The sequence below is a fragment of the Nonomuraea sp. NPDC023979 genome (assembly GCF_040639085.1).
GTDB classification, from domain to species: Bacteria; Actinomycetota; Actinomycetes; order Streptosporangiales; family Streptosporangiaceae; genus Nonomuraea; species Nonomuraea ceibae.
The window spans coordinates 1-56,543 of sequence record NZ_JBEZZG010000008.1; the positions used below are offsets into that span (position 1 = coordinate 1).

Consider the following 56,543-nt stretch of genomic DNA (forward strand, 5'->3'; position numbering starts at 1 on the left):
GCCAGGTGCACGGCTGGTTGGCTACGTTCGGAAGGGATAACCGCTGAAAGCATCTAAGCGGGAAGCTCGCCTTGAGATGAGGTCTCCCACCCCGTTTGGGGGTAAGGCTCCCGGTAGACGACCGGGTTGATAGGCCGGAGGTGGAAGCGCGGTAACGTGTGGAGCTGACCGGTACTAATAGGCCGAGGACTTGACCACAAAGCTAAAGTTCTGTGGTGTGTGCAGCGCTCCGTAACTCTTCGCCGGGTCCGGAGAAGCGCCGCATCGCAGAATACTTGCTCGCGTCCACTATGCAATTCTGAAACAACAAGCGGTTCGCTTGACAGTTTCATAGGGTTACGGCGGTTATGGCGGGAAGGAAACACCCGGTTACATTCCGAACCCGGAAGTTAAGCTTCCCTGCGCCGATGGTACTGCACTCGGGAGGGTGTGGGAGAGTAGGTCACCGCCGGACAATCTTTCAGAAGAAGGCCCCGACAAGCTGATTGTCGGGGCCTTCTTCGCGTTCCAAACTTTTTGCGTTCCAAAAGGGCCTCCGGCACTGCCGGGGGCCCTTTTGGCGTTGTGGAGGACTGCTCTGTCAGGCGTTCTTCTGGCGGAGCACGAACACGCCCCAGCCCAGATACTGCCGGCCGTACTCGAGATGGGACCGCCTGGCACGGTTCAGGAAGTCGCGCACGGCGGCGTGATCGGGATCGGCGGGGTTGTCGCGCAGCCAATCGCTCAGCGTCCACCACTGGCTGGCCATGTATCGGTCCCAGTCGTCCTGATTGGAGAGAACCATGTCCAGCAGCTCGAACCCGGCGGCGTCGAACACCTCCTCCGTTTCCGCGAGTGAAGCGAAGCTGCCCATCGGCACCTGCAGGGACTCGTACGCCTTCTCCGGCGGCGGGGAGATCCAGTAGCACTCGCCCACCAGGGCGAGGCCGTCGCGGCGCAGCGGGCGGCGCATGAGGTCCAGCGTGCCGGCCAGGCCGCCGCCGATCCAGGTGGCCCCAACGCAGGACACGATGTCGTACGTTTCTGGAGTGTCCTCATAGGTCTCGGCGTCGGCTTCGACGAAGCGGACGCGGTCGGCCACGTCCAGTTCGTTCACACGGGCTCTGGCGGCGTCCAGGAAGACCTTGCTGATGTCGACGCCCACGCCGTGCAGGCCGTACGTGGCGGACCAGGTGGCGAGCAGCTCGCCCTTGCCGCACGCCAGGTCGAGCTGGCGCGTACCGGGAGTGATGCGGCACATCTCGCCGAGCTGTTGAAGTTTGAGCTCGTTGAGTGGGTTAAGGATGTTGTGGCGGGATTCGGCGATCTCGTGGAAGCGCAAGGACATGCGGAGAGTCTGCCCGGGGGGGCCGCCTGCGTGCGATCGAATATGTGTCGGCCAAGGGACACGGTGTGGCTTGCTACGCTTGAGGGTACCGGGCCACCCCCCACGGGTGGCCTTCGTCGCGTAAGGCCTTCGACAGGCGGCGACCAGCCACGGCGGACCGCCGTACAGGTAGCAAGGGTCCGCTGAGTGAGCCAACGAAATGGACCAGAAGTGAACAGAGATAGCGGATCGGACGGCGGACAGCGCGAGCGCGGCGACTACGGGGAGAGGCGCTCAGACGGAGGCGACAGGAGCGGCGGGCAGGGTTCCCGCGAACGTGACTCCCGGGGCGACCGTCCGTTCCGCGCCGATGCCGATAGATCGCGGTCGTATAGCCGGGACAACCGGGATGACCGTGGCGGCCGTCGTGACGACGGCAGCAGGGGACCGCGCAGTGAGGACCGGCGGCCCTACCAGGACCGCAACTCGGGCGACCGCAGGTCGTGGGACGACCGCGGCCCCCGCCGCCCGTTCAGGGAGGGCGACGACCGGGGTCCGCGGCGTGAGGGCGGGTTCCGCGATGATCGTGGGCCGCGTAGCGACAGTGGTGGTTACCGAGGTTCGCGTGACGCCGGCGAGCGTCGGCCCTACCGCGACCGTGACGATCGCGGTCCGCGGAGCGACAGTGGTGAGCGTCGCCCCTTCCGTGACCGGGATGACCGTGGGCCGCGCAGTGACAGTGGTGAGCGTCGTCCGTTCCGGGATCGGGATGACCGGGGTCCGCGTCGAGAGGGCGGGTTCCGCGACGATCGTGGGCCGCGTAGCGACAGTGGTGGTTACCGGGGTCCGCGTGACGCCGGCGAGCGCCGTCCGTACCGTGACCGCGATGACCGTGGCCCGCGCAGTGACAGCGGTGAGCGTCGCCCGTTCCGCGATCGGGATGACCGGGGTCCGCGTAGCGACAGTGGCGAGCGTCGTCCCTTCCGGGATCGCGATGACCGTGGTCCCCGTCGCGAGGGTGGATACCAGCGGGATGACCGGGGTCCGCGTCGTGAGGGCGGGTTCCGCGATGACCGTGGGCCGCGTTCCGACAGCGGTGGTTACCGGGGTTCGCGCGATGGCGGCGAGCGCCGTCCGTTCCGCGACCGCGATGACCGTGGCCCGCGCAGTGACAGTGGCGAGCGTCGCCCGTTCCGTGACCGGGATGACCGGGGTCCGCGTAGCGACAGTGGCGAGCGTCGCCCGTTCCGGGATCGCGATGACCGGGGTCCGCGCCGCGAGGGCGGATACCGTGACGATCGTGGGCCGCGTAGCGACAGCGGTGGTTACCGGGGTCCGCGTGACGCCGGCGAGCGCCGTCCGTTCCGCGACCGTGACGACCGTGGCCCGCGTAGCGACAGCGGCGAGCGTCGCCCCTTCCGTGACCGCGATGACCGCGGCCCGCGCAGTGATGCCGGCGAGCGTCGTCCGTTCCGGGACAGGGATGACCGGGGTCCGCGTCGCGAGGGCGGGTTCCGCGACGATCGTGGGCCGCGCAGCGACGGTGGCGGTTACCGGGGCTCGCGCGATGGCGGCGAGCGCCGTCCGTTCCGCGACCGTGACGACCGAGGCCCCCGAAGCGGTGGATACCGGGACGACCGTTCGCGGCCGTTCTCGCGTGACGAGCGGCCGGGCGGCACCCGGGCGCGGTTCGGCAGGCCGGAGGACGAGGCCGGCGCTCCGCAGCGCGAGAGGCTGCCCGAGGTCGAGCCCGACATCACCGCCGACGAGCTCGAGAAGGAAGTACGCGAGGAACTGCGTTCCCTGCCTGGCGACCTGGCCGAGCTGGTGGGCAGGCACCTCGTCGCCGCCGAGCGGGCGCTCGAGGCGGACGACCCGGACAAGGCTCACGAACACACCAAGGTGGCCCGCCGTTTCGCGGCCCGCATCGGTGTCGTACGGGAGGCCGCCGGCATCGTCGCCTACCGTGCCGGGCACTTCTCGGAGGCGCTGAGCGATCTGCGCGCCGCGAGAAGGATGACCGGTTCGGAGGCGTACCTGCCGGTCATGGCCGACTGCGAACGCGGGATGGGTCGGCCCGAGCGGGCGCTCGACCTCGTACGTTCGCCCGAGGCCGAACGCCTCGACAGGGCCGGGAAGATCGAGCTGAGCATCGTGGAGTCCGGCGCCCGCCGGGACCTCGGCCAGCACGACGCCGCGGTCATCACGCTCCAGCGCCTGCCCGAGCTGCGCGACCCGCAGCCCCGGCCGTGGTCGGCGCGGCTCGCGTTCGCGTACGCCGACGCGCTGGCCGAGGCCGGGCACCAGGAGGCGGCCACCGACTGGTTCGGCCGGGCGATGGCCTTCGACGAGGACGGTGAGACGGACGCCGCCGAGCGGTACGCCGAGCTGACCGGAGCCGTCATCGAGGACGTCGAGGAGGAGTTCGACTACGAGGACGACTTCGACGACGCCGGCGCGGCCTCGGACCAGCCCGAGGAGGACGACTCGCCTGACGACGCCGAGGCGCTCGCCGAGGCCGGCGACCTGCTCGCCACCCCGGAGGCGGAGACGGTCGATGCCGAGCTTGAGCACCTGAGCGAGGCGCCGGACGAGGACGCCGATGCCGGGCACTCATCGGCCGAGACGGCCGCCGTCGGCTCTGTCCTGGACGATGCCGATTCCAGGGACGCCGATGAGGCGGCTGACGGGTCGGCCGGTGCCGACCGCGAGACGTCCGAGGAGGCGGCTGCGGCTGCGAGCGCCGAGTCTGCCGACGTGGTCCCAGACGCCGAGCCGTCGCCGGAGCCCCGGGCAGCCGAGGATGACGCGGACTCCCAGGAGCCCGAGTCGAAGCCCGAGGCCCCGGCCCCGAAGCAGGCGGCCCCGAAGGAGGCCCCGAAGGCGGAAACTCGTCAGGCGGAAACCCGCTCGGCGGAGGCTCCGAAGGCGAAGGCGGACGCCGGCTCCGAGCCGGTGAAGTCCGGTGATTCGGCCGCCGTGGCCGGTATCAACCCTGCCTTCATCGAGCCGGACTTCGGTGACGACCTCGACGAGGGCGACGAGGCCGACGAAGCGGCCAAGCGCGACGAGTAACACCTTGTGCGGGTACGGGTCCCGTACCCGCACAAACAATTACGGCGAGACGCGGTCGAGCCAGTGGAGGATGCCCGCGACGTTCGACGGGGCGCCGCTGAGGAGCTCGAAGTGCTCGGCCGTCTCGTCGTCGGCGGCGAGCGCCGTGTAACGCTCCTTGGTGCGGTCGCGGACCATGGCGACGGCGTGGTCGAGGTCCATGCCCTCCGCGTGCGCCTGCCGGGTGAGATCAACCCAGATGCGCAGTTCCTCCGCCGACCTTTCGAGCGTTTCCTGTACCGCGTCGACGGGCCCGTAGTGGCTGAACAGCAGCCGCTGCGGCCCGAGTGCCTCGAACAGCGCGATCGAGTCGAGCGCGGTCTGCAGGTCGAAGTCCGGCGGCGGGGTCGCCGGGCGCAGGTCGCCGGTCTGGGGCAGGTAGACGCCGGCCGCGTCGCCGACATACAGGTCCCCGGTGTACGAGTCGATCAGGCCGACGTGGTGCTTGGCGTGGCCGGGGGAGTAGTGGCTGCTCAGCGTCCTGCCGTTGCCGAGATCGATGGCGCCGGTGTCGCCCAGCGCGACGATGCGCTCGGCCTCGGTGGGGGACAATTCACCGAACAGCGTGTCGAGACGGTCTCCCCACACCATCCGGGCGCTGGCCATCAACCGTGACGGTTCGGCCAGGTGCCGTGCCCCCTTCTCGTGGACGACCACCTGGGCGGACGGGAAGAACTTCGCGATGTCCCCCACTCCGCCCGCGTGATCCAGGTGGATGTGCGTGACCACGACCGTCGCGAGGTCGCCCGGCCCGACGCCGAGCGAGGCCAGCGCGTCGCGCACCACGGGCGCGGACGTGGACGTACCGGTCTCCACCAGGCATGGGCGATCGCCCAGGATCAGATAACCGGCGGTGATGCCCGAGTAGCCGGCCATTTTCGTGTCGATCTCATAGACGTCGCCGCCGAGGGCGGTGATGTTGTCCACAGGCAACTCCTGAACCGCGTCCGCTATCCCCAGAACGGCGTTCCAGCCGAACCGGCCTCGTCCTCATCGTAGAGAGTGATCCTCACCCGAACACCAATGGGAGGACGACTGTGGACCGTAACGAGGTCTTGCTGGTGGGCCGGCTGTCGGCGGGTGTCGAGGACCGCGAGCTGCCCAGTGGCGACACGATGACGAAGTGGCGCCTGCTGGTGCGCCGTCGCAGGCACCGGCGCCACGGCACGATGACCGACAGCATCCCGTGCGTCACGTTCGACACCGAGGTGGCCGACCTGGTCCGGAGCCTCAAGCCGCGAGACCCGCTGGAGCTCACCGGCGCCTTCCGCTGCCGCATCTTCGGACCGGCGCAGGCCAAGGTCTGGAGCTACGAGGTGGAGGTGTCGTCGGCCAGGGTCATCGAAGCCGACCCCCTGCCCCAGGAGCCTCCCGAGCCGCCGCCACCGACCACTCCGCGCCCCGTGGCGGTCCTCGCCGAGACCGGCTGACCCCGCCACCCGGGTAGGCGGTCGCGGAGCCCATGCGAGCTGGGGGCGCGCATGGGCCACTCGCTCCGTCGTGGACGGCGTGCGAGCACCTCGGGAATGGCGCGACTGCCGGAGGTCAATCGATGGCGAAAGTCCTCAGGACGAGGCCCGTACGGGGCTTGGGGCCGAAGGAGGTGGATTTCCGGGGCACTCGTTCTCCACCGGCCGCGACCGCCAGCACATCATCCACGGCCAGCGGCTTGAGGAGCACGGCGGTGCCACCGGTCTCGACAGCCAGGCGCAGTGCCGCGTACGAGTCATGGTGCACGATCCGCACGGTCTTCTCGTCGTCCTGCAGCCCCCACACCTTGGGCAGCACGAACTGGGTGAGGATGGAGGTGTTCAGAGAGTTCCAGCGGTCCGAGCGGTCGGCGGGCATGGCCAGCGCGAGCTGCACCGGATCGGGATGGGTCAGCAGGTGGACGCCCTCCGCTCCGGCCAGCAGGAAGGCCGGGTTCTCGGCGGCGTCGAGGGCGGCCATGCCCTCTGCCAGATTCCCCTGGTCCTGAACCCGCCACGCGCCCTTGGCACGCGCGGCTGCCTCAGGCAAGGGGAGCCCGGGGATGACGCGGTGGATGGCCTTCAGGTCGGGCGGATACGCACGTGAGTCGACGAGCAGAGCCAGCCCGAAGTCCCACGGCCCGCCGCCGGCCCGACGGCTCAGCGGGGACGCACCGGAGGGAACCTGACTTCCTGCGGGCTGGGGGCGAGTTGCGTGTTCCTGGCGCTGGAGCATGCGGTAGGTGGCGTATCTGTGGTGGCCGTCGGCGATCAGGGCCTGGCGCGCGTGGAGGTCGGCGTTGACGGCATCGATCTCGGCCTCGTCCGTGATGGCCCAGAGGCGGTGCGTCAGGCCGTCTTCCGTATGGGCGGTCACCAGGGGCGGGCGGGTCGCGGCGACCTCGTCCACCAGGGTCGTCGCCGTGCCGGTGGCGCCGTCGTAGAGGAGGAAGATGGGCTCAAGGTTGGCCTGGGTGGTGCTCATCAGGGCGAGGCGGTCCGCGATGGGGCCGGGCATGACGTCCTCGTGGGGCAGGACGATGCCCTGCGCGGGGTCCGCCAGGCACACGTCCCCGATGAGGCCGCGCTGCACGACGTGTTCGCCGCGCTGCTCGTACACGTAGAGAGCGGGACGGTCGTCGACCATCAGGACACCCGAGGCCAGCCACGCCTGCAACGTGTCGCGCGCCTGGCCATAGCGGGCCGGCGGCGCTTCGCTGCTGCGGGCCTCCGGGGTGACAGCGGCACGTCCGGGCTGTTCCGCGGTTGCGGGACGTCCAGATGGTGGCGCTGCTGCGAGGCGTCCAGGCTGCGGCGCGGCTGCAGGGCGTCCAGATGGTGGCGCTTCTGCGGGGCCTCCGGGCGTGGAGGCGGGCTTTGCGGGCGCATGGCCGTGCGGCTGGGAATGCGCGGGTGGTGTGCGTGGGTTTGCCGGGGTACCGGGGGCGGGAGTGCTCTCGCCGGAGTGGTCAGCGGGAGCCGGCTGGTTGGCGTCTCCCGGGGGCGAGATGGGAAGGATGAGACGGACGACGTTGTAGGGATGGGAGTCCAGCAGCGCGTGGACATCACCGTCCGAGATCAGGTCGTACGGCGGGGAGGTCACCTTGGCGGGATCGTCGACGGCGAATCGTACGCCCCGGAAGGGGCGCAGTTCGAGACCATCCGGTATCGGCAGTTCGGAATTCCCCATACCGGGCATGCTGTCATAGACGTCCGTGTCTTTCCGTGGTCGCCCCGACGCTCCGCCGGTGCCCGATTCCCCAGCGAACCCGTCGATTGCCGATGAAGGAGAGCTCACGCAATGGTCCAAGGTGAAAACCCTCACGAAGATTCCCCGACGGGCGCTCCGAGGGGTGACGTTTACGACTGGTACCAGCGTGGAGTGAAGTTGCTCAAGGAAGGCAGCCCGGCGGCCGCGGCCGCGCTGCTGGAACGGGCGGCCGGCGCCGAGCCGGACTCCCGCAGCATCAGGGAGGCGCTGGCCAGGGCCCAGTTCAACTCGCGGCAGTACGCGGAGGCGGCCGACAGCTTCCGGCGGATCGTCGACGCCAACCCCGCGGAGGACTACGCGTACTTCGGGCTCGGCCTGTCGTTGTGGCGCACCGGTGACATCGAGGGAGCGCAGGAGCCGCTCGCGATCGCCGTGGCGATGCGGCCCGATGAGGGGCACTACGTGTCGGCGTTGAAGAGCGTACGGGCGACCCTCCGCGCCCGACGGGAGATGTGACCCCGCCCGCCGTCATGGTGGCATATGCGTTTGTGTCCCACCTCATCCTGCCTACCGCCACCGACGCCAACGAGCAGATGGCCGGGATGTACGTGGACAGGGCGGGGCGACCAGTGAGCGGCGAGGGGCGACGTCGCTGAGAGAACGGCGCATGTTGCAAGGACGCCCAGCCCGGCGGTGCTGAGCGGCGGCGAATGGCCCTGAGAGGGCGCGGTGACGAGGCGGCACGCGTGACCCACGATGGGTCGGCGCGCGCGAGCGAGCCTGCGTGAAGGTCGCGCGCGCAGTCGGGGGAGGGACGCGTAGCCGGGAGGGACGCGTAGCCGGGAGGAGGGCGTGGCCGGGGAAGGGGGCGGCCGCTGCTGTGGGCCGTGTGGCGACCTGCTGATCCTCCGGGGCAGGGGCGGCCGGTCGGGCGGGGGCAGGCCGATGGCCGGGGGCTACGCGAGCGCACGCGGTCACGCCCCCGGTGGCCGGTCGTGCGAGTGGGCAGGCTCGGGCCTGGTAAGCCCGTCGAGGGCGGATCGGGCGGATCGGGCGGATCGGGCGGATCGGGCGGATCGGGCGGATCGGGCGGATCGGGCGGATCGGGCGGATCGGGCGGATCGGGCGGACCGGGCGGACCGGGCGATGGGGCGAGTCGAGCGGATCGGGTGGACCCGGGTGGACCGGGCGATGGGGGAGAGTCGGGCGGATGGGGCGGTCAGGCGGGGATGGGCCAGCCGGTCGGGCAGTGGTAGTCGGTGGGGCCCGGGGGCGGTCTTGGGGCAGACGGGGCGATCGGGCATGGGGGAGGGCCGGGCTTCGGCAGCGGGGAGGTCGGGCACCGGGGTGGTCCGGCTTCGGCAGCGTGGGGGGCGGGGGTGGGGCATCAGGGCGGGAGTTGGGGCGCGGTTAGAGTCTCACGGGATGTGGGTGGGCTAGGGGAATGAGGCATTGTGCTGATCGACGGCTATGACACCCTGCTGCTTGACCTTGACGGGGTTGTTTACCTGGGGCGACATGCGGTGCCCGGGGCGCCGGAGGCGTTGGAGCGGGCTCGGCGGCGCGGGGCGCGGCTGGCGTACGTGACGAACAACGCCTCGCGGACGCCCGCCGCCATCGCGACGCATCTGCGGGAGCTGGGGGTGCCGGCCGAGGCGGTGGACGTCGTCACGTCGGCGCAGGCGGCGGCGCGGGTGGTGGCCGAGCGGGTGCCCGCCGGGTCGAACGTGCTCGTGGTGGGTGGGTCGGGGCTGCGGCTGGCCGTACGGGATCGGGGGCTGAGGCCGGTGACCACGGCGGCGTCGGAGCCTGCGGCGGTGGTGCAGGGGATCGCGCCCGGGTTGTCGTACGAGCTGCTGTCGGAGGGGGCGCTGGCGGTGCGGCGGGGGGCGTTGTTCGTGGCGTCCAACGGGGACGCCACCATGCCGACCGGGCGAGGGGAGCAGCCGGGGAACGGGGCGATGGTACGGGTGATCGCGCATGCGACCGGGGTTGAGCCGGTCTATGCGGGTAAGCCTGATCCGCCGTTGCATCGGGAGTCGGTGATCCGTACGGGGGCGCGGCGGCCGCTGGTCGTGGGGGACCGGCTCGACACCGACATTGAGGGCGCGGTGAACGCGGGCGTGGACGGGCTGCTGGTGCTGACGGGGGTGGCCAGGCCGGTCGACCTGCTCACGGCGGGGCCGCGGCATCGGCCGACCTATGTCGGGGAGGACCTGGGGGCGTTGCTGGAGCCGTATCCGCCGGTGCGCGATGGGGAGTGCGGCGGGTGGCGGGCGCGGTGGGCCGGAGGGGCGCTGCGGCTCGACGGTGGCGGGAGCCGGATCGACGGGCTGCGGGCGGCGTGCGACGCCGTGTGGGCGGCCGTCGGCGACGGCCGCGCCGAGGAGGATGCGGTCAAGGAGGCTCTCGACCGCATCGGCTGACGCAGGGGCACACGAACCGCGGGCACGCCAGGGCGGGTCAACCAGCGTGGGCGCTCTGAGCCGGCTCACCAGAGGGTGCTCAGAGCGCCCACCAGGGCGGGGGCTCAGAGCGGGCCTACCAGGGCGGGTGGGTCTGAGCGCGCGCGGTCGGCGCAGGACCGGGTCGGCGCAGGCCGGGCCAGGTCCTGCGGGACGGGTCCTGCGGGGCGGGGCGAGGGCCAGGTCCTGCGGGACCTGCGGGTCTGGGCCGACGGGTCAGGTCCTGCGGGACAGGACCTGCGGGTCAAGGTGCGGGGCAAGTGGGGGTGGCGGGGTCAGAGGAGGCGGCGGAGGCGGAGGAGGTCGCCGAAGCTGGCGTCGATCTTGACGCGGCCGCCCAGCAGCGCGCGGGCCAGGTCGAGCTCCCCGTCGACCAGCGCGATGAGGTCGTCGGACACGATCGTCAGCTTGACCTCGGCCGGTTTGCCGTTCGCGGGCGGCTCCTCGGTGAACGGGTCGAGGCCGCCGTGGTGGAGCCGGCCGTGGAAGGTGACGTCGAGGTCGGACACCCGGCAGCTGACCGTGCGCTCGACCACGTGCTTGGCCCGGTCCTGCTCGTCGATCTCGTCGAACTGGGCGACGAGCTTGACCAGCGCCTCCCGGCACTCCTCGACGCTTGCCATGATCCGCCTTCCTTTCCTTGTCTTCAGGGTCCGTAGCGTTCCACATCGGAGCACCCCGTATGACCCTCCAACGTGTGACACGCCCGCCAAGGTGCCGGGCGCTCGCCCGAGGCGTTACCGTCGAGTCATGAGTGAGCTGCCAGAGGCAACCGGCGACGAGCGGGTCGACGCGGTCCTCGCGGATCTGGGCCGCCTGGCCGGGCTGCCGGTGGGCGAGCACGTGGCGGTGTTCGAGGAGGCGTTCTCCGGGCTGGAGGCCGCCCTCGGCGCCGTGGAGGCGCGGTGAGCCGCAGGGTCCGGCTCGACACCGAGCTGGTGCGGCGCGGGCTGGCGCGTTCGCGGGAGCAGGCGGCCCAGCTGATCGAGGCGGGCCGAGTCGCCGTCGGAGGCCAGCGGGCCGGCAAGCCCGCCACCCAGGTCGACACCGCCTCGGCCATCGTCGTCGCCGAGTCGCCCGGCGGGCCTGATTACGTCTCGCGCGGCGCGCACAAGCTGCTCGGGGCGCTGGAGGCGTTCCCCGAGCTGGACGTGACGGGGCGGCGCTGCCTGGACGCGGGCGCGTCCACGGGCGGGTTCACCGACGTGCTGCTGCGCCGCGGCGCCGCGCACGTGGTCGCCGTCGACGTCGGCTACGGGCAGCTCGCCTGGTCGCTGCGCAGCGACGAGCGGGTCACGGTGATGGAGCGGCTCAACGTGCGCGACCTCACGCCGGGCATGGTCGGCGAGGCGCCCACGCTGGTCGTCGGCGACCTGTCGTTCATCTCGCTGCGGCTCGTGCTGCCCGCGCTGGCCGAGGTCGCCGCGCCGCGCGCCGACTTCGTCATGCTGGTCAAGCCGCAGTTCGAGGTGGGCAAGGAGCTCGTGGGGGCCGGTGGCGTGGTGCGTGACCCGGAGCTGCGGGCGGGAGCGGTGCGGCAGGCCGCCGCGAAGGCCGGTGAGCTGGGGCTGGCGGTGCGCGGCGTGACCGCGAGCCCGCTGCCGGGTCCGTCGGGCAACGTCGAATACCTGCTGTGGCTGGGCAAGGGCGAAGGGGCGCCGCCGGTCGCCGACCTGGAGTCCGAGATCCGACGTGCCGTGGCGGAGGGGCCCCAATGAGCCGGGCAGCGAGCCGGACCGTCCTGGTCACCGCGCACACCGGGCGGGAGGCCGCCGTGGAGAGCGCCAGGCTGGTCATCGGGCGGCTGGTGGCGGCCGGGCTGAGCGTCCGCGTGCTCGACGGCGAGGCCGCCGACATCGGCTGCGGCGGCGTCGACGTCGTGCCCGCCGAGCCGGGCGCGGCCAAGGACGCCGAGGTGATGATCGTGCTCGGCGGCGACGGGTCGCTGCTGCGCTCGGCCGAGCTGGCCAGGCCCGCCGGCACCCCGCTGCTCGGCGTCAACCTGGGCCACGTCGGCTTCCTGGCGGAGGCCGAGGTCGCCGACCTGGCCGCCGCCGTCGACAGCGTGGTCGCGGGCCGCTACGACGTCGAGGAGCGCATGACGATCGACGTGCTGGCCCGGCAGAACGGCCGCGTCATCGCCGACACGTGGGCGCTCAACGAGGTCACCGTCGAGAAGCGGGAGCGCATGCTGGAGGTGGTCGCCGAGATCGACGGGCGGCCGCTGTCGCGCTGGGGCTGCGACGGCGTGATCTGCGCCACGCCGACCGGGTCCACCGCCTACGCCTTCTCCGCCGGCGGCCCGGTGGTGTGGCCGGAGGTGGAGGCGCTGCTCATGGTGCCGATCAGCGCGCACGCCCTGTTCGCGCGCCCGCTGGTGGTCTCGCCGCGCTCGACGCTCGCCGTCGAGATCCTGCCCGACACACCCGTCGGGGTCCTGTGGTGCGACGGGCGCCGCCATTTCGACCTTCCCGCCGGCACCCGCGTGGAGGTGCGGCGCGGCAGCGAGCCGGTACGGCTGGCCCGGCTGCACGGTGTGGAGAGCACCGGGGCGCCGTTCACCGACAGGCTGGTCGCCAAGTTCGAACTACCCGTCCAGGGGTGGCGCGGAAGGGTGCGACCCTGAGTGAATGGGGACGCGAACGCGTAGGATCGCATCCGCACGAGTGTTCGGAAAGCACGTAAGTGACGGGAGTGGGCAGTGCGACCAAGGGTCGAGGAGGTCCGCATCCAGGGGCTCGGCGTCATCGACGAGGCCGTGCTGGAGCTTTCGCCGGGCTTCAACGTGGTCACCGGCGAGACCGGCGCGGGCAAGACGATGGTCGTCACGGGTCTCGGGCTGCTGTTCGGCGGCCGGGCCGACCCCTCCCGGATCCGCCCCGGCGCCGACAAGGCCAGCGTCGAGGGCACGCTCGTCATCGACCCGGGCGGCCGGGTCGCCCAGCAGGTCGAGGACATCGGCGGCCAGGTCGACGACGGCGAGCTGATCATCTCCCGCACCGTCTCGGCCGAGGGCAGGTCGCGTGCCTGGCTCGGCGGCCGCACGGTGCCCGTCGGCACCCTGACCTACCTGGCCGACGACCTGGTGGCGGTGCACGGCCAGATGGACCAGCAGCGGCTGCTGCAGCCCGCCAGGCAGCGCGCCGCGCTCGACCGCTATGCCGGCAACGACCTGGTCAAGCCGCTGCGCGCGTACGCGCAGGCGTACAAGAGGCACAAGCAGGTGGCGGCGCTGCTGGAGGAGCTGACCACGCGCGCCCGGGAGCGGGCGCAGGAGGCCGACCTGCTCCGGTTCGGGCTGGAGGAGATCGAGAAGGTCGACCCGAAGGCCGGCGAGGACGCCGACCTGCGCGGCGAGGAGGAGCGGCTGTCGCACGCCGACGCGCTGCGCGGCGCGGCGACCACCGCGCACTCGGCGCTGCTCGGCGACCCGATGGAGGCCGCGGGCGGCGCGCGTGACGTGATCTCGCTGCTGGGCGAGGCGCGGGCGGCCGTCGACGCGGTGCGCGACTTCGACAGCCAGCTCGCCGGGATGGCCGACCGGCTGGCCGAGGCGGGCTACCTCATCTCGGACGTGGCCACCGACCTGGCCGCCTACGCCGAGTCGATCGAGGCCGACCCGGCCCGGCTGGCGGCCGTCCAGGAGCGGCGCTCCGCGCTGACCGGGCTGATCCGCAAGTACGGCGAGGACAGCGCCGGCGTGCTGGCCTGGGCGCAGCGCTCGGCCGCCCGGCTGGCCGAGCTGGAGGGCGACGACGAGCGCATCGGGGAGCTCACCCGCGAGCTGGAGGAGCTCACCGCGCGCCTCACCGACCTGGCCGCCGAGCTGACCAAGGTGCGCCAGGCCGCCGCCGAGCGGTTCGGCGCGGCCGTCACCGAGGAGCTGACCGCGCTGGCCATGCCGCACGCCCGGGTCGTCGTCCAGCTCTCCCGGGCCGCCGAGTTCGGCCCCGAGGGCGTCGACGAGGTCGAGCTGCGCATGGCCGCCCACCCGGCCGCGCCGCCGCTGCCGCTCAACAAGGGCGCCTCCGGCGGTGAGCTGAGCCGGGTCATGCTCGCCATCGAGGTGGTGTTCGCCGGCGCCGACCCGGTGCCGACGTTCGTCTTCGACGAGGTCGACGCGGGCGTGGGCGGCAAGGCCGCCGTCGAGATCGGCCGCCGCCTGGCCCGGCTGGCGCGCACCGCGCAGGTGATTGTGGTCACACATCTGCCCCAGGTCGCGGCCTTCGCCGACCAGCATCTGGTGGTCGAGAAGGCCAGCGACGGCAGTGTCGTGCGCAGCGGCGTGGTCACCCTCAACCACGAGGGCAGGGTGCGCGAGCTGTCGCGGATGCTCGCCGGACTGGAGGATTCCGAGCTGGGCAGGGCACACGCGGAGGAGCTGCTGGGACTGGCCGCCGCCGACAGGTGATCCTGGGTGACATAGCGGACACGCCCCGCAGTGCGTGACCTCCCACGTGTTTCCCTCTGGCAGGATGGTCACTGATGAAGGTTCCGGGGAACAAGATGCCGGGCCTCCGCGGAAGGAAGGTCAACGACCTTCCCGGTGTCACGGGTGTGGCGAGGATCGACCGGCGGACCAAGAGGCTCACCAAGCGCCTCAAGCCAGGCGAGATCGCCATCATCGACCATGTCGACGTGGACCGGGTCAGCGCGGAGGCACTGGTGGCGTGCGAAGCCGCGGCCGTGGTCAACGTGGCCGCGGGCATCAGCGGGCGCTACCCCAACCTCGGACCGAAGATCATCCTTGAGGCCGGCATCCCGTTCGTCGACAACGCCAGCCACGAGCTGTTCGAGCGCGTCAAGGACGGCGACGTCGTCCGGCTGCACGAGGGCGTCATCCACCTCGACGACGAGGTCGTCGGCAAGGGCGACGAGCAGCACATGGAGGCCGTCGAGGCGGCCATGGCCGAGGCCCGCGCCGGGCTGGCCGTGCAGATCGAGGCGTTCGCCGTCAACACGATGGAGTACGTGCGCGGCGAGGGCAAGCTGCTCATCGAGGGCGTCGGCGTGCCCGAGATCCGCACCCCCATCGAGGGCAGGCACGCCCTCATCGTGGTGCGCGGCTACCACTACAAGGAAGACATCGCCACCCTGCGCCCCTACCTGCGCGAATACCGCCCGGTGCTGATCGGCGTCGACGGCGGCGCCGACGCGCTGCTGGAGGCCGGCTACCTGCCCGACATCATCGTGGGCGACTTCGACTCCGTCTCGGCCAAGGCCCTCACCTGCGGCGCCGAGCTCGTCGTGCACGCCTACCGCGACGGCCGCGCGCCCGGCCTGGAACGGGTCCGCCAGCTCGGCCGCGACGCGGTGATCTTCCCGTCGACGGGCACCAGCGAGGACATCGCCATGCTCATGGCCGACGACAAGGGCGCCTCGCTCATCGTCGCTGTCGGAACCCACGGCACGCTGGAGGAGTTCCTCGACAAGGGGCGATCCGGCATGGCCAGCACCTTCCTCACCCGGTTGCGCGTCGGCAGCAAGCTCGTCGACGCCAAGGGCGTCAGCCGCCTCTACCGCAGCCGCATCTCCACCCCGCAGCTGCTGCTGCTGGCGATCACCGCGCTGATCACGATGGGTGTCGCCCTGTCGTTCTCCCCGCTCGGCCAGACCTGGCTGAACGGGCTGCAAGACTTCTGGAACGCGTTCATCTTCTGGTTGGTCGGGCTCTTCTCGTGATCGATTTCCGTTATCACCTCGTCTCCATCGTCGCCATCTTCCTGGCGCTGGCCGTGGGCATCGTCATGGGCACCACGCTGCTCCAGGACCCCGCGATCAGATCGGCCGAGGAGCTCACCCGCCAGCTCACCGCCGACAAGCAGGAGCAGCGCGGCCAGATCGACGACCTGCGCAGCCGGGAGCAGGCGGGCGACGCGTTCGTCACCACGCTCACGCCCAAGCTCGTCGCCGGTGAGCTCACCGGCGAGGAGGTGCTGCTCGTGGAGGCGCCCGGAGCGGGCGCGGCGCAGCGCGAGGCCACCCAGGAGGTGCTGACCGACGCGGGCGCGACCATCACCGGCAGGCTCTCGCTGACGGAGAAGTTCTTCGACCCCAAGAGCGGCGGCGTCCTCGACGGCCTGGCCGGGCAGCTCAAGCCGGCCGAGATGACCTTCCCCACGCCCGCCACCGCCTACGACAAGGCCGCCACCCTGCTGGCCGCCACCGTGACCACCACCGACCCGGCCGTCGCGGGCACCCCCAACGCGGCCACCGCCTCGGTGCTCGGCGGGCTGGAGACCGGCGGGTTCGTCAACCTCGACGGCGACCCGGCCAAGCGGGCCACGCTCGTCGTCATGTTCGCCCCGGACGTCCCGTACGAGGGCGAGAACGCCGAGACGCAGGCCGCCGCGTTCGTGGCGCTGGCCTCCGGGCTCGACGCGGGCGGCCGCGGCCTGGTCGTGGCGGGCACCGTCCCCGCCACCGGGCCCGGCGGCGCGGTCACCGCCGTGCGCGACAGCACCGAGGTGGCCAAGCGCGTCTCCACCGTCGACAGCGCCGATATCCCGGCGGGCCGCGTCGTGATCGTCTACGCTCTGCGGGAGCAACTGGCCGGGGCCGCCGGGCAGTACGGCATCGGCACCGGGATCACCGCGTTCCAGCCGGTGGTGCCGAGCCCGGCGCCGACCACGCCCCAGCCGACCCCGTCGTCCTCCGACTCAGGGAGCTGACATGGCCCGCAGTCTGCTCTACGCCGTCGCCGGCGCCGCGATCGGCGCCGCCGCCGCCCGCGCCGCCTACACCGCGTTCACCCGGGCGCGCGGAGTCGACCCGGGCAGCCGCTGGACCCGTAAGAACCACCGGGGCGAGGCCGTCACGCTGCTCGAAGGGCCCGCGTTCGTGGCCGGGGCGGGAGCGGCCGCCGCGCTCGCGCCCGGCCTGCCGCCGCGGGTACGGGCGGCCGCGCTGCTCGCCGGGGCGGGCAGCGGCGCGCTCGGCGCCTACGACGACCTCTACGGCACCACCTCCTCCAAGGGCTTCAAGGGCCACCTGACCGCGCTGGCCCGCGGCGAGGTCACCAGCGGCGCCGTCAAGATCCTCGGCATCGGCGCGACCGGGCTCGGCGCCGCCGCGCTCGTCTCCCGCGGCCCGGCCGACACGCTCGTCAACGGCGCCGCCATCGCGGGCGCCGCCAACCTGGCCAACCTGTTCGACCTGCGGCCCGGCCGCGCCATCAAGGTCGGCCTGCTCACCGGCGGCCCCCTCCTGGTCAGCGCGGTCGCGGGCGGCTCACCGGCGACCGCCGCGCTGGCCGCCGTGCCGCTGGGCGCCGCCGCCGCGCTGCTGCCCGACGACCTCGGAGAGCGCGCCATGCTCGGCGACGCCGGGGCCAACGCGCTCGGCGCGCTGCTCGGCCTGGCCGCCGTCACCCGGCTCGGCCGCCCCGGCAGGCTCGTCCTGCTCGGCACCGTCGCCGCGCTCACCGCCGCCTCCGAGAAGATCAGCTTCACCAAGGTCATCGCGGGCAACCCGGTGCTCAACCGGCTCGACCTGCTCGGCCGCCGCCCCGCCGACGCCGTCTGAGAGACCGCGTGACGCGCCTGTCCGTACGGCCTGCCATGATGTCCGGAATGACCGGAGAGGCGGGCAGGGCGTGACCCCACGGCTGGCGCGCGGCGTGGCCGGAGGCGCGCTGCTCATCGCGGTGATCACCGTGCTGGCCCGCGTCGCGGGCTTCGCCAAGCAGTACGCCCTGGCCCAGACCGTCGGCACCAACTGCCTGACCAGCGCCTACTTCACCGCCAACCAGATCCCCAACATCGTCTTCGAGGTGGTCGTCGGCGGCGCCCTGGCCGGGGCGGTCGTGCCGGTGCTCGCCGAACCCGCCGCCACGGGCGACCGCGAGCGGGCCGGACGGATCGGCTCGGCGCTGCTGACGTGGAGCCTGGTCGTGCTCGTCCCCGTGGCGGTGCTGACCGCGCTGCTGGCGGGGCCGATCATGGGGCTGTTCGGCGGCGGCGACTGCGAGATGCACGCGGTCGCCGCCCGGATGCTGGTCGTCTTCGCGCCGCAGATCCCGCTCTACGGCGTGGTCGTCGTGCTCTACGGCGTGCTGCAGGCGCACCACCGCTTCACCGGGCCCGCCGTGGCGCCGCTCGTGTCGAGCCTCGTGGTCATCGTGGCGTACCTGCTGTTCGTGCCGCTCAGCGACGGCCGGGCCGGAAGCGCCGAGGTGCCGCTCGCGGCGGAGCTCGCGCTGTCCGTCGGCACCAGCCTCGGTGTGCTGGCGCTCGTGCTCACCGTCGCCGGGCCGGTGGCGGGGCTCGGGCTGCGGTGGCGGCCCGCGTTCCGCTTCCCCGGCGGGGTGGCCGTGCGGGTGCGGCGGCTGGCGCTGGCGGGCATCGCGGCGCTGCTCGCCCAGCAGGCGGCCATGGCCGGGGTGCTGGCGCTGTCCAACAACGTGATCGGCGGCGGGGCGCTGGCCGTCTACAACTACGCGTGGGCGATCTACCTGGTGCCGTACGCGGTGCTCGCCGTGCCCATCGCCACCAGCGCCTTCCCCCGGCTGTCGGCCGTGGAGGGGGACCGGGCGGCGTTCGCGGAGCTCGCCGCCCGCACGACCCGGGCCGTGGTGCTCGTGTCCGGGGTGGCGGCCGGGGTGCTCGCGGCGGCGTCCGGGCCGGGGGCCGTGGTGTTCCTGGGGGACAAGTCGACCGTGTCGTCGCCGGTGGAGCTGGCGCGGGCCGTCGCGCTGTTCGCGCCGGGGCTGATCGGCTACGGGCTGATCGCGCACCTCAGCCGGGTGCTGTACGCCGCCGGGCGCGGGCGGGCGGTCGCGGCCGGGACGGTGGCCGGGTGGGGCGTGGTGATCGTGGCCCAGACCGTGTTCGCGCTGGCGTTCCCGCGCGAGTGGCAGGTGGCGGGGCTGGCGCTGGGGATGAGCGCGGGCATGACCGCCGGCGGGGCGCTGCTGCTGGCGTCCGTCGTACGGGCGCGGGGGGCCGCGGCGATCGCCGGGCTGGGCCGGGCCGGGGCGGCGGCGCTCGCCGGGGGTGGGGCCGGGTTCGTGGCGGGCGGCTGGCTCGCCGGGCTGTTCAGCGGGGCCGGGACGTGGGGGAGCGTGGCGGGCACGCTGCTGGCGGCCGTGGTGGCGCTGGCGGCGGGCGTGGGCGTCGTGGCGCTCGTGGACCGCGCCGACGCCGCCGCCGTGGCCGCGCTGCTGCGCCGCCGAGGCGGGCCGGCGGGTGGATGAGGTGGATGGTCCGGGTGGATGAGGTGGGCGGGCGAGTGAGCGGAGGAGCGGCTGTGCGGGTGGCGTTCGTGCTGGGGACCACGTCCGGCGGGACCGGGCGGCACGTGGCGATGCTGGCCCGGGGCCTGGTGCGGCGCGGGCACCGGGTGCTGGTGGTGGCGCCGCGCGAGGTCGGGGAGGGGTTCGCGTTCCGGGAGGCGGGGGCGCGGCTCGCGGAGGTGGAGGTCACCGACCGGCCCAGGCCGCTCGCCGACGCGCGGGCGGTGCTCGCCGCCGGGCGGCTGACCCGGGGCGCGGACGTCGTGCACGCCCACGGCCTGCGCGCCGGGGCCCTGGCCGGGCTCGGGCTCACCCTGGCCGGGCTCGGGCTCACCCTGGCCGGGCTCGGGCGCGTCCCGTCCCGGGGCCGGACGCGGCCACGGCTGGTGGTGACGCTGCACAACGCGCTCACCGCGGGCGGGACGGTCGGCCTGGTGTACGGGGTGCTGGAGCGGATCGTGGCGCGGCTGGCCGACCGCGTGCTGGTCGTCTCGCCCGACCTCGGGGAACGGATGCGGGCCCTGGGCGCGCGTGACGTGCGGGCCGCGGTGGTGCCCGCGCCGGTGCCACGCCCCGCCGGGCGGCCCGCCGCCGAGGTTCGCGCCGAGCTGGGGGCCGGGGAGCGGCCCGTCGTGCTCACCATCGCCAGGCTCGCCCAGCAGAAGGGGCTGGAGACCCTGCTCGACGCCGCCGCCGGGCCGTGGCCGGGGCCCGAGCCGCTGTTCGCGATCGCCGGGGAGGGCCCGCTGCGCGAGACGCTGCAGCGCCGGATCGACCGCGACGGGCTGCCCGTGGTGCTGCTGGGCAACCGGGACGACGTGCCCGACCTGCTGGCCGCCGCCGCCGTGGCCGTGTGGCCCAGCCGGTGGGAGGGGCAGCCGCTCAGCCTCAGCGAGACCCTCATGGCCGGCCGCCCGGTGGTCGCCACGGCCGTCGGCGGCATCCCCGAGCTCGTCGGCGACGCCGGTGCGCTCGTGCCCTACGGTGACGTGCCCGCCCTGCGCGCGGCCGTACAGGAAGTGATCGCCGATCCTGAGAAGGCGGCCGGACGGGCCGCGGCGGCGGCCCGGCGTGGCGCCGAGCTGCCGGACGAGGACGACGCCGTGCGGGCGGTGCTGGACGCCTACGGTTCGTCAACATCATCCGGATGATTAGGTGAGGCTTTCGCGTTCTCGTATACTGCGTGCGTTAAGGGAGGGGAGTATCCCTTCGCGGCAGCCTCGTCATCACGGTGCAGTCCCGCTCCATGGGGCCCCCGGGGCTGCCGGTCCGCCATGCCCAGCGGGCGGGAGAGACCTCCGGCGTTCTGACGTGTATGCCGGAGGTAATACAACGTGAGCGAACCATTGTGGGCCTGGATCGTCGTGATCGGCGGGCTCCTGCTCGTCCTGGCCGTCGACCTGTGGATCGTCGACCGCGGTGAAGCCCGCGAGTTCTCGATGCGCCAGGCGGGATTCTGGGTCACCTTCTACATCACGCTGGCCGTGATCTTCGGGGTGATCCTCTGGGTGACAACGGGGCCGGAGAAGGCGGGCGAGTTCTTCGCCGGCTACATCACCGAATACAGCCTCAGCGTCGACAACCTGTTCGTCTTCTTCATCATCATGAGCCGGTTCGCCGTGCCGAAGGCGTACCAGCACAAGGTGCTGCTCGTCGGCATCCTGCTCGCCCTGGTCATGCGGGGCATCTTCATCGCGCTCGGCGCCGCGGCGCTGGAGCGGTTCGGCTGGTTGTTCTACGTCTTCGGCGCGTTCCTCGTCTACACCGCGATCAACATCGTCCGCCAGCACGTCAAGGGCGAAGAGGAGCAGGTCCCCGAGAACGTCCTGCTCCGCTGGGTGCGGCGGGCCTTCCCCACCACGGACGGCTACGTCGGGTCCAAGGTCACCGTCAAGATCGACGGCAAGCGCATGGTCACGCCGATGCTGATCGTCATGATCGCCATCGGCAGCACCGACCTGCTGTTCGCTCTCGACTCGATTCCGGCGATCTTCGGGCTCACCACGGACCCGTTCATCGTCTTCACCGCCAACGCCTTTGCCCTGATGGGACTGCGTCAGCTCTACTTCCTGCTCGGTGGGCTGCTGCAGCGCCTGGTCTACCTCAGTTATGGTTTGGCGTTCATTCTGGGCTTCATCGGGGTTAAGCTGATTTTGGAGGCTCTGCACCACAGCGGGTTCTCCTGGGCCCCGGCGATCCCGATCTGGGTTTCGCTGTCGGTCATCGGCGCCACGATGGTCATCACCACCGTGGCGAGCCTGGTCAAGGCCCGCAGGGACACCCGCAAGAGCGAGGAAACCCACTCGGAGCAGGTCTAGAAAAACGGCTTTCGAGGCGCTTTGCTGGTGTAGTTGCGTCGTGTCATAGTTGTGCGTTCTGTAGCATCACGGCAAAGCGCTTCCGTTCCAGTCACCATCCAAAGGTTGTACGTGTCAGTCGATTCTGCCAAGCCGGGCCGTGTCAGGCTCGCACGCGGGGTCTCCCCGTGGCTCCTCCCGACGGCGGCCGCGGCGGCCGCCACCGCGTTCCTGACGCGACGGGACCGTCGCTGGGCGCTCGCGGCCGTGCCGCTGGGCGCCCTCACCGGTGGGATGCTCTGGTTCTTCCGCGACCCCGACCGCAGGCCGGGCGAGGGGCGGATCCTGTCACCGGCCGATGGGGTCGTCCAGAGCGTCGACCCGTGGCCGGACGGCCGCACCCGGGTCGCGATCTTCATGAGCCCGCTGAACGTCCACGTCAATCGGGCGCCACTTGCGGGAAATGTCACCTCCGTGCAGCATGTGCCAGGTGGGTTCCTGCCGGCTTTCAACAAGGACAGCGACCAGAACGAGCGCGTGGTGTGGCATTTCGAGACCACGCTCGGCGACATCGAGATGGTGCAGATCGCGGGCGCGGTCGCGCGCCGGATCGTGCCGTACCTGACCGCTGGGGCGAAGGTCGCGCAGGGCGAGCGGATCGGGCTCATCAGGCTCGGATCCAGGGTCGACATCTACCTTCCCGAAGGGATCTCACCCGCGGTGTCCGTGGGCGAGAAGACGGTTGCGGGGGTGACCAGAATTGACCACAGCTGACGCCGGCGGCTGGCCGGCCGAAGAGGAAGAACCTCGCGGCCCGGTCGGCAAGGCGTTCCGCCTGTCCGCCGCTGACTCCCTGTCCCTGGGCAACGCGCTGTGCGGCTTCCTGGCCGTGTGCGTGCTGGCCGCCTCGGCCATCGAGGCGCTGCGCACCGACGGCAGCTTCACCCCGGCGCCCAGCTACTTCGCCACGGCCGTGGTGCTGCTGCTCATCGGCGCCACCTGCGACCTGTTCGACGGGCTCGTCGCGCGGCGCTTCCGCGCCTCCGCGATGGGCGCCGAGCTCGACAACCTGGCCGACGTCATCAGCTTCGGGTTCGCGCCCGCGTTCATGGTCGTGATCTGGGGCGGGTTCACCCACCAGGTGCCGTTCTTCGCCGTGGTGGGCGCCGCCGCGGCCGTGCTCGTCGCCGGTGTCGTACGGCTGGCGCGGTTCGCCTGCGTCAAGACCAAGAGCGGCGACTTCATGGGGCTGCCGATCCCCATGGGCGCGATGACCGTGATCTCGATCGTGCTGCTGTTCGAGCCGGGGATCTGGTCGCTGCTGGCCGTGCTGGGCGTGGCCTGGCTCATGGTCAGCCGGATCGAGTACCCCAAGCCCAAGGGGCAGCTCGCCGCCGTGGTCCTCGGATGGATCATGGTGAACGTCGCGTTCCTCACCTTCTGGGTCGCCTGGCCCGAGGGCGGTGACCTGCCGATCAAGATCGGCGCCACCATGCAGATCGCGCTCGTCGCGGCCATCCCGCTGCGGATGCTCTTCTACAAGCGCGAACTGCGCCGTGAGGCCTCCCGCATCGGGCAGTGACCATTCGAGCAAGCGGCGCCGGAAGAAGCGGGACTTCTCCGGCGCCTTCGGCTTTGATGGAGCCATGCCGGTCGAGCACACGCGCACGTACTTCCTCGGCAAGCTCGCCGCCGAGCTGGAGCGGCGCGGGCTGACCGCCACGCTGAGAGCCGACCCGCCCGTGCTGCGGGTCAGCGATCCCGGCACCGCGCTGCTGGCCGAGACCGTCGACTGCGTGCCGCTCCAGGACGGATGGTTCTATCGCTGGTCGTGGGGCGAGCTGGTCGGGCAGGCCGACCAGCCGGGGCCGGCGGCCGAGCGCATCGTGCGCGTCCTGGCCCGCCGCTGACCCCCTTCCGCCGGCTACCAGCCCCGGGCCTTCCACTCGGGTAGGGACGGGCGCTCGGCGCCCAGGGTCGTGTCCTTGCCGTGGCCCGGGTAGACCCACGTGTCGTCGGGCAGCCGGTCGAAGACACGCTCCACCACGTCGGTGTAGAGCTGCTCGAAGCGCTCGGGGTCCTTCCACGTGTTGCCCACGCCGCCGGGGAACAGCGAGTCGCCGGTGAACAGGTGCTTGTTGCCCTCGCCGCCGTCGTACAGCAGGGCGATCGAACCCGGGGTGTGGCCGCGCAGGTGGATCGCCTCCAGGGTGACGACGCCGACGGCGATGCGGTCGCCGTGCTCGACCAGGCGGTCGGCCGGGACCGGCAGGCCGGGCGCGTCCAGCGGATGGGCCAGCACCTTGGCGCCCGTCACCTTGCGCACCTGCTCCAGCGCCTGCCAGTGGTCGCCGTGCTGGTGGGTGGTGACGATCGCGCTGATCGGCTGGTCGGCGATCAGGGCCAGCAGCCGGTCCGGCTCGGCCGCCGCGTCGATGAGCAGGCCGTCGCCCGTCTCGGTGCAGCGCAGGAGGTAGGCGTTGTTCTCGTACGGGCCGACGGCGAGCTTGCAGATCGTCAGATCGGGCAGCTCCCGCACGTCGGCGGGGCCGCCTACCTGGACGTCGCCGGTGTAGGTCATGGGTAGTCCTTCGGGGGCGTCGCGGGCAGGTCAGCGGGCGCGGTCGTGGTCAGCCACGGCGGTGGCGGCGGGCACGGCCGTCCCTCGGGCACCACTTTAACTCCCTCACCTGCCGAGCGGCCGGTCAGCCAGGCCAGCACGTCGGCCGGCGCGCCCTCCACCACGGGCCCGTCGCCGAGCCCCTCCCACCCGGCGGCGACCGGGCCGTTCGCGGGGGTGACGAACCGCACCGCGCTCACCGTGCTGCGGCCGTGCGGCCAGGTGCGCAGGCAGTCGTGCAGCTCGCGGCGGACGAACGTCTCGGGCCAGTCGGCCGGGCCGTAGCCGGCGCCCAGGTCGGCATGGTGCAGCCCCACCTCACGGAGGCGGCGTACCAGGACGTACCAGGCGGGGTGGTGCGGCGGGCGCAGGCCGCCGACCGGGGTGGCCCAGGCGGGCTCGGGGACGGCGTCGGCGGCGGCGTCCAGGCGGCCGGCGCTCTCGCGCAGGTCGGCGAGCTGCTCGGCGGCGGGCCGGTGGCAGCCGGCCTCGATGCCCGCCTCGCGCGCCCGCGCGTCCGGGTACTGCGGCGTCGAGACGCCGGTCCGCGCCCAGGTGAGGAGGTTGACGAGGCTGTCGGCGTTCCTGGCGAGGTGCGTGAGGACGTGGCCGCGCGACCAGCCGGGCAGCCGGGAGGCGGAGGCGACGTCGGCGTCGGACAGGGAGGCGGCCGTGGCGAGCAGCCCGGACGTCGCCTCGGTCAGCTCGGCACGCAAGCTCTGAAGGACGGTCATAAGGGGATATTTCATCATCTGGAGGCCGGGTGCCGGCGGCGGACGGGCATAAAGCCGCAGGTCGCGGCGTTGATATGGCGTTGACAGGGAAAGGCCTCCTGCCCGGGTGGGCGCAGGCCGTAACCTGGGAGGGACGGATTTTCGCCAGGGCGGTATGCGGCCCTGCCGAAATTGTCGGAGCCCCCGTCTACCATCCCCCGTGGACCTATCCGCCTTTTCGACATCGGGATCGCCGTGGCTGACCGCCTGATCGTGCGTGGCGCACGTGAACACAACCTCAAGGACGTCTCGCTCGACCTGCCGCGAGACGCGATGATCGTCTTCACCGGCCTGTCCGGCTCCGGAAAGTCGAGCCTGGCCTTCGACACGATCTTCGCCGAGGGGCAGCGGCGTTACGTCGAGTCCCTGTCGGCCTACGCCCGGCAGTTCCTCGGGCAGATGGACAAGCCCGACGTCGACTTCATCGAGGGCCTGTCGCCCGCGGTGTCGATCGACCAGAAGGCCACCAGCAAGAACCCGCGCTCCACGGTCGGCACGATCACCGAGGTCTACGACTACCTGCGGCTGCTGTGGGCGCGCATCGGCAAGCCGCACTGCCCGGTGTGCGAGCGCCCGATCGCCAGGCAGACGCCGGAGCAGATCGTCGACCGGGTGATGGACCTGGAGGAGGGCACCCGCTTCCAGGTGCTGGCCCCGGTCATCAGGGGCCGCAAGGGCGAATACGCCGAGCTGTTCCGCGAGCTGCAGACCAAGGGCTTCGCCCGTGCCCGGGTCGACGGCACCGTCGTGCGGCTGGAGGAGCCGCCGGTGCTGAAGAAGTACGAGAAGCACGACATCGAGGTCATCGTCGACCGGCTCTCGGTCAAGGAGTCGTCGCGGCGCAGGCTCAACGACTCGGTCGAGACGGCGCTGCAGCTGTCCGGCGGCACGATCACGCTGGAGTTCGTCGACCTGCCCGAGGACGACCCGGGCCGCGAGCGCTTCTACTCCGAGCACCTCTACTGCCCCTACGACGACCTGTCGTTCGAGGAGCTGGAGCCGCGCTCGTTCTCCTTCAACTCGCCCTTCGGCGCCTGTCCGGAGTGCACCGGTCTCGGCACCAAGATGGAGGTCGACCCCGACCTCGTCGTGCCCGACCCCGAGCGCACGCTGCGCGACGGCGCGCTGCACCCCTGGTCCGGCGGCCACACCAGCGAATACTTCGTCCGGCTCGTCGAGGCGCTCGGCCACACCATGGGCTTCACTCTCGACACGCCGTGGGACAAGCTCCCGAAGAAGGCGCAGAAGTCGCTGCTGTTCGGCCACGACGAGCAGGTCCACGTCCGCTACGCCAACCGCTACGGCCGCCAGCGCTCCTACTACACCACCTACGAGGGCGTCATCCCGTGGGTGCAGCGCCGTCACGCCGAGGCGGAGAGCGACTCGACGCGCGAGCGCTTCGAGGGCTACATGCGCGAGATCCCCTGCCCGGCGTGCAAGGGGGCCAGGCTCAAGCCGGTCACGCTGGCCGTCACGGTCGCGGGCAAGTCGATCGCCGAGGTCGCGTCCATGTCGATCGGCGAGTGCGCCAAGTTCCTGGCCGCGCTCAAGCTGTCCGACCGCGACATGCACATCGCCGAGCGGGTGGTCAAGGAGATCAACGCGCGGATGGGCTTCCTGCTCGACGTCGGCCTCGACTACCTGAGCATGGACCGCGCCGCCGCCACCCTGGCGGGCGGCGAGGCGCAGCGCATCCGGCTGGCCACGCAGATCGGCTCCGGCCTCGTCGGCGTCCTGTACGTGCTCGACGAGCCGTCCATCGGGCTGCACCAGCGCGACAACATGCGGCTGCTCGACACCCTGATCCGGCTGCGCGACATGGGCAACACGCTCATCGTGGTCGAGCACGACGAGGACACCATCGCCGCCGCCGACTGGGTGGTCGACATCGGCCCGGGCGCGGGCGAGCACGGCGGCCAGGTCGTCGTCTCCGGCACCGTCCAGGACCTGCTCAACAGCGAGGAGTCGCTGACCGGGCAGTATCTGTCGGGCCGCCGGAGCATCCACGTGCCCGCCAAGCGCCGCAAGCGCGACAAGAAGCGGCAGATCACCGTCAAGGGCGCCCGCGAGCACAACCTCAAGGGCGTCGACATCGACTTCCCGCTCGGGCTGTTCACCGCCGTGACCGGCGTGTCCGGGTCCGGCAAGTCGACGCTGGTCAACGACATCCTCTACAACGCGCTGGCCAAGGAGCTCAACGGCGCCCGCACGGTGCCGGGCCGCCACTCCCGGGTCAACGGCATGGACCAGGTCGACAAGGTCGTGCACGTCGACCAGTCGCCGATCGGGCGCACCCCGCGCTCCAACCCGGCCACCTACACCGGCGTGTTCGACCACGTGCGCAAGCTGTTCGCGGCCACGACCGAGGCCAAGGTGCGCGGCTACCAGCCGGGCCGCTTCAGCTTCAACGTCAAGGGCGGGCGCTGCGAGGCGTGCGCGGGCGACGGCACCATCAAGATCGAGATGAACTTCCTGCCCGACGTGTACGTCCCGTGCGAGGTCTGCCACGGCGCCCGCTACAACCGGGAGACGCTGGAGGTCCACTACAAGGGCAAGACGATCTCCGAGGTGCTCGACATGCCGATCGAGGAGGCGCTCGCCTTCTTCGACGCGATCCCGGCGATCAAGCGCCACCTGCAGACCCTCAACGACGTGGGCCTCGGCTACGTGCGGCTCGGCCAGCCGGCCACGACGCTGTCCGGCGGCGAGGCGCAGCGCGTCAAGCTGGCCTCCGAGCTGCAGCGCAGGCAGACGGGCCGGACGGTCTACGTCCTGGACGAGCCGACGACCGGGCTGCACTTCGAGGACATCCGGCGGCTGCTGGGCGTGCTGGGGAGGCTCGTCGACGGCGGCAACACGGTCATCGTCATCGAGCACAACCTCGACGTCATCAAGACCGCCGACTGGATCATCGACATGGGCCCGGAGGGCGGCTCCCGCGGCGGCACGCTGGTCGCGGCCGGCACGCCGGAGGAGGTGGCCCAGGTGGACGAGAGTCACACCGGCCGCTTCCTGCGCAAGCTCCTGGGGTCCTGACGACGCGGGAACGCGGATGCGATAGCGCCACGGTTGGGTGCCTTGTTTACCGACGGGGGATTTGACAGGGTCTGACCGTGGCGGATCATGCGCTCCGGGCGCTCACGCTGGGCGGGTGCCCGGTGCACGAGCTCCTGGAGCGTCAGGCGGTGCGGCTGGCCAGGGAGCTGGTCGCCGCGTTCGCCGAGGAGATCCCGCTCTACCGGCGGCTGCCCCGCGAGGAGCTCGACGGCGACATCACCGGCATCACCGTGCACAACCTGCGCATGATCTGCGGGATGTTCCGGGAGCGGCGCCCGCCGACCCGAGCCGAGCTGGCGCCGCTGCGGGCGTCGGCGGCGCGGCGGGCGCAGGAGGGGGTGCCGCTCGACGCGCTGCTGTCGGCCTACCACCTGGGGGTGACCCGGGTGTGGGAGCACCTGTTCGCGCTCGCCGGGCCCGGCGACCTGGACGACGTGCTGGCCGCCAACCGCCTCATCCTCTCCTACACGGGCACCGTCACGTCCGCCGTGTGCGGCGCGTACCTGGGGGAGCGGGAGGCGATGCTCAGCCAGGAGCAGCACGCCATGCACGCCACCGTCTCGGCGCTGCTGGCGGGCGACCGGGCGGCGCTGGCCGGGGTGCGGCTGGCGCCCGGCTACCTGGTGGTGGCCACGGCGCTGGGCGCGCACCCCGACGAGGCGGGCGACCGGGTGAGCCGCGCCATCGCCGGGCGGCGCAAGCTGCACCGGGTCCGCACGGCCGTCCAGCGGCACGCCGCCGAGCAGGTGCTGTCGGCGCTCGACGCCACCGGCGGGCTGGTGCTCGTGCCGCTCGCCGAGGAGCCGGCCTGGTGCGAGGTCGGCGAGATGGTCGCGGAGGCCGCGCGGGCCGCCGGGGCGCCGGTGTGGGCGGCGGCGGAGTGGGCCGAGCCGGCGGGCGTGCCCGAGGCGGCCAAGCTGGCCGAGGAGGTGCTGGAGGTCGCGCGCGGGGCCGGGCTGCCGCCGGGGGCGCACCGGCTGGCCGACGTGCTGCTGGAGTATCAGCTGACCCGGCCCAGCGCCGCCGTGGCCGGGCTCGCCGGGCTGCTCGACCCGCTGGGCGCCCATCCCGACCTGCTGCGGACGCTGACCGCGTACCTGGACACGGGGCTGGACCGGCGGCGGACCGCCGAGCTGCTGCACGTCCACCCGAACACCGTCGACTACCGGCTGCGCCGGGCCGTGAGCCTGACGGGGCTCGACCCGATGGACCCGGCCCAGCTCCAGCGGATCGGGGCCGCGCTGACGGCCCGGCGGCAGCTCGGCCGCCGGGCCTGAGGAGCGCGCCCGGTCCGGGAGGGTGCCGGTCCCGGGCGCGTGCCCGGCCTGAGAGCGGGGCGGGCGGGGTCAGCGGGCCGCGGCGGTGACGGCGCCGGTGACGATGGTGGCGAAGTTGCGCATGCCCAGCGCGTTCGGGTGGAACGGCGCGGCGGGCGAGGCCGGGATGTACGGCTCGATCCAGCGCACCCCGGGGGAGGCGCACGGGTCGTGGCCGGCGCTGGGCGTCTGCAGGTCGATGAAGCCGATCCCGGCGGCGGCGGCCTGTTCGGCGAGCATCCGGTTGAAGTACATCAGGGTCGCCCGGATGTAGTTGGCGTCCTGCCGGATGATCGGGACGCGCGGGTAGCAGCCGTCCGGCCGGGCGTAGGTGGCGTAGCCGACCAGGAAGATCCGCGCCTGCGGCGAGCGGGCCCGGATGTCGCCGGCCAGCGTGACGAGCGTCGGGCGCAGCGCCTCGGTCTTGACCCGCCAGGTGTCCTGGCCGTTCTCGTCGGTGTAGTCGTTGTAGCAGGCGTCGCCGACGGGCGGCGGCAGCAGGTTGAGGCAGTCCTCGATGAAGCCGGTCAGGCCGACGTCGTTGGCGCCGATGTGCACGGTGACCAGCGTGGTGTCCGGGCGCAGCGCGTCGAGCTGGGGCGGCACCGAGCCCAGCTCGGTCTCCTGCGGCTGGTACATGTGCCGCGTCTTGGCCCCCGAGCACGTGACGTCGCGGAAGGACGCCACGCCGAGCGCCCGCGCGGTCAGGTGCGGGTAGTTCCGGTCGGAACGCAGGCAGCCCAGGTCGGGCAGCACCTGGTCGGGCACGAGCGGCCCGGCGGCGGCCGAGTCGCCCAGCGCGACGTAGGACTCGCCCTGCTGGGCGTGGGCGGGAGGAGCCAGGCCGGCCAGCAGCAGGGCGGCGGCGAGCGCGACCGTCGTTCGTCGGAGCATGCGAGCATCCTTCGGTGGGGGGTGGGGGTCCGCCGCGGGGTGACGGCGGCCGGGCAAGAGGGATCAGTGACGGAACGGGCCCGTCACCTCGTAGGTGATGCCGCCGGTGCCGGCGCGCTCGCCGCTGGTGCCGCGCTGCGAGGAGAAGTAGAGGCGGGTGCCGTCCGGGGAGAACGCGGGCCCGGTGATCTCCGAGCCGCCGTGGCCGTCGAGCCGCAGCACCGGCGCCACCACGCCGTCGGGCGTGATGATGTTGATCTCCATGTTGCCGCCGTCCTCGGCCACGTACAGGTCGCCGGTGGGCGCGCCGGTGATGTTGTCGACGCCGTCGAGCGTGCCGCCGCCGTCGTAGACCCAGCTCAGGCTCTGCCGCACGGCGTCGTACGCCCACACCCTGCGGTCGCCCTTGGCCGTGAAGTAGCAGATCCCGGCCGCGTAGTGGCAGCCCTCGCCGCCGTCGAAGTGCCGGGCGGCGCTCACCTGGTGGCGCGTCTGCCGCTCCAGCACGCCGGGCGCCGGGTCGGGCACCGGACGCCACTCCACCGGGCCGCCGGACGCGTCGCCGCACAGCACCTCCAGCCGCCCGCTGGACAGGTCGCCCCACGTGTCCGGGACGAACCGGTAGAAGCAGCCGTCGGACTCGTCCTCGGTCAGGTAGACGACCCGCCGGTCCGGGTCGCAGGCCGCCGCCTCGTGCTTGAACCGGCCCATCGCGGGCCGCGACCGTGCCGCGCGCTCACCGTACGGGTCGGTCTCGTACACGCGGCCCCGGAAGATCTCCTCGCAGGACAGCCACGTGTTCCACGGCGTACGGCCGCCCGCGCAGTTGACGTTGGTGCCGTCGAGGATGCGGTAGGCGCGCTCGACCGAGCCGTCCGGGCGGAACCGGATCGCGGTCGCGCCGCCGACCAGCGGCACCTCCGAGTTGGACACGTAGATCCAGCCCGTCCCCGCGGCGAAGCAGGCGCCGCCGTCGGGCGCCGGGTGCCACAGCGTGCCGCCGATCGGGTGGCCCGTCCTGGCCACCACCCGGCTGGTGAACCCGGCGGGCAGCGCGACGCCGTTCGCGTCCGGCGGGCCGAGCGGGCCGTACGGGCTCGCGCCCGCGGCGACCGCCGACGTGCTCGCCGCCTCGTGCCAGAGGGCGCCCGAGAAGGCGACGGCGCCCAGCCCGGCGGAGACGGTGCGGAGGAACGTGCGACGCTGCATGGCGACTCCCGTGCGTGCGTGAGGGCGTTCGCAGCACACGATGATCCGTCGGCGGCATCCTGTGAATTGGACGGCGCGGCAAAGTCGGCGGGCCGCCGCTGTGACCCGTCACAAAGCCCGCACCCGCACCCGCTTACCGGACCGGACATCACCGCCCCTAGGGTGAACCGTGACCTGCAGGGGGTCATCGATCATGGAGGGGGGCTCCGCCATGCCTGGAGTCGGCCGGCGTGAGGCGCTGGGAGCTGCCGGGGTGATGGCGTGCGGGGTGGCGCTCGGCGCGTGCGGCACCGGTGACGCCAAGACACGCCAGACGCCCGGGGTCAAGGGCCACGTCATCGCCAAGGTCGCCGACGTGCCCGTGGGCGGCGGCAAGGTCATCGGCAAGTGGAAGATCGTGGTGGCGCAGCCGTCGGAGGGCGTCTTCAAGGCGTACAGCGCGAGCTGCCCGCACCGCGGATGCGCGGTCGGCTCGCCCGAGGACAACGTGATGCGGTGCCCGTGCCACGGCAGCGAGTTCGCCGCCGACACCGGCGCGGTGCTGAGCGGTCCGGCGCAGGGGCCGCTGACGCCCTACGCGGTCAAGATCGAGGGCGACGCCATCGTGGTGGTGTGAACGGGTAATTGTGCGTGGTTCCCGGGATCGGGGCGCGGGAGGCTGAACCGGCTCACGGCCGCCGGCCGTACCTGCGAGTGAGACCCGAAACCTGGAAGGACGCATCATGACCGATACGACGCGCCGGGCGGTGGTGTTCGGAGCCGGAGGCGCCGGGCTGGCCGCGGTCCTGACCGCCTGCGCCGCCTACGGGCAGCCCACCGGGGAGGCGGCCGTCGACGCCGCCGTCGACGCGGCCGAGGAGCCGCCCGCCGAGGAGTCGCAGGCCGCGCCCAAGAAGAAGAAAGAGCCGAAGGCGGCGCTGGCCGAGACCGCCGACATCCCCGCCGGCGAGGGCGTGATCTTCGACAAGCAGAAGGTCGTCGTCACCCAGCCGGTCGAGGGCGAGTTCAAGGCGTTCACGGCGACGTGCACCCACGCGGGCTGCACGGTCGCCGAGGTCGTCGGCGGGACGATCAACTGCCCGTGCCACGGCAGCAAGTTCAGGATTGAGGACGGTTCCGTGGCGGAGGGCCCGGCCACCGAGCCGCTCGCCGAGAAGAAGATCACCGTGTCCGGCGGCAAGATCAGGCTGGGCTAAGGGGTTCTTCATCGAATTCTCACCTGGATGCGGTTGGCTGGCCGGCATGGGACGAGACCTTCAGAGCCGCAGAGCGGTGATCGCCGGGGTGGGCGCGAGTGGCCTGGCCGTGGCCCTGACCGCGTGCGGCGGCGACAGCGGCACGACCGGCGCGACCACCGCCACTACCGCGACCAGCGCGCCCGCCGCGCCCACCGAGTCTGCCGGGAGCGCGCCGCAGGGCGGGCTGGCCAAGACCTCCGACATCCCCGTCGGCGGCGGGACGATCTTCAAGGAGCAGAAGATCGTCATCACCCAGCCGGCGGAGGGCCAGTTCAAGGCGTTCAGCGCCGACTGCACCCACAAGGGTTGCCCGGTCGCGAGCGTGGAGAACGGCACCATCGACTGCCCGTGCCACGGCAGCAAGTTCAAGATCGAGGACGGTTCCGTGGCCCAGGGCCCCGCGACCGAGGCGCTGCCCGCCCGGCAGATCAAAGTCGAAGGCGACCAGATCTCCCTCGCCTGACCCACCCCTGCCCGCCGTGCCTACCCGCCGTGCCTACCCGTCGTACCCGCCCGGGGGCACGGCGGGTGAGCTTGTCGGTGGCGGCCACTAGGCTGGAAAACGTGGCGAGATCAGCGGGCAGCCCCTTGAGTTTCCGGCCGAAGTCAGGGTCGATCCCCGATTCCCCCGGGGTCTACCGGTTCCGCGACCCCCACGGCCGGGTGATCTACGTCGGCAAGGCCAAGAGCCTGCGCCAGCGGCTCAACTCCTACTTCGCCGACTTCTCCACGCTGCACCCGCGCACCCAGAGCATGCTCACCACCGCCGCCGGCGTCGACTGGACCGTCGTCGGCACCGAGGTCGAGGCGCTGCAGCTCGAATACTCCTGGATCAAGGAGTACGACCCGCGCTTCAACGTCAAGTACCGCGACGACAAGTCCTACCCCTACCTCGCCGTCACCATGGGCGAGGACTTCCCGCGCGTGCAGGTCATGCGCGGCGCCAAGCGCAAGGGCACCCGCTACTTCGGCCCCTACTCCCACGCCTGGGCCATCCGCGAGACCGTCGACCTGCTGCTGCGCGTCTTCCCGGTGCGCACCTGCAGCGCCGGGGTGTTCAAGCGGGCCGGGCAGATCGGCCGGCCCTGCCTGCTCGGCTACATCGACAAGTGCTCGGCGCCGTGCGTGGGCCGCGTCACGCCCGAGGAGCACCGCGACCTCGCCGAGGACTTCTGCGACTTCATGGCGGGCAACACCGGGCGCTTCATCAAGCGCCTGGAGAAGGACATGCGCGAGGCCGCCGCCGAGCAGGAGTACGAGCGCGCCGCCCGGCTGCGCGACGACATCCAGGCGCTCCAGCGGGCGCTGGAGAAGCAGGCGGTCGTGCTCGGCGAGGGCACCGACGCCGACGTCGTGGCGCTCGCCGAGGACCCGCTGGAGGCCGCCGTCCAGGTCTTCTACGTACGCGGCGGGCGCATCAGGGGCCAGCGCGGCTGGGTCGTCGACAAGGTGGAGGAGACCTCGCCGGGCGAGCTCGTCGAGCAGTTCCTGCTGCAGATGTACGCCGAGGCGAGCCCCGAGTCGATGCCCCGCGAGGTGCTCGTCCCGGCGCTGCCGCCCGACGCCGAGGCCGTCGTCGAGCTGCTGTCGGAGCAGCGGCGCGCCCGCGTCGACGTGCGCGTCCCGCAGCGCGGCGACAAGCGCTCGCTCATGGAGACCGTCGAGCGCAACGCCAAGGAGTCGCTCGCCCAGCACAAGGTCCGCCGCGCCGGCGACCTCACCACGCGCAGCAAGGGCCTGCAGGAGATCGCCGACGCGCTCGACCTCGACCAGGCGCCGCTGCGCATCGAGTGCTACGACGTCTCCCACCTGCAGGGCGAGAACGTGGTGGCGTCCATGGTGGTGTTCGAGGACGGCCTGGCCCGCAAGTCCGAATACCGGCGCTTCGCCGTCAAGACCAAGGAAGGCGACGTCGCCTCCATCCACGAGGTGATCCTGCGCCGCTTCCGCCGCTACCTGGAGGAGCGCTCGGCCACGGGCGAGCTGGCGGCCGACGACGACGCGCACAGCCCCATCGACCCCGAGACGGGCAAGCCGCGCAAGTTCGCCTATCCGCCCAACCTCGTCGTCGTCGACGGCGCCGGGCCGCAGGCCGCCGCCGCCCAGCGGGCGCTCGACGAGCTCGGCATCGACGACGTGGCCGTCGCCGGGCTGGCCAAGCGGCTGGAGGAGGTGTGGCTGCCGGGCGACGACCAGCCGGTCATCATGCCGCGTTCCAGCGAGGGCCTCTACCTGCTGCAACGGGTCAGAGATGAGGCGCACAGGTTCGCCATCACCTACCATCGAGCCAAGAGGTCCAAGACGGTGAAGGAGAGCGCGCTCGACAGCGTGCCCGGTCTCGGCCCGGCTCGCCGCCAGGCCCTGCTCCGGCACTTCGGCTCCGTCAAGAAGCTGCGCGAGGCCACCGCGGACGAGATCCGCGAGGTCCCGGGCATCGGCCCGGCCACCGCCGAGGTGATCGTGTCGACCCTGAAGGGGGAGAGTCAGTGAAGTCCACCGAGCCGGCGTTCGTCATCGTCACCGGCATGTCGGGGGCCGGGCGGAGCACCGCCGCCAAGGCCCTGGAGGACCTCGGCTGGTTCGTCATCGACAACCTGCCGCCGGGGCTGCTGTTCGCCATGGCGGAGGAGGCGGGCAAGGTCAAGCTGGCCGCCGACAAGGTGGCCGCCGTCGTCGACGTGCGCAGCCTGGCGTTCACCACCGACCTCAACGCCGCCATCGAGGAGCTGCTCGGCCGCGGCGTCCGGGTGCGCGTGGTGTTCCTGGAGGCCAGCGACGAGGAGCTGGTGCGCCGCTTCGAGGCCGTGCGCCGCCCCCACCCGCTGCAGGGCGAGGGCCGGCTGGTCGACGGCATCACCCGCGAGCGCGGCATCCTGCGCGAGGTGCGGGCCAACGCCGACCTCGTCATCGACACCAGCGCCCACAACGTGCACGAGCTGCGCAACAAGATCGTGGCCTACTTCGGCGGCGAGGACCGGCCGGGCCTGCGGGTCAACGTCGTCTCCTTCGGCTACAAGTACGGCCTGCCCGTCGACGCCGACCTGGTCGTCGACTGCCGGTTCCTGCCCAACCCGCACTGGGTGCCCGAGCTGCGGCCGATGAACGGCACCGACGCGCCCGTCCGCGACTACGTGCTGGGCCAGCCCGGCGCCAAGGAGTTCCTCGACGCCTACGAGGAGGTGCTGCGCGTCATCGCCGGCGGCTACTCGCGCGAGGGCAAGAGCTACGCCACGCTCGCCGTGGGCTGCACCGGCGGCAAGCACCGCAGCGTCGCCATGGCCGAGCAGGTCGCCTCCCGGCTGCGCGACCGGGGCATGGAGGTCCAGGTCAGCCACCGGGATGTGGGCCGGGAGTGACGGATGAGGGCTTCGCCGATCCGCTGAGCGGCATCGACTTAGAGACGGGCCCGCGGGTCGTGGCGCTGGGCGGCGGCCACGGCCTCTACGCCGCGCTGTCGGCGCTGCGCGCGGTGACCGACGCGCTGACCGCCATCGTCACCGTCGCCGACGACGGCGGCTCCAGCGGCCGGCTGCGCCGCGAGCTGGGCGTGCTGCCGCCCGGCGACCTGCGCATGGCGCTGGCCGCCCTGTGCGGCGACGACGAGTGGGGCAGCACCTGGAGCGAGGTCGTCCAGCACCGCTTCCGCAGCGAGGGCGAGCTGCACGGCCACGCCGTCGGCAACCTGCTCATCGTCGCGCTGTGGGAGCTCCTCGGCGACCCCGTCGCCGGGCTCGACTGGGTGGGCCGGCTGCTCGGCGCGCACGGCCGGGTGCTGCCGATGGCCTCGGTGCCGCTCGACATCGTCGCCGAGGTGGAGCTCGACGGCGTCGTCTCCACGGTGCGCGGCCAGGTGGCGTGCGCGCTCACGCCCGGCCGCGTGCGGGCCATCTCCCTGGTGCCCGAGGACCCGCCCGCGCGGCCCGAGGCCGTCGAGGCGGTGCTGGAGGCCGACTGGGTGGTGTTCGGGCCCGGCTCGTGGTTCACGAGCGTGCTGCCGCACCTCAAGGTGCCCGAGCTGGCCCGCGCGCTGCACCGCACCGAGGCCCGCAGGCTGGTCACGCTCAACCTCGCGCCGCAGCCGGGCGAGACCGACGACTTCTCCCCCCAGCAGCACCTGGAGGTCCTGCGGCGGCACGCCCCCGAGCTCTCCCTCGACGTCGTCCTCGCCGACACCGGCGTGGTCGACGACCCCGCCGCGCTGGAGAAGGCCGCCGCCGCGTTCGGCGCCCGGCTGGTTCTGGCCGACGTCGCCGCCCGCGACGGCTCGCCGAGGCACGATGCACGACGTCTTGCCTCCGTCCTGGACGAGATTTTCCTCCAGAAGCGTTGATCCTGGTCGGCGTGGCGAGAAGGTGCGAGAGACTGCTAGGACCGGTCTGATGGGGGAGGACTAAACGCTTATGGCAATGACGGGTGTGGTCAAGGACGAGCTGAGCCGGCTGCCGGTGCTCAAGCCCTGCTGCCGCAAGGCGGAGGTGTCCACGCTGCTGCGCTTCGCCAGCGGCCTGCACCTCGTGGGCGGGCGCATCGTGATCGAGGCCGAGCTCGACACCAACGCGACCGCGCGGCGGCTCATCAAGGACATCGGAGAGGTGTTCGGCCACAAGGCGGAGGTGCTGGTGCTCGCGCCGGCCGGGCTGCGCAAGGGATCACGTTACGTGGTCCGCGTCTACCGCGACGGCGAGGCGCTGGCCCGCCAGACCGGGCTGATCGACAACCACGGACGGCCCGTGCGCGGCCTGCCCCGGCAGGTGGTCGCGGGGGCGGCCTGCGACGCCGAGGCGGCCTGGCGCGGCGCGTTCCTGGCCCACGGCTCGCTCACCGAGCCGGGCCGGTCGATGTCGCTGGAGGTCACCTGCCCCGGCCCGGAGGCGGCGCTGGCCCTGGTCGGCTCGGCCCGGCGGCTGAAGATCCACGCCAAGGCGCGCGAGGTGCGCGGCGTCGACCGGGTCGTGGTCCGCGACGGCGACGCCATCAGCGCCCTGCTCACCCGTCTCGGCGCCCACGACAGCGTGCTCGCCTGGGAGGAGCGGCGGATGCGCCGCGAGGTCCGGGCCACCGCCAACCGGCTGGCCAACTTCGACGACGCCAACCTGCGCCGCTCGGCCCGCGCCGCCGTCGCCGCCGGCGCCCGCGTGCAGCGCGCCCTGGAGATCCTCGGCGACGAGGCGCCGGACCACCTCGTGGTGGCCGGACGGCTGCGGGTGGAGCACAAGCAGGCGTCCCTGGAGGAGCTCGGCCAGATCGCCGACCCGCCGCTGACCAAGGACGCGATCGCGGGCCGCATCCGGCGGCTGCTCGCCATGGCCGACAAGCGCGCCTCCGACCTCGGCATCCCCAACACCGAGGCCAATCTCACGGTCGAGATGCTCTCCTCCTGACGTCCCCCGTACGGGACCGCCGGGTCACGTCGCGTCGCGGTCGGGCGGCGTGAAGAGGCTGGGCGGGGTGGTGGCCGGCTTGGCCGCCTGCAGGGGCTCGAAGGGAGCCCGGTACTCGGGTTCCTCCCCCTCCTCGGGCTTCTCGGGCTTCTCGGCGGCCGCCGCCGCCCTGGCCTTCCTGCGCAGGCGCAGGACGCGTACGAGGACGAGCAGGAAGGCGGGCAGGGCCGCGGCGGCCACCACCGCGGGGATCTGCCACGACCGATACAGCTGCGGCCAGACGAGGGCGGCGGCGTCGGGCAGTGCGGCCAGGAAGTCCTCGAGCGGGAGAAGCGGCGGCTTCCACGGCTCCGAGGCCGGCGTGTAGGCGAAATACTCGGGGACCGCCGCCGTGCTCGCGATCGCGCCGGCCACGACGGCCCCGGCCGCGTACAGGGCCGCCACGAGCGGGAGCACGAGGGCGCGCGGGCGGATCAGGCAGATCGCCGCGCCGACCAGGAGACCGGCGACCAGGGCGATCCCGGCGGACAGCGGGACGCCGTCGCCGAAGGCGCGCACGGCCTCGGGAACGAGGTCGCCGTCGTAGAGGAAGGCCGCCGCGACGCCGGCCGCGCACAGCAGCATCGCGATGAAGCCGATGATCAGGCCGGACAGCAGGCCGGATCGGTGTTGTGACATCTCAGCCCCCAGAGAATGCCTGAATTTACTCCGACGAGTCGGGCACTTTACTCGAACCTCACAAATTGTGCTTACCGAACCTCGATTCTCCAGGCGGGGGTGGCAGTGGTCTAAACCAATTTGCTTCCGATAGGGTTCGAGAGTTGAGGTATCAGCCCGTCATCACGTACGAGGAGATCGGTTCCGTGAGCATCCGCGTAGGCGTCAACGGCTTCGGCCGCATCGGTCGCAACTTCTGGCGCGCGGTCGCCGCCAGTGGCAAGGACATCGAGATCGTCGCGGTCAACGACCTGACCGACAACGCGACGCTGGCCCACCTGCTCAAGTACGACAGCATCCTGGGCCGCCTGCCGTACGAGGTGAAGGCCTCCAGCGACGAGATCACCGTCGACGGCAAGGCCATCAAGGTGTTCGAGGAGCGCGACCCGGGCAAGCTGCCGTGGGGCGACCTCGGGGTCGACGTGGTGGTCGAGTCGACCGGCCTGTTCACCGACGCCAACAAGGCCCGGGTGCACGCCGAGAACGGCGCCAAGAAGGTCATCATCTCCGCCCCGGCGAAGAACGAGGACGTCACCATCGTCATGGGCGTCAACCACGACTCCTATGACCCGGCCCAGCACACGATCATCTCCAACGCCTCCTGCACCACCAACTGCCTGGCCCCGATGGCCAAGGTCATCCACGACACCTTCACCATCGAGAAGGGTCTGATGACCACCATCCACGCCTACACGCAGGACCAGAACCTGCAGGACGGCCCGCACAAGGACCTGCGCCGCGCCCGCGCCGCCGCGCTCAACGTGGTGCCCACCTCCACCGGCGCCGCCAAGGCGATCGGCCTGGTGCTGCCGGAGCTCAAGGGCAAGCTCGACGGCTTCGCGATGCGCGTGCCGATCCCCACGGGCTCGGCCACCGACCTGACCGTCGAGGTCGGCCGCGACGTCACCGTCGAAGAGGTCAACGCCGCGCTCAAGGCCGCCGCCGAGGGCCCGCTCAAGGGCGTCCTGACCTACACCGAGGACGAGATCGTCTCCTCCGACATCGTCACCGACCCGGCCTCCTGCATCTTCGACGCCGGCCTCACCAAGGTGATCGGCAACCAGGTCAAGGTCGTCGGCTGGTACGACAACGAGTGGGGCTACTCCAACCGCCTCGTCGACCTCATCCAGCTGGTGGGCGCGGACATCTGACCGATTCCGGAGCGAAGCGGGGCCGTCCGCCCGGGCGGCCCGCGCGCCTCCGCAGAAGGAGCACAGTTGCGGACGATCGACGATCTCGATGTGAAGGGACGGCGCGTGCTGGTGCGCGCCGACCTGAACGTGCCTCTCGACGGCGAGACGATCACCGACGACGGGCGCATCCGCGCGTCGTTGCCCACCATCCAGGAGCTGGCCGGACGCGGCGCGAAGGTCGTCGTCTGCGCCCACCTGGGGCGGCCCAAGGGCGAGGCCAACCCGAAATACTCCCTGCGGCCCGTCGCGGCCCGCCTGGGCGAGCTGCTCGGCCAGGAGGTGGCCTTCGCCTCCGACGTGGTCGGCGACAGCGCCCAGGCCACCGTGCAGGGCCTCCAGGAGGGCCAGGTGGCCCTGCTGGAGAACCTGCGCTACGAGCCGGGCGAGGAGTCCAAGGACGACGCGGCCCGCCGCGCGTTCGCCGAGAGGCTGGCCGCGCTCGCCGACCTCTACGTCGGCGACGGCTTCGGCGCCGTGCACCGCAAGCACGCCAGCGTCTACGACGTGCCGGCGCTGCTGCCGCACGCCGCGGGCGGGCTGGTCGTGGCCGAGGTGGACGTGCTGAGGCGGCTCACCGAGGACACCGAGCGCCCCTACGTGGTCGTGCTCGGCGGCGCCAAGGTCAGCGACAAGCTCGGCGTCATCGCCAACCTGCTGACCAAGGTCGACCGGCTGCTCATCGGCGGCGGCATGGCCTACACCTTCCTCAAGGCCCAGGGCCACGAGGTCGGCGGGTCGCTGCTGCAGGAGGACCAGCTCGACCAGGTGCGCGGCTTCCTCGACGAGGCCGGGCGGCGCGGCGTCGACCTGGTGCTGCCCGTCGACGTGCTGGCGGCCACGCACTTCGCCGCCGACGCCCCGCACGAGGCGGTCGCGGCCACGGCCATCCCGGCCGACCGCGAGGGCCTCGACATCGGGCCCGAGACCCGCGAGCTGTTCGCCGCCAAGCTGGCCGACGCCAAGACCGTCTTCTGGAACGGCCCGATGGGCGTGTTCGAGTTCGACGCGTTCTCCGGCGGCACCCGGGCGGTGGCCGAGGCGCTGATCGGAGCCGACGCCTTCACCGTGGTCGGCGGCGGCGACTCGGCGGCCGCGGTGCGTAAGCTGGGCCTGCCCGAGGACGGCTTCTCCCACATCTCCACCGGGGGCGGGGCCAGCCTTGAATATCTGGAGGGCAAGACGCTCCCCGGACTCGCCGCCCTGGAGGACTGACTTGAGAAAGCCGCTCATCGCCGGCAACTGGAAGATGAACCTCAACCACCTCGAGGCGATCGCGCTGGTCCAGAAGCTGGCCTTCGCGCTCGGCGACAAGGACTTCGACCGCGTCGAGGTGGCCGTCCTGCCCCCGTTCACCGACCTGCGCAGCGTGCAGACGCTCATCGACGGCGACAAGCTGCGCATCGTGCACGGCGGCCAGGACCTGTCCCCGCACGACGCGGGCGCCTACACCGGTGAGGTGTCGGGCGTGATGCTCGCCAAGCTGGGGTGCACGTTCGTCGCCGTCGGCCACTCCGAGCGGCGGCAGTACCACCACGAGGACGACGACCTGGTCAACGCCAAGGTGCTGGCCGCGCTGCGCCACTCGCTGACGCCGATCCTGTGCGTGGGCGAGGGCCTGGAGGTGCGCCAGGCGGGCGGTCACATCGCGCACACGCTGGCCCAGCTCGACGGAGCCCTGCGCAAGGTCTCCGCCGAGCAGGCACAATCGATGGTGGTGGCCTACGAACCGGTGTGGGCGATCGGCACCGGCGAGGTGGCCACCCCCGAGGACGCCCAGGAGGTCTGCGGGGCGCTGCGGGTGCGACTCGCGGAGCTCTACAACCCCGAAGTGGCCTCGGCGGTCCGTATCCTTTACGGTGGCTCGGTCAAGTCGGGAAACATCGCAGGGATCATGGCTCAGCCGGATGTCGACGGCGCCCTCGTGGGAGGGGCCAGCATCGACGCCGCGGAGTTCGTGAAGATCTGCCGTTTCACCGATATGCCCGGCTAACTCAGCCGTTCTGGGGGTGCGACTTGACACGAGGCCGTACCCTCAAGAGGCAAGTTTGAATCGTCACGCGTACCAGACCATTGAAGGAACAGGCATACCGTGGAACTCGGAATCTCCATCGCCCTCATCCTGACGAGCCTGCTCATGATCTTGCTCGTCCTGCTCCACAAGGGCAAGGGTGGCGGCCTGTCTGACATGTTCGGCGGCGGTTTCTCGTCGAACTTCGGTGGTTCCTCGGTGGTGGAGCGCAACCTCGACCGGCTCACCGTCATCACGGGCGTCGTCTGGTTCGTCTGCATCATCGCTCTGGGCCTGCTCGTCAGGCCCTGAGACAAGCGACAACGCGTGACAGTGATTCTCCCCCCGTGTCACACGGGGCGATCGAGCGAGGAGTTCATCCGTGGGTAGTGGCAACGCGATCCGTGGCAGCCGTGTCGGCGCCGGCCCTATGGGGGAGGCCGAGCGCGGCGAGGCAGCTCCGAGAGTGCGGGTCTCGTTCTGGTGCGCCAACATGCATGAGACGCGCCCCAGCTTCGCCAGTGACGCGGCGGTCCCCGAGCTGTGGGACTGCCCGCGTTGCGGCCTCCCGGCCGGCCAGGACGAGGAGGCCCCGCCTGCTCCGCCGAAGAACGAGCCGTACAAGACGCATCTGGCCTACGTGAAGGAGCGCCGGAGCGACAAGGACGGCAAGGCGATCCTCGAGGAAGCGCTGGAGCGCCTGCGCAACAACAAGTCCCCTTGGTAGCGGGCTGACGTGAAAGGGCCCCGGCGGTTCTCCCGCCGGGGCCCTTTCGTCGTTCAGGCCCGTTCGTGGACGGCGACGCCGTCGACGAACGTCATCCGCACCCGCGTCGTCCAGATGTCCTTCTCCGGCAGCGTGAACGGGTCGCGGTCGAGCACCACCAGGTCGGCCGGGCGGCCCGGCTCGATCACCCCGGCGGGCGAGCGGTTGATCCACGCCGAGCCCGCCGTGTACGCGGTCAGCGCGGTCGCCAGGTCAATGCGCTGATCGGGCAGGAACGGCGTCTGCGCCGTCGGGTAGCCCGCGTGCACCGAACCGCCCGGCTCGGTCCGGTTGACGGCCACGTGCATGCCCTGCAGCGGGTCGGCGTCCGACACCGGCCAGTCGCTGCCCGCGCAGAACCGGGTGCCGTGCGCCAGCAGGTCCGCGAACGGGTACTGCCACGACGAGCGCGGCTCGCCCAGGAACGGCAGCGTCAGCTCGTCCATCTGCGCGTGGTGGGTGGCCCACAGCGGCTGCAGGTTGGCCGTGACGCCCAGCGCGGCGAAGCGCGGCACGTCCGACGGCTCGATGATCTGCAGGTGCGCGATGTGGTGACGGTTGGCCGGATCGGTGCCCTCGAAGCTGTCGAGCGCCTCGCGCACCGCCCGCTCGCCGATCGCGTGGAAGTGGACCTGGAAGCCCAGCCGGTCCAGCTCGGCCACGTACTCCTTCAGTTTGACCGGGTCCACGTACGACAGCCCCGTGCCGCCGCAGCGGCAGTAGGGCTCCAGGGTGGCGGCGGTGAAGTTCTCCGTGATGCCGTCCTGCATGATCTTGACCGAGCCGGCCGCGAACCGGTCCAGGCCCTCGGCCGACGCCCGGCGCTCCACCAGGCTCTCGATCTGGTCCAGGCCGCGGGTCCTGTCCCACCACAGGGCGCCCACCACGCGGGCCCGTAGCCGCCCTGAGCGGGCCGCCGACAGGTAGGTGGGCAACTGGTCGTCGGAGCCCGCGTACGAGCCCACGATGGCGTCCTGCCAGCCGGTGATGCCCAGCGAGAACAGGTGCGCCTCCGCCTCGGCCAGCGCGGCGTCCAGGTCGGCGGCCGTCGGGCGGGGCGTGAGCAGGCCCACCAGGTCCATCGCGCCCTCGTGCAGCACGCCCGTCGGGGTGCCGTCGGGGTCGCGTTCGATCCGCCCGTCGGCCGGGTCGGGCGTGTCGCGGGTGATCCCGGCCAGCTCCAGCGCCCGGCTGTTGACCCAGGCGGCGTGGTGGTCGCGCTGGATCAGGTAGGCGGGCCGGTCCAGGAAGTCGAGCTGCTCCCTGCGGGGCAGCCCGCCCGGGAACGCCGACATGTCCCAGCCACCGCCGTCGATCCACTCCTTGCCGGGATTGGCGGCGGCATACGTACGGACTGCCGCGAGGTAGGCGTCCAGCCCGAACACCTCGGCCAGGTCGCACCTGGCGCGTTCCAGGCCCGCCTGCACCGGGTGCAGGTGGGCGTCGGTGAAGCCCGGCACCAGCAGGCCGCCGCCGAGGTCCACCGTCTCGTGGGAGGGCGCCAGCCGGGCCAGCTCCCGTTCGGCGCCCACGGCCGCCACGACGCCGTCGCGCACCAGCACCGCCTCGGCGAAGGCGCCCGTCGCGGTGAACACGCGCCCGCCCCGGAACAGCACGCTCATGGAAGATCTCCTATCTGGCAGGGATGGTCAGTGACCGGTGATCAGGTCGGCGAAGCGGGCCAGGACCGAGGTGCGCGGCATCGACCGCTCCCGCTGGTCGGCCATCCGGTAGAGGCGGTACATGCTGTGCACGCCCAGCCAGCGCAGCGGCTCGGGTTCCCACGCGCGCACCTTGCGCCCCACCCACGGCAGCGCCGTCAGCTCGGTCTCCTCGCCCAGCACCAGGTCGCGCAGGGTCCGGCCGGCCAGGTTCGTGGTGGTGACGCCGTGGCCGGTGTAGCCGCCCGCCCAGCCGAGCCCGGTCGCCGGGTCCACGTGGACGGTCGAGCACCAGTCGCGCGGCACCGCCAGCACGCCCGACCAGGCGTGGGCGACGGAGGACGAGCGGGCCGCCGGGAAGAAGTCGACCAGCAGGTCCCACAGCGCCTCGACGGTCCACTCGTGCGTGTGGCCGCGGGCATCGACGCGCGAGCCGTACAGGTAGGGCCGGCCGCGCCCGCCGAACGCGATGCGGTCGTCGGCGGTGCGCTGGGCGTACATGTAGTAGTGGGCCAGGTCGCCGAGCAGCTCCGCGCCCTCCCAGCCGACCGACTCCCAGAACGAGGCCGGCAGCGGCTCGGTGACGATCATCGAGCTGTTCATCGGCAGCCACTGCCGCCGCAGCCCCTCCATCCGCGCCGTGAAGCCCTCGGTGGCGCGGAGCACGTGCCCGGCCCGCACGGTCCCGTACGGCGTCTCCGCCCGGTGCGGCGCGATGCGGGTGACGGGCGTGCGCTCGTAGATCGTCACGCCGAGGTCGCGCACCACCCGGGCCAGGCCCTGGGCCAGCTTGGCGGGCTGGATGCGCGCGCAGTGCGGGCTCCAGGTGGCGCTCACGGCCCCCGCCACCCTGAGGTGGGCGTCCGGGTCGACCAGGCGCAGGTCCTCCTCGGTGATGCCCCAGGCGCGGGACTCGGCCACCGAGGCGCGCAGCCGGGCGGCCTGCGCGGTGGAGCGGGCCACGTTGACGACGCCGCCCTTGACGATGTCGGCGTCGATGCCCTCCTTCTCGCACACCGCGATGACCTCGTCGACCGAGGAGAACATCTCCCGCTGCAGCCGCCGGGCGGCGTCGCGGCCGTGGGTGCGGGCGTAGCGCGCGTGCGAGCCCGCCAGGTCGCCCGTCAGCCAGCCGCCGTTGCGGCCCGAGGCGCCGAACCCGGCGAACTCCTGCTCCAGCACCACCACGTCGAGCGACGGGCGGGCCCGCTTGAGGTAGTAGGCCGTCCACAGCCCCGTGTAGCCGGCGCCGACGATGACGACGTCCGCCTCGCGGTCGCCGTCGAGCCTGGGACCGGGGGCGGGAACGCCCGAGGAGCGGTACCAGAAGGACACGTCGCCATTGACGAACCCGGACGACAGGGGAACATGCACGCTCATGGGGCCATATCCTGCTATATCCGGAGAAGGTGTCGCATCTCGCCACGAATTCCGTGATGGAAACACGACGTTAGCGGCAACGTAACAGCGACCCCGCATCCTTCTTCGTATGGGACTCCTGCGCATCCGCACCACGGTCGACGAACGTCCGGGACGGCTCGCCTCGCTCGCCGCCGCCCTGGCCGCCCGGGGCGGCAACATCCTCGGCCTGAGCGTACAACCCGACGTCGACGGCACCGTCGACGAGTTCGTCGCCGACATCCCGGCCACCCCCGAGAACGTGCGCGAGGCCCTGGAGGCGGCGGGCGGGCGCCGCGTCCGGGTCGTCGCCGCCACCGCCCACGAGCTGACCGACGAGCCCACCCGGGCGCTGCTGCTGGCCTCCCGGCTGCGGGCCGCGCCCTGGCGGCTGCCCGAGCTGCTCGCCGAGCTGCTGCGCGCCGACGACGCCCGGTGGATCTACGGCGAACCCGCGAACGACCTGCCCGACCCGACCCGGCTCGTGGTGCCCGTCGCCGCCCGGCGGTCGGTCCGGCTGCGCCGCGCCGGGCTGCCCTTCACGCTGACCGAGGCCGCCAGGGCCGCCGCGTTCGCCCGGCTCGTCCAGCCGCCGGCCGGCCCCGACGGCAAGCCGGCCGAGCGCCCCGTCAGGCTCGCCGACGGCGCCGAGATCGCCGTCCGGCCGCTCACCTCCCTCTACCGCGAGGCCGTACGCGACCTGCACGACAGGTGCTCGCCCGAGACGCGCAGGTTCCGCTACTTCACCTCGATGCCCGAGCTGCCGCCGCGCGTGTTCGACCGGCTCTGCGACCGCGCCCGCGGCCACTCCGTGGTGGCGGCCGACGACGGGCAGGTGGTCGCGCTGGCCAGCCTGATGTTCACCGCCGACCCCGGCATCGCCGAGCTCGCGCTGCTCGTCGAGGACCGCTGGCAGGGGCGCGGCCTGGGCACGGCCCTGGCCAGGGCGCTGGTGTGCGCCGCGCGCGACCTGGGCTACGCCGAGGTCAGGGCCGGCATGCTGGCCGACAACGCGCGCATGCGCCGGCTGATGCTCGGACTCGGCGCCACGCTTTCCCGCACCGAGGACCCCGCCGTGGTGGAGGCCAGGCTGGCCGTGGGGGCGCTGGCGTCAGTCTGAGCCGGTCCGCCGGATGCCGAGATGGCGTTCGATGCGCTCCAGGCTCTCCTCGATGCGGGCCAGCCGCCCGGCCAGCTCCGGGGCGCTCACCGACGACGCGTCGCCGGGCGGCTCCCGGCGCCCCACCTCTTCCAGCACGCGCTGCCGTACCTCGTCCGGGTCGGCGCCCGCGGCGGCCAGCGCGCGGAGCACCGGCGCGTCGCCGTCGCGCAGCAGCCCGAGCAGGACGTGCCCGGTGCCGATGAAGTCGTGCCGCCGCCCCAGCGCCTCACGCAGCGACAGCTCCAGCACCCTCTTCGCCCGGGCCGTGAACGGCGCGTGCCCGGCCGGGTCCCGGCGCGGCTCCTCGGCCTCCACACAGGCCCGTACGCCCTCCAGCGACACGCCGCACTCGGCCAGCACCCGCGCCGCCGGACCCTCGCCCTCCCGGACGAGCCCCAGCAGGAGATGCCCGGTGCCGATGGCGCCGTGACGCATCGCCCGCGCCTCCTCCCGGGCGAGGACGACGACCTGGCGGCTGCTCTCGGTGAAGCGCTCGAACACGGGGGCCTCCGTTCGAGTGGGCTGCCTCCACTATGCGCTACGAACCAGCCCGGGCGGGGTATCCCCCTTGTGTGGATCTCGAGGAGGTCACCGGCAGGCTGTACGGGCTCGCGCCCGCCGACTTCACCGCCGCCCGCACCGCCGAGGCCCGCGCGGCCAAGGACGCGGGCGACGCCGCGCTGGCCCGGGAGATCGGCAAGCTGCGCAAGCCCACGGTGTCGGCGTGGGCCGTCAACCGGATCTCCCGCGAGCACCCCGACGCCCTGGAGGAGCTGCTGGAGCTCGGCCAGGAGCTGCGCGACGCCTGGCAGGCGCACGACGCCGACGCGCTCGCCGAACTGACCCGGCGCCGCGGCGAGGTCACCGGGCGGGTCGCCGGGCTGGTCCGCGACGAGCTGTCGCCCGCCGCCGCCACCGAGGTGGACCAGACGCTCGACGCCGCCGTCGTGGACGCCGGAGCCGCCGACGAGGTGCGGCGCGGCCGGCTCGCCAAGCCGCTGCGCTACAGCGGCTTCGCCCCGGCGCCCGCCCCCGCCGGCCGCCCCCCTGGCCGCCGCCGCAAACCCGGCACCCAGGCGGACGAGACGGCCGAGGCCGACGCGGCGCGCCGCCGCGCCGAGACCGAGGCCAGGAAGGCCAAGGAGCGCGAGGAGGCCGAGGCGGCCCACCGCGAGTGGAGCCAGGCCCTGGAGGAGGCCGAACGCGACCACGCCGAACGGGCCGACAAGGTCGCCCGCCTGGAGGCGAAGCTCGCCAAGGCCCGCAAACGCCTCGCCGAGACGGCCCAGCGCCTCGAAGTCACCCGCCGCGAAGAACGCCACGCCCGCCAACGCCTCCCCGACCGAACCTGACCACACCTCCCGCCCACAGTCGCCCCACGACCTCCACCGATGGCGGCCCCACGACCTCCACCCACAGCGGCCCCACTCCCGTCCCTGGCGAAACACCAAGGGTGGCCGCAGGGGGAGGCAGGGGAGGCCGCGCGAGGTCTTCCGGAGAGGCCCGCGCCGCGTGCGTGCCGCGAGGGAGGCCACGCGAGCCTCGGGAGGGGCCGGTTGTGTGCGTGCTCTGAGGTCCACCGACGGTGGCCGCAAGGGCGGGGGAGGCACCCGGGGTCCTCCAGGAGGGCCCGCCGCGTGTGTGCCGTGAGGTCCGCAGGAGGTGGTCGTGGGGGCGGGGCGAGGTAGCTCGCGTGTGTGGCGCGGGACCCCTCGGAAGGGGGCGCGGAGGCAAGGCAGGTCGCTGTCCTCCGAAGAGGGCCGTCCCGGCGGGCCGCGCGATCGCCGGGTGCCGGGTGCCGGGTGCCGGGTACGACCGCCCCGTCTCGGACGGGGCGGCACCCCTCTTCACCCGCATCATGCACGACCGGCCGTACGCGGGCGGCATCCGCCGCACCTGGCTGCTCCAGGGCGACCGATGCGCCATCCAGGTCACGTTCGCCCACGTCCCCATCCCGCTCGTGTCCGGGTCCAAGCTCGGGTGGGAGGCCATCATCTTCGGCTACCACTCCCAGGCCCCGCAGAGCCCCGGCGAGCAGCCGCACACCAACGACTGCCCGTACGTCGAGGGCGGCGTCTGCCACTTCGAGGGCACCGAGGCCCGCGCCGCCTGGCTCATGGTCCAGTGGGTCGCGGCCAACTACGACGACGACGTCATCTGGGCCGCCGCCGAACGGGCCTACCGGGAACTGTTCGTGGAGCCGATCGACTTCGTGGAGTGGATGGTCCGCGAAGTCGGCGACATCAGGCCGGACACCCTGTGACGACCTCCCCTAGGAGGCAAGCCGCCCCGGCGCAGACATCCCGCGCCGGGGCGGCCCCGACCCGCCTCCCCCTGGTGGAGACCAGCCCCCCCGCGAGACCGTCAAGGAGAAGACACCGTGACCGACCTGCCGCACTACACCGACGACCCGCTCGTGGATCTCAAGGCCCACCGACTGCTGCTCGACCTCGACCCCATCGCGTCCGCCCAGGCCGGCCGCGACCTCAAGTCCGGCACCTGCTCCTGCAGCACCATGCCGACCACCCCGCCGTGGGACGACCACGCCGTGTTCGAGCAGTACGACGCGCACATGGCCGACGTCCAGGTCGATGCGCACGAGGCCGCGGCCGAGGCGCTGGAGCAGGCGCGTCGGCAGGAGCGGAAGGCCGTGGTCGAGAAGTGTAATGCCACGGTGCCGGTTGGCACGCCCGTCCGTTACTGGACCTTCGACTGCCACGGCGTCGGGAAGCCAGGCCGGGCCCGATCGCCCTCACCCATGTTCAGCCCATCGAGACCGAAGGCCCGCGGTGAGCGGCAACCTTCCCGAGATGGTGACCACGGCGGGCGGGGAGACGCTGCCCGCCGTGGCAGCCGCCGACGACCGGTAGAAGAACCCGTACTGGGCCTACCTCGACAGCCTCGACGGCCGCGAATCCCGCCGCACCATGCAGGGCTGCCTCGACCGGATCGCCCGGCTGATGGCCGACCAGGACCCCACCGGCATCGACCCCGCCACCGGGAAGAAGGACCCGGCCGTGCTCGCCATCACCGGCGAGACGATCAGGTGGCATCTGCTGCGGGCCGAGCACACCCAGCGCATCCGGGCCCTGATCGGGCAGGCGACCAGCCGGAAGAAGGACGGCACCCGCGAGCCGTGGTCGCTCGCCTACCGGAACAAGCACGTCGTGGCGCTACGGCAAGTGTTGGATCGGGCGTGGCTCCTCGGGCTGATGACCGCCGACGAGCGTGACCGCGCCCAGCGCGTCGACCAGTTCGAGGGCAGCACCCTGCCCGCCGGCGGGCACCTGCCGATCGAGCGCGTCGGCGCGCTGATGGCCGCCTGCGACGCCGACCTCGACCCACGGGACGTCGAGGACCCGGCCAAGCGGGACGAGCTGCGGCGGGTGGCGCTGCGGGACGCAGCGATGATCGCCGCCCTGTACTCGACCGGCGTGCGCCGGTTCGAGCTCGCCGGGGTGGCGCTGGCCGACTACGACCCGGCGGCCCGCTCGCTGCGCATCCGGGGCAAGCGGAGCAAGGAACGCATGGTGTACCTGACGGCCAGCGCGGTCGGCCGGATCGAGGCGTGGCTGACGGTGCGCCGCCGCGACCCGGGCGGCCTGTTCGCGCCGTTCACCCCGCGAGGCAGGCACATCCGCCGCGACGAGCACGGCCGGATCGCGTTCATGGACGCGCGCACGGTCAGCAACGTGATCGCGGCCCGCGCCGAGCAGGCCGGGCTGGACGAGGCGCCGCGCGCGCACGACTTCCGGCGTACGTTCATCGGCGAACTGCTCGACGCCGGGGTGGACCTGGCCACCGCGCAAGCCCTCGTCGGGCACGCCTCCCCGGCCACCACGGCGAAGTACGACCGGCGGCCGGAGCGGACGCGCCGCGCGGCCGTGGACAAGCTCGCCACCCCCGACGCGGTGCCCCTGCCGGGTGCCGCCCCGCGCCGCCGGAAGGCCGCGCCTAGTTCGTGATGATCTCGGCCGCGGCCGGACGCGAGTGCTGGTCATATCCGGCCGGAACTTCCGGCTTGCTGGCCGTCCGTTGTGCTCGGAAGCTGCTGGCCTGCGTCGATGGTCGGTAGCGGCATCCCGGACATAGCCCACGCCCCGAGTCAGCTCAACATCTGGAGGAAGATCAGGCGCAGGTGAACCGACGATCCTTCCGGTCCGGCCGATGCGACGGGGCGGCGCCGTCAGAAGCGAGTGGCCGCATCGGTGATTGCCACGCGGCGTATGTCCTGCTCGGTTGCTCCCTTCACCTCCTGCAGATCCGCCCCGCGGAGGTCCGCGCCGCTCAGGTCCGCGCCGCTCAGGAACGCGCCGCTCAGGTCCGCGCCGCTCAGGTCCGCGCCGCTCAGGTCCGCGACGTTCAGGTCCGCGCCGCGCAGGTTCGCGGCGCTCAGGTCCGCGCCGTTCAGGTACGTGTTATGCAGGTTCGCGCCGCTGAGGTTCACGACGCTCAGGTACGCGCGGAGCAGGTTCGCGCGGAGCAGGTTCGCGCGGCGCAGGTCCGCGCCAGCCAGGTCCACGCCGGCCAGGTTCACGTAGCTCAGATCCGCTCGGGGGAAGCGTACCCGAGCGAAGTGGGGAGGGACGGTGAAGGCGCCGCTGGGGTCGCGGGGTGCTAGGTGGGGGACGAGGGTCAGGGCCGCGAACACGTCCTCGTCCAGCCTCCTGTCTGGGATCTTGTCGAGTTGTTCTGCTGGGGCTTCGGGAGTGCAGTGTGCGGGGGGTGCCTTCTGCCCTGCACGGAGGACACAGAAGTCGCGATTGCGGACGAAGGCGGCCAGGACGTTGCGGATGGTGTCCTTGTCACGAGGAGAATCGGCGGCCAGGCGCTGGAGCGCGTAGATGCCGCCGAGCCGTACGTCCTGTTTGGCGGAGCCAAGTTGTTCCACGGCCTTGGTGTACCGGTCGGTGATCTGCCCCTGCTCGGCGGTCCGCTGGGCCTGCCGGGAGGCGTCGAGGGACTGCGCCGTGTACCACAAGCCCTGCGCGGTGAAGACGACACCGCCGATGACGACCAACCCTGTGGCGGCCTGAATCAGGGTATGGCGGGCGGCGTTGACGGCCTCCACGCGTTCTGTGGCAGTCATCTGGCCGCGCTCGTCCTGGGTGAGCGGGTGGCGTTCGCCTGCCAGGCGGCGGGCGGCTGGCCCGATGAGTACGGCGATGCCGAGGACGGCGACGCCGGCCAGGGCGATCCCGGCCAGGGTCCAGCGTCCCCAGTCCGGGATGCTCTCGATGGTCGCCGCGACAGCGGCCCCGGCAATCGCCACCAGCAGGGGGATGAGCCACAGTAATCGGCGTATCCACCACTGCGCCCAGTGGCCCGAGCGGGACGGGGCAGATGGAGGAGTCGCTTCTGCGACTTTGGCCATGCGACGTGCCCTGGCTGCGGTCGCCGCCGCAAGCACCTGCCGAGATGGTGGTCGCGGCTGTCTGGCTCTCATGTCCTTATTGGATCTCTTCCTGAGTGCAGGCGGTGCCACGGTTCCTTAACCGTTACCGCAGCCCGACGACCTGTGGTTGCAGGTGAGGCCCGGCGTTCCACTTCTGCTCCTTGTCCTCGGTGCTCGGCGAGCGCGCCGCCCAGGCCGGGCTGGACGAGGCGCCGCGCGCTCACGACTTCCGGCGTACGTTCATCGGCGAACTGCTCGACGCCGGGGTGGACCTGGCCACCGCGCAAGCCCTCGTCGGGCACGCCTCCCCGGCCACCACGGCGAAGTACGACCGGCGGCCGGAGCGGACGCGCCGCGCGGCCGTGGACAAGCTCGCCACCCCCGCCCCGGTGCCCCTGCCGGGTGCCCCCCCGCGCCGCCGGAAGGCCGCGCCTAGCCCGTGACGATCTCGGCCTATGGCCGACCCGGAGGCGTGTGCCGGGCGGCCGCTCGCCCCCGGAAGGTCAGATGTCGCGCAGTTCCGCCAACGCCTGGTCGGCCGCGGCCGACGCGGCGGTGCGCTCTTGCGGAGTCGCGGCGGTGAGCTCGACTTCCATGGCGTCGACGGCCCGCCTCGCAGCGTCGGCCGACCTGGTGAGGTGCGCTCGCGCCCCGCCAGTCCTGGAGCCAACTGTCTGCGCCGGCGGGGGTGAGCACGTCGCTGTTCCACTCGGCCAACTGCTGGACGGCTTCCTGGTAGCTGATCAGCCCGGCCTCCACTCGCGCGCCGAGCAGCTCAATCTGGTCAGGAAAGTTCATCTCCATCATCGGATCTTCCCATTCCGGCCGCCGCGCTGGCGTGTTCGAGGGCAAGCAACATCGGAACGGCAATCACCGGCAAGGAAGGTTCCGTTCCGGTATGGCCTGGGAGGCTGGCGCCTCGAATCGGAGGGAGACTAATTCCTCCTCGTGGCCAGACTCGCCCCATGACCGAAAACACCAGCGCGACCAGCGCTCACGCCTGGCAGGCCGCCACCACCCCGATTCGGACGTTCAACCCTGGCGAGGGTGTTGAGAAGCCTCAGGACATGCTCCGGTACACCGCCCGCGACAACACCAACCTCATGCAGGCAGCGGCCACCGGCCGGGCCGACGTCATCACGGTGAACTGCGCCCGGTGCATGCGCCTGTTCGAGGACGCCGAGAACGAGCCATGCATCCCCGTCCCGATGCCGTGACCTGCTGATACGACCGCGCTGCATCCGCAGCGGGTGCGGCCGCACTTCATCAGGCCCCACCGATCTCGCGCCCGCCCGGATGCTGGTCTGCGTCGAGTGCTCTTCGGGGACGGCATACCCGTGCCGACATCCTGCACGGTGATCAATATGTTCCCAAGAGGACTTGACCACGATAGTGAAGTATTTGGGCCAGGAGAGGATACTTACATCAGACGGTCCGGTTCTTCCCAGCCATGATCAGAGGAGACGATGAGAGGAACCTTCGAAGCAGCGCTCGTACATGTCGTCGGCGGTATCAATTGGATGATCTTTCAGATCACCCGGGGGCATCTTGTGTTGCATCGGTTCAGAGGAGTTTCTAGCCTGAACCTTACGATGATCGAATCCAGGACCTCTGAGTCGTATAGCATGGCGATTTCTTATCTGGCCGATGGGGCCGACTATGTGGTTCTTGCTGATCGAGATTCCGCAAGGAGGGCCTCTGAAATCGTGAAGCTAGCTAATGCTGATATTGAGGATTCAATTCACATTGACGTTTTTGGGCGATTCGTGAAGGTGGGTGTTTTGAAAATAGGCAAGGGCGATTGCGACGGTTTGCTCGTTCGCCTTTTGAAGACAGTGTCACTATCGGAGCGATACGAAGTGAGACGCCAGAAGCAGATTCCCCTTCTTCGCTTGACCGAGAATGATCCTGCTGAGAGATTGCGGGAGAACGGATAGGCCCGCAGACTGTGAGTGAATCCTGTCTGCGGGCGTAGCCGGACTAGAAGATGAGCTCGGTATACCTAAAGACTATGTGGTCGTTACTCGCTGCCGCTGGAGCGCGGATTCTATTCGCACCACCAACTGTTGGTCCCGCTCGTCGCTACGGAAGGAGAGGGGGCCCACTTCCCGCGGTACTGGGTGAGGAGGTAGGTCCGCGTCCGGTACGAGTGCGGTCCGTTGAGGTCCTGCCGGCAGTTATAAGCCGTGCTGGACTTCGAGCCGCTGCCTACGCTGCAACCCCACTTCACGGGACCATTGGCTACCACTGTCCAGATTCCGTCGATGTTCTGTTCGAGGTCGGTCTCCGTGCGGCAATCGTCTGGCTTGATGGGTGTACATCTGGATATATAGCCTTCGGCGCGAATCGGCGCCTTGTTGTATACGAGCGTAAACGGGGCTTCGGCGATCACCCAGCACCCAACGTCTGCCGCTAGCTTATTTTTGTCTGTAACGGCGCTGGAGAATGCTTCGCCATCGGCGCCCGAGGTGTCCGGCTCGCCGGGCAGGGTCGGCATGTTTGACTGACCATTGCTGTCTACCGGATGGGGATCGGCGCTGGCAGCGTTGGGAGCTATAGCCCCTAACATGACAGCAATTGATGAAGCGATGATGGCGGCACGCAGTCCGTACTTCACTCCAGAATTCTCCTTTGAGATGGGGAAGGATGAGAGTCTTGCGCGATTCAGAAGGGAAATTGTCAACGCTTGCTTTAAGTAGTCATTTCTGATCGGCGCGCTTATTGGCGGACGGCATCCTTCCCTATTCGCGGAGTAGTCATCCCTGCATATGTGAGAATTGGGAGTAAACTCGCAGGTCAGAAGAGTTTGGCTACAGTAGAGAGCTCGAATCTTAAATCGCCTGGAGTAGCGACTTAGGCCAGCAAGCTTGAAGGCCCGCCGGTCCAAGCCCGGTGGGGACGGTTACCCTCTACACCGGCCACATGACCATCACCGACCCGGCCACCGACCGCGTCACGCTGCTCATCCCCTGCCGCGGTGCCGGCCTCCGGGACGTGGAGGACTTGGCGTGTGAGACCTCGAACTCGTCGACTCCGGCGGCAAGCCGCTCCGGCTCCTGCGCGGCGCCGTCCACGTGGCCGCCGAGGTGACCCCCGATGACAGGCCCGGACGTTGAGATCACCGAGCACGTCACGCAGGTGATCGTGGAGATCGCTGAGCAGGGCGGCAATTGCGCAGCCCGGCGGGCACGGCGAACCGGACGCCGTCGCGGCCGAGGAGTCCACGCGCTGCGCCGAACCGTCCGGCGGCAACACGCACCCGCCGGCCCTGCCCGGTGCGGGGCCGGCACCGCGCGTACTGCTCCGACGCCTGCCGGGCGCGCCTACCGCGAACGCCGGGCCCGCCAGGACGGCGCGATGAGCGACGCGGTCCAACGCACCGCCGCGCTGGATGAACGGGTCGCCCCGCAACTTGAGCAGCCCGCCGCGGCGACCGCCTGGCTGGCCGAGGCGATGGCCGAGCGCACCCGGCCGCAGCAGCGCCTGGCCGACCTGTCCTGCCGAGCGCATCCGGGAGGCCGAGAACGCCGTCGACGAGGCCGCCAGCGCCCACATCTGGTAGCCGAACCAACGCTGGAGCGCATAGCGACGCTTTTGCTCCCCAAGGCGGAGTATCGCTACTTAGCCGAGCCAGAGTTCTATCTGCCGTCGCGCGGCCCTTGGCAGTGGCAGGTGCCGCCGGAGCTGGTGTAGCTGAGGGCACCGTGGGAGTGGCTGGAGGTCGAGCTGTCGGTGCCCGCACGCCGGGTCGACTTGCTGGAGCAGCCGAACAGCCAGGCGACCCACGCCCAGCGGGGTGCGCCTCCGGCGGCGCGAAGCCGTAGAAGCCGCCGTCAGGGCTTGCAGGGACGTTCATGCGTGTCCTTCACTGCGTGACGGAATCCGGGCGCGTCCGCTGGCGACCCTCGTGGATGTGTCCAGGGCGCGCGCGATCACCGTCTCGCTTGTCTCCACTGCCGAGAGGAGATCGGCCAGCAGCGGGGCTGGCATGGCGCCGAGCGCGAGACCAGCGGACCGCACTGCGGAGGCGAGCTGGTCCTGCTCAGCGAGGCTGAGCAGCGCACCGGCTCGCTGATGGGCCAGGACTTCTCGCGCGGCGTACCCGTCTGCCGGGTGCCGGGCGCAGGGGTGGCGGGTGGGGGCCGGGGGCGTGGGCCCAGG

54 protein-coding genes and 2 rRNA genes are annotated in these 56,543 nt (G+C 71.8%); 41 read left to right on the plus strand and 15 right to left on the minus strand.

What is annotated here, in order from left to right:
• Together AB0G11_RS16725 and rrf are read left to right on the plus strand one after the other, a co-directional pair.
• Positions 1-198 (plus strand): 23S ribosomal RNA (locus tag AB0G11_RS16725); the annotation flags it as partial.
• Positions 199-337: 139 nt separating this feature from the next.
• Positions 338-454 (plus strand): 5S ribosomal RNA (rrf, locus tag AB0G11_RS16730).
• Positions 455-580: 126 nt separating this feature from the next.
• Here rrf and AB0G11_RS16735 read toward each other — a convergent pair.
• Together AB0G11_RS16735 and AB0G11_RS16740 are read right to left on the minus strand one after the other, a co-directional pair.
• On the minus strand, positions 581-1,327 hold the full coding sequence (locus AB0G11_RS16735; RefSeq protein ID WP_357586611.1) for a methyltransferase domain-containing protein: 747 nt from the start codon (positions 1,325-1,327) through the stop codon (positions 581-583).
• A 273-nt stretch (positions 1,328-1,600) separates the two neighbouring features.
• Positions 1,601-3,196 (minus strand): hypothetical protein, encoded by a 1,596-nt coding sequence (locus AB0G11_RS16740; protein WP_357586613.1) that lies wholly within the window; start codon positions 3,194-3,196, stop codon positions 1,601-1,603.
• On the opposite strand from AB0G11_RS16740, the gene AB0G11_RS16745 reads away from it, so the two are divergent.
• Positions 3,134-4,381: a hypothetical protein gene (locus AB0G11_RS16745; protein WP_357586615.1), complete on the plus strand. Its 1,248-nt coding sequence runs from the start codon at positions 3,134-3,136 to the stop codon at positions 4,379-4,381. The genes AB0G11_RS16740 and AB0G11_RS16745 overlap by 63 nt on opposite strands.
• A 39-nt stretch (positions 4,382-4,420) precedes the next feature.
• On the opposite strand, the gene AB0G11_RS16750 is transcribed toward AB0G11_RS16745, so the two are convergent.
• Entirely contained in the window at positions 4,421-5,347 is a 927-nt protein-coding gene (locus AB0G11_RS16750; RefSeq protein ID WP_357586617.1) for an MBL fold metallo-hydrolase, read from the minus strand.
• Between the two features lie 110 nt (positions 5,348-5,457).
• On the opposite strand from AB0G11_RS16750, the gene AB0G11_RS16755 reads away from it, so the two are divergent.
• Entirely contained in the window at positions 5,458-5,850 is a 393-nt protein-coding gene (locus tag AB0G11_RS16755) for a single-stranded DNA-binding protein (RefSeq protein ID WP_357586620.1), read from the plus strand.
• Positions 5,851-5,965: 115 nt separating this feature from the next.
• Here AB0G11_RS16755 and AB0G11_RS16760 read toward each other — a convergent pair whose 3' ends face one another.
• Complete coding sequence (locus AB0G11_RS16760; protein ID WP_357586622.1) at positions 5,966-7,579, minus strand: DUF1015 family protein; 1,614 nt, start codon at positions 7,577-7,579, stop codon at positions 5,966-5,968.
• Between the two features lie 111 nt (positions 7,580-7,690).
• Between AB0G11_RS16760 and AB0G11_RS16765 the strand changes: the two genes are divergently transcribed.
• Both AB0G11_RS16765 and AB0G11_RS16770 read left to right on the plus strand, forming a co-directional pair.
• Entirely contained in the window at positions 7,691-8,116 is a 426-nt protein-coding gene (locus AB0G11_RS16765; RefSeq protein WP_219519537.1) for a tetratricopeptide repeat protein, read from the plus strand.
• Between the two features lie 938 nt (positions 8,117-9,054).
• Entirely contained in the window at positions 9,055-10,026 is a 972-nt protein-coding gene (locus tag AB0G11_RS16770) for an HAD-IIA family hydrolase (RefSeq protein WP_357586624.1), read from the plus strand.
• 314 nt (positions 10,027-10,340) lie between these two features.
• Here the strand turns inward: AB0G11_RS16770 and AB0G11_RS16775 are convergent, their stop codons facing one another.
• Positions 10,341-10,688 carry an SCP2 sterol-binding domain-containing protein gene (locus AB0G11_RS16775; RefSeq protein WP_219509895.1) on the minus strand — a complete coding sequence of 116 codons (348 nt, stop codon included), beginning with the start codon at positions 10,686-10,688 and terminating at the stop codon, positions 10,341-10,343.
• A gap of 127 nt (positions 10,689-10,815) precedes the next feature.
• Between AB0G11_RS16775 and AB0G11_RS16780 the strand changes: the two genes are divergently transcribed.
• The 13 genes from AB0G11_RS16780 (at position 10,816) to AB0G11_RS16840 (ending at position 23,504) form a co-directional block, all read left to right on the plus strand.
• Entirely contained in the window at positions 10,816-10,974 is a 159-nt protein-coding gene (locus AB0G11_RS16780; protein ID WP_219509896.1) for a hypothetical protein, read from the plus strand.
• A complete protein-coding gene (locus AB0G11_RS16785) occupies positions 10,971-11,783 on the plus strand; it encodes a TlyA family RNA methyltransferase (protein ID WP_357586626.1) in 813 nt (270 codons plus the stop codon). Before AB0G11_RS16780 ends, AB0G11_RS16785 begins: the two co-directional genes overlap by 4 nt.
• Positions 11,780-12,691, plus strand: a complete 912-nt coding sequence (locus tag AB0G11_RS16790) for an NAD kinase (RefSeq protein ID WP_219509898.1) — start codon at positions 11,780-11,782, stop codon at positions 12,689-12,691. Before AB0G11_RS16785 ends, AB0G11_RS16790 begins: the two co-directional genes overlap by 4 nt.
• A 75-nt stretch (positions 12,692-12,766) precedes the next feature.
• Positions 12,767-14,476, plus strand: coding sequence for a DNA repair protein RecN (gene recN / locus AB0G11_RS16795; protein WP_219509899.1), 1,710 nt, complete (start codon positions 12,767-12,769; stop codon positions 14,474-14,476).
• Between the two features lie 74 nt (positions 14,477-14,550).
• Entirely contained in the window at positions 14,551-15,747 is a 1,197-nt protein-coding gene (steA, locus tag AB0G11_RS16800; RefSeq protein WP_219509900.1) for a putative cytokinetic ring protein SteA, read from the plus strand.
• Positions 15,744-16,736 carry a copper transporter gene (locus AB0G11_RS16805; protein WP_219509901.1) on the plus strand — a complete coding sequence of 331 codons (993 nt, stop codon included), beginning with the start codon at positions 15,744-15,746 and terminating at the stop codon, positions 16,734-16,736. Before steA ends, AB0G11_RS16805 begins: the two co-directional genes overlap by 4 nt.
• 1 nt (position 16,737) lies before the next feature.
• The gene (locus AB0G11_RS16810; RefSeq protein ID WP_357586628.1) at positions 16,738-17,589 is read left to right on the plus strand and encodes a hypothetical protein; all 852 of its coding nucleotides are present in this window, start codon (positions 16,738-16,740) and stop codon (positions 17,587-17,589) included.
• Positions 17,590-17,659: 70 nt separating this feature from the next.
• The gene (locus AB0G11_RS16815) at positions 17,660-19,258 is read left to right on the plus strand and encodes a lipid II flippase MurJ (protein WP_357586630.1); all 1,599 of its coding nucleotides are present in this window, start codon (positions 17,660-17,662) and stop codon (positions 19,256-19,258) included.
• A 53-nt stretch (positions 19,259-19,311) separates the two neighbouring features.
• A complete protein-coding gene (locus AB0G11_RS16820) occupies positions 19,312-20,448 on the plus strand; it encodes a glycosyltransferase family 4 protein (RefSeq protein ID WP_357586632.1) in 1,137 nt (378 codons plus the stop codon).
• 183 nt (positions 20,449-20,631) lie between these two features.
• Positions 20,632-21,615, plus strand: a complete 984-nt coding sequence (locus AB0G11_RS16825) for a TerC family protein (RefSeq protein WP_219509906.1) — start codon at positions 20,632-20,634, stop codon at positions 21,613-21,615.
• Between the two features lie 111 nt (positions 21,616-21,726).
• A complete protein-coding gene (locus tag AB0G11_RS16830; RefSeq protein WP_219509907.1) occupies positions 21,727-22,368 on the plus strand; it encodes a phosphatidylserine decarboxylase in 642 nt (213 codons plus the stop codon).
• Positions 22,355-23,176 (plus strand): CDP-diacylglycerol--serine O-phosphatidyltransferase, encoded by an 822-nt coding sequence (gene pssA, locus AB0G11_RS16835; protein WP_219509908.1) that lies wholly within the window; start codon positions 22,355-22,357, stop codon positions 23,174-23,176. Before AB0G11_RS16830 ends, pssA begins: the two co-directional genes overlap by 14 nt.
• Before the next feature lie 64 nt (positions 23,177-23,240).
• Positions 23,241-23,504 (plus strand): hypothetical protein, encoded by a 264-nt coding sequence (locus AB0G11_RS16840; protein WP_219509909.1) that lies wholly within the window; start codon positions 23,241-23,243, stop codon positions 23,502-23,504.
• 14 nt (positions 23,505-23,518) lie between these two features.
• Here AB0G11_RS16840 and AB0G11_RS16845 read toward each other — a convergent pair whose 3' ends face one another.
• Positions 23,519-24,175: an MBL fold metallo-hydrolase gene (locus AB0G11_RS16845; protein ID WP_219509910.1), complete on the minus strand. Its 657-nt coding sequence runs from the start codon at positions 24,173-24,175 to the stop codon at positions 23,519-23,521.
• Positions 24,172-24,948 carry a maleylpyruvate isomerase family mycothiol-dependent enzyme gene (locus AB0G11_RS16850; RefSeq protein WP_357586634.1) on the minus strand — a complete coding sequence of 259 codons (777 nt, stop codon included), beginning with the start codon at positions 24,946-24,948 and terminating at the stop codon, positions 24,172-24,174. Before AB0G11_RS16850 ends, AB0G11_RS16845 begins: the two co-directional genes overlap by 4 nt.
• 234 nt (positions 24,949-25,182) lie before the next feature.
• On the opposite strand from AB0G11_RS16850, the gene uvrA reads away from it, so the two are divergent.
• Together uvrA and AB0G11_RS16860 are read left to right on the plus strand one after the other, a co-directional pair.
• Positions 25,183-28,023, plus strand: a complete 2,841-nt coding sequence (uvrA, locus tag AB0G11_RS16855) for an excinuclease ABC subunit UvrA (protein ID WP_219509912.1) — start codon at positions 25,183-25,185, stop codon at positions 28,021-28,023.
• Positions 28,024-28,100: 77 nt separating this feature from the next.
• Positions 28,101-29,321, plus strand: coding sequence for a PucR family transcriptional regulator (locus tag AB0G11_RS16860; protein WP_219509914.1), 1,221 nt, complete (start codon positions 28,101-28,103; stop codon positions 29,319-29,321).
• A 69-nt stretch (positions 29,322-29,390) separates the two neighbouring features.
• Here AB0G11_RS16860 and AB0G11_RS16865 read toward each other — a convergent pair whose 3' ends face one another.
• Both AB0G11_RS16865 and AB0G11_RS16870 read right to left on the minus strand, forming a co-directional pair.
• Positions 29,391-30,254, minus strand: a complete 864-nt coding sequence (locus AB0G11_RS16865) for an SGNH/GDSL hydrolase family protein (RefSeq protein WP_219509916.1) — start codon at positions 30,252-30,254, stop codon at positions 29,391-29,393.
• Between the two features lie 63 nt (positions 30,255-30,317).
• Positions 30,318-31,463 (minus strand): alkaline phosphatase PhoX, encoded by a 1,146-nt coding sequence (locus tag AB0G11_RS16870; protein WP_357586637.1) that lies wholly within the window; start codon positions 31,461-31,463, stop codon positions 30,318-30,320.
• Positions 31,464-31,674: 211 nt separating this feature from the next.
• Between AB0G11_RS16870 and AB0G11_RS16875 the strand changes: the two genes are divergently transcribed.
• From AB0G11_RS16875 to whiA, 7 genes are all read left to right on the plus strand, one after another.
• Positions 31,675-32,079 carry a Rieske (2Fe-2S) protein gene (locus AB0G11_RS16875; RefSeq protein WP_357586639.1) on the plus strand — a complete coding sequence of 135 codons (405 nt, stop codon included), beginning with the start codon at positions 31,675-31,677 and terminating at the stop codon, positions 32,077-32,079.
• Positions 32,080-32,185: 106 nt separating this feature from the next.
• Positions 32,186-32,659: a Rieske (2Fe-2S) protein gene (locus AB0G11_RS16880; protein ID WP_357586642.1), complete on the plus strand. Its 474-nt coding sequence runs from the start codon at positions 32,186-32,188 to the stop codon at positions 32,657-32,659.
• Positions 32,660-32,705: 46 nt separating this feature from the next.
• Positions 32,706-33,164: a Rieske (2Fe-2S) protein gene (locus AB0G11_RS16885; protein WP_357586644.1), complete on the plus strand. Its 459-nt coding sequence runs from the start codon at positions 32,706-32,708 to the stop codon at positions 33,162-33,164.
• A gap of 101 nt (positions 33,165-33,265) precedes the next feature.
• A complete protein-coding gene (gene uvrC, locus AB0G11_RS16890; RefSeq protein WP_219509920.1) occupies positions 33,266-35,191 on the plus strand; it encodes an excinuclease ABC subunit UvrC in 1,926 nt (641 codons plus the stop codon).
• The gene (rapZ, locus tag AB0G11_RS16895) at positions 35,188-36,057 is read left to right on the plus strand and encodes an RNase adapter RapZ (RefSeq protein ID WP_219509921.1); all 870 of its coding nucleotides are present in this window, start codon (positions 35,188-35,190) and stop codon (positions 36,055-36,057) included. Before uvrC ends, rapZ begins: the two co-directional genes overlap by 4 nt.
• Positions 36,054-37,031 carry a uridine diphosphate-N-acetylglucosamine-binding protein YvcK gene (gene yvcK, locus AB0G11_RS16900; RefSeq protein ID WP_357586646.1) on the plus strand — a complete coding sequence of 326 codons (978 nt, stop codon included), beginning with the start codon at positions 36,054-36,056 and terminating at the stop codon, positions 37,029-37,031. The genes rapZ and yvcK overlap by 4 nt, the downstream gene beginning before the upstream one ends.
• Positions 37,032-37,101: 70 nt before the next feature.
• On the plus strand, positions 37,102-38,082 hold the full coding sequence (gene whiA / locus AB0G11_RS16905; RefSeq protein WP_219509922.1) for a DNA-binding protein WhiA: 981 nt from the start codon (positions 37,102-37,104) through the stop codon (positions 38,080-38,082).
• 24 nt (positions 38,083-38,106) lie between these two features.
• Here whiA and AB0G11_RS16910 read toward each other — a convergent pair whose 3' ends face one another.
• Positions 38,107-38,760: a hypothetical protein gene (locus AB0G11_RS16910; protein ID WP_357586648.1), complete on the minus strand. Its 654-nt coding sequence runs from the start codon at positions 38,758-38,760 to the stop codon at positions 38,107-38,109.
• Positions 38,761-38,945: 185 nt separating this feature from the next.
• Between AB0G11_RS16910 and gap the strand changes: the two genes are divergently transcribed.
• From gap to AB0G11_RS16935, 5 genes are all read left to right on the plus strand, one after another.
• Positions 38,946-39,950, plus strand: a complete 1,005-nt coding sequence (gene gap / locus AB0G11_RS16915) for a type I glyceraldehyde-3-phosphate dehydrogenase (protein WP_219509925.1) — start codon at positions 38,946-38,948, stop codon at positions 39,948-39,950.
• 66 nt (positions 39,951-40,016) lie between these two features.
• The gene (locus AB0G11_RS16920) at positions 40,017-41,204 is read left to right on the plus strand and encodes a phosphoglycerate kinase (protein WP_219509927.1); all 1,188 of its coding nucleotides are present in this window, start codon (positions 40,017-40,019) and stop codon (positions 41,202-41,204) included.
• A 1-nt stretch (position 41,205) separates the two neighbouring features.
• Entirely contained in the window at positions 41,206-41,982 is a 777-nt protein-coding gene (tpiA, locus tag AB0G11_RS16925; RefSeq protein WP_281427240.1) for a triose-phosphate isomerase, read from the plus strand.
• Positions 41,983-42,081: 99 nt separating this feature from the next.
• Entirely contained in the window at positions 42,082-42,312 is a 231-nt protein-coding gene (gene secG, locus AB0G11_RS16930; protein ID WP_049564200.1) for a preprotein translocase subunit SecG, read from the plus strand.
• Positions 42,313-42,382: 70 nt separating this feature from the next.
• Complete coding sequence (locus tag AB0G11_RS16935; RefSeq protein WP_090942943.1) at positions 42,383-42,727, plus strand: RNA polymerase-binding protein RbpA; 345 nt, start codon at positions 42,383-42,385, stop codon at positions 42,725-42,727.
• Between the two features lie 53 nt (positions 42,728-42,780).
• Here the strand turns inward: AB0G11_RS16935 and AB0G11_RS16940 are convergent, their stop codons facing one another.
• Both AB0G11_RS16940 and AB0G11_RS16945 read right to left on the minus strand, forming a co-directional pair.
• A complete protein-coding gene (locus tag AB0G11_RS16940; protein WP_357586650.1) occupies positions 42,781-44,388 on the minus strand; it encodes an amidohydrolase in 1,608 nt (535 codons plus the stop codon).
• A 27-nt stretch (positions 44,389-44,415) separates the two neighbouring features.
• Complete coding sequence (locus tag AB0G11_RS16945; protein ID WP_219509931.1) at positions 44,416-45,807, minus strand: FAD-binding oxidoreductase; 1,392 nt, start codon at positions 45,805-45,807, stop codon at positions 44,416-44,418.
• A gap of 109 nt (positions 45,808-45,916) precedes the next feature.
• On the opposite strand from AB0G11_RS16945, the gene AB0G11_RS16950 reads away from it, so the two are divergent.
• Positions 45,917-46,945 (plus strand): GNAT family N-acetyltransferase, encoded by a 1,029-nt coding sequence (locus AB0G11_RS16950; RefSeq protein ID WP_219509933.1) that lies wholly within the window; start codon positions 45,917-45,919, stop codon positions 46,943-46,945.
• On the opposite strand, the gene AB0G11_RS16955 is transcribed toward AB0G11_RS16950, so the two are convergent.
• On the minus strand, positions 46,937-47,488 hold the full coding sequence (locus tag AB0G11_RS16955; RefSeq protein WP_357586652.1) for a Clp protease N-terminal domain-containing protein: 552 nt from the start codon (positions 47,486-47,488) through the stop codon (positions 46,937-46,939). The genes AB0G11_RS16950 and AB0G11_RS16955 overlap by 9 nt on opposite strands.
• Before the next feature lie 71 nt (positions 47,489-47,559).
• On the opposite strand from AB0G11_RS16955, the gene AB0G11_RS16960 reads away from it, so the two are divergent.
• From AB0G11_RS16960 to AB0G11_RS16970, 3 genes are all read left to right on the plus strand, one after another.
• Positions 47,560-48,339, plus strand: a complete 780-nt coding sequence (locus tag AB0G11_RS16960) for a hypothetical protein (RefSeq protein ID WP_219509935.1) — start codon at positions 47,560-47,562, stop codon at positions 48,337-48,339.
• 443 nt (positions 48,340-48,782) lie between these two features.
• Positions 48,783-49,250 carry a hypothetical protein gene (locus AB0G11_RS16965; RefSeq protein WP_357586654.1) on the plus strand — a complete coding sequence of 156 codons (468 nt, stop codon included), beginning with the start codon at positions 48,783-48,785 and terminating at the stop codon, positions 49,248-49,250.
• Between the two features lie 664 nt (positions 49,251-49,914).
• On the plus strand, positions 49,915-50,952 hold the full coding sequence (locus AB0G11_RS16970) for a tyrosine-type recombinase/integrase (protein WP_357586656.1): 1,038 nt from the start codon (positions 49,915-49,917) through the stop codon (positions 50,950-50,952).
• 221 nt (positions 50,953-51,173) lie between these two features.
• On the opposite strand, the gene AB0G11_RS16975 is transcribed toward AB0G11_RS16970, so the two are convergent.
• Positions 51,174-52,259, minus strand: coding sequence for a pentapeptide repeat-containing protein (locus tag AB0G11_RS16975; protein ID WP_357586658.1), 1,086 nt, complete (start codon positions 52,257-52,259; stop codon positions 51,174-51,176).
• Positions 52,260-52,552: 293 nt separating this feature from the next.
• Here AB0G11_RS16975 and AB0G11_RS16980 point away from each other — a divergent pair, with 293 nt between their 5' ends.
• From AB0G11_RS16980 to AB0G11_RS16990, 3 genes are all read left to right on the plus strand, one after another.
• Positions 52,553-52,825, plus strand: a complete 273-nt coding sequence (locus tag AB0G11_RS16980) for a site-specific integrase (protein WP_357586868.1) — start codon at positions 52,553-52,555, stop codon at positions 52,823-52,825.
• A gap of 522 nt (positions 52,826-53,347) precedes the next feature.
• Positions 53,348-53,599: a hypothetical protein gene (locus AB0G11_RS16985; protein ID WP_357586660.1), complete on the plus strand. Its 252-nt coding sequence runs from the start codon at positions 53,348-53,350 to the stop codon at positions 53,597-53,599.
• A 249-nt stretch (positions 53,600-53,848) separates the two neighbouring features.
• Positions 53,849-54,319 carry a hypothetical protein gene (locus AB0G11_RS16990; RefSeq protein WP_357586662.1) on the plus strand — a complete coding sequence of 157 codons (471 nt, stop codon included), beginning with the start codon at positions 53,849-53,851 and terminating at the stop codon, positions 54,317-54,319.
• 110 nt (positions 54,320-54,429) lie between these two features.
• Here AB0G11_RS16990 and AB0G11_RS16995 read toward each other — a convergent pair whose 3' ends face one another.
• Positions 54,430-54,999, minus strand: a complete 570-nt coding sequence (locus tag AB0G11_RS16995) for a hypothetical protein (RefSeq protein WP_357586664.1) — start codon at positions 54,997-54,999, stop codon at positions 54,430-54,432.
• Positions 55,000-55,739: 740 nt separating this feature from the next.
• On the opposite strand from AB0G11_RS16995, the gene AB0G11_RS17000 reads away from it, so the two are divergent.
• Positions 55,740-56,075 carry a hypothetical protein gene (locus AB0G11_RS17000; protein ID WP_357586667.1) on the plus strand — a complete coding sequence of 112 codons (336 nt, stop codon included), beginning with the start codon at positions 55,740-55,742 and terminating at the stop codon, positions 56,073-56,075.
• Positions 56,076-56,543 lie beyond the last annotated feature (468 nt).

Coding starts and splice junctions, on each gene's coding strand:
- AB0G11_RS16735 (WP_357586611.1), bottom strand. CDS start 1,327: ATGTCCTTGCGCTTCCACGAGATCGCCGAATCCCGCCACAACATCCTT.
- AB0G11_RS16760 (WP_357586622.1), bottom strand. CDS start 7,579: ATGGGGAATTCCGAACTGCCGATACCGGATGGTCTCGAACTGCGCCCC.
- AB0G11_RS16765 (WP_219519537.1), top strand. CDS start 7,691: ATGGTCCAAGGTGAAAACCCTCACGAAGATTCCCCGACGGGCGCTCCG.
- AB0G11_RS16775 (WP_219509895.1), bottom strand. CDS start 10,688: ATGGCAAGCGTCGAGGAGTGCCGGGAGGCGCTGGTCAAGCTCGTCGCC.
- AB0G11_RS16780 (WP_219509896.1), top strand. CDS start 10,816: ATGAGTGAGCTGCCAGAGGCAACCGGCGACGAGCGGGTCGACGCGGTC.
- AB0G11_RS16790 (WP_219509898.1), top strand. CDS start 11,780: ATGAGCCGGGCAGCGAGCCGGACCGTCCTGGTCACCGCGCACACCGGG.
- steA (WP_219509900.1), top strand. CDS start 14,551: ATGAAGGTTCCGGGGAACAAGATGCCGGGCCTCCGCGGAAGGAAGGTC.
- AB0G11_RS16810 (WP_357586628.1), top strand. CDS start 16,738: ATGGCCCGCAGTCTGCTCTACGCCGTCGCCGGCGCCGCGATCGGCGCC.
- AB0G11_RS16840 (WP_219509909.1), top strand. CDS start 23,241: ATGCCGGTCGAGCACACGCGCACGTACTTCCTCGGCAAGCTCGCCGCC.
- AB0G11_RS16845 (WP_219509910.1), bottom strand. CDS start 24,175: ATGACCTACACCGGCGACGTCCAGGTAGGCGGCCCCGCCGACGTGCGG.
- AB0G11_RS16850 (WP_357586634.1), bottom strand. CDS start 24,948: ATGACCGTCCTTCAGAGCTTGCGTGCCGAGCTGACCGAGGCGACGTCC.
- AB0G11_RS16865 (WP_219509916.1), bottom strand. CDS start 30,254: ATGCTCCGACGAACGACGGTCGCGCTCGCCGCCGCCCTGCTGCTGGCC.
- AB0G11_RS16870 (WP_357586637.1), bottom strand. CDS start 31,463: ATGCAGCGTCGCACGTTCCTCCGCACCGTCTCCGCCGGGCTGGGCGCC.
- AB0G11_RS16875 (WP_357586639.1), top strand. CDS start 31,675: ATGCCTGGAGTCGGCCGGCGTGAGGCGCTGGGAGCTGCCGGGGTGATG.
- AB0G11_RS16880 (WP_357586642.1), top strand. CDS start 32,186: ATGACCGATACGACGCGCCGGGCGGTGGTGTTCGGAGCCGGAGGCGCC.
- AB0G11_RS16885 (WP_357586644.1), top strand. CDS start 32,706: ATGGGACGAGACCTTCAGAGCCGCAGAGCGGTGATCGCCGGGGTGGGC.
- whiA (WP_219509922.1), top strand. CDS start 37,102: ATGGCAATGACGGGTGTGGTCAAGGACGAGCTGAGCCGGCTGCCGGTG.
- AB0G11_RS16910 (WP_357586648.1), bottom strand. CDS start 38,760: ATGTCACAACACCGATCCGGCCTGCTGTCCGGCCTGATCATCGGCTTC.
- AB0G11_RS16940 (WP_357586650.1), bottom strand. CDS start 44,388: ATGAGCGTGCTGTTCCGGGGCGGGCGCGTGTTCACCGCGACGGGCGCC.
- AB0G11_RS16945 (WP_219509931.1), bottom strand. CDS start 45,807: ATGAGCGTGCATGTTCCCCTGTCGTCCGGGTTCGTCAATGGCGACGTG.
- AB0G11_RS16950 (WP_219509933.1), top strand. CDS start 45,917: ATGGGACTCCTGCGCATCCGCACCACGGTCGACGAACGTCCGGGACGG.
- AB0G11_RS16970 (WP_357586656.1), top strand. CDS start 49,915: ATGCAGGGCTGCCTCGACCGGATCGCCCGGCTGATGGCCGACCAGGAC.
- AB0G11_RS16985 (WP_357586660.1), top strand. CDS start 53,348: ATGACCGAAAACACCAGCGCGACCAGCGCTCACGCCTGGCAGGCCGCC.
- AB0G11_RS16990 (WP_357586662.1), top strand. CDS start 53,849: ATGAGAGGAACCTTCGAAGCAGCGCTCGTACATGTCGTCGGCGGTATC.
- AB0G11_RS17000 (WP_357586667.1), top strand. CDS start 55,740: ATGAGCGACGCGGTCCAACGCACCGCCGCGCTGGATGAACGGGTCGCC.